A 54,871-nucleotide genomic window follows, 5' to 3' on the forward strand; every position below is an offset into this window, starting at 1 on the left:
ACGTCGGCCTCCGGGAAGTACCGGTCGGTGTAGTCGGTGAACCGCAGTGCCGGGTCGTCGCTGAGCAGCGAGTTCCAGTCGAGCCGCAGGTTGAGCTCGGGGTCGTCCGAGCCGGTGCGGGGCTTGTTGATGGAGATCAGCTGGCGGTGGCGTGGATAGCGGGCGAAGAACGCGCCCGGACGGTCGGCCGCCTCCAGGACCAGGTAGTCGTCGGTGCCGTCGGCGTCGAGGAGCGCGGCCAGCTGCAGCCCGGCGGGTCCGGCCCCGATCACGAGGCAGTCCAGCAACCGGGCGTCGTGGGACAGGTCAGCGGTCAACGCTCTACTCCAGTCGGTCGGGGACGTGGCGGTCGGCCCTCAAGGTCCGCGCCGGAGCCGCGGGGGGGGGGCCCGCCCCCGCCCCCCCCCCCCCCCCCAACCCGGGGGGCCGGGGGGGGCGGCCCCACAGGGCCCCCGCGGGGGGGGGGGGCGGGGGCCGCCCCCCCCCCGCGGCCCTGCAGACATCGGCGTCGAGCGGGTGTTCGCGTGTGACAGTAGCCAGTTCATCTCAGAACTCTCTGAGATCCCATCACTACGTTGGCCGCCGTGACGGATGTCGAGCCGACCACCGAGGTCAGGACCTGCGGTGTCTGACCCGCCCGCAATCCGTCCCGGGGAGGCCACGGACGGGGTCTGGCCGCAGCCGCTGCTCGACCGTCTCGAGGCCGGCGGCGACCGCCCGGTGTTCGAGGATGGCGACGTGGTCACCACTGCCGCCGAGCTGTCGGCGATGGTCCGGCGCACCGCCCGAGGGCTGCGTCTGCGGGGCATCGGTCCGGGCGACGGCGTGGCCCTCGCCGTCGGCGTCGACGCGCCGGGCCTGGCGGCGGTCCTCGCCTCCTTCGCGGTGGGGGCTCGGGTGAGCGGCCTACGGCCCGAGCTGACCACGGCCCAGGTGGAGTTCGTCTGCGAGCGGGACGAGGCCGTCCTGGTCGACGACGCGGTCGTGGCCGAGCTGGCCGCGACCCCGGACGACGGGGTGCCGCTGCGTGCGTCCGGGCGCGTCGCCGACGTCGCGCGGATCGTCAACACCAGCGGCAGCACCGGGAACCCCAAGGGGTGCTGCCAGACCTACGGGGCGATGAGCAGGAGCTGGGGCCCCTACCCGGACCGGTGGCCCCCGGCCGTGCGGGAGCTGGCGTCCCGTCTCCGGCGCTACCTGGTGTTCGGCTCGCTGAGCAGCCAGGTGATGCTGGAGTACGCCGTCCTGACGTTGACCGCCGGGGGGACCCTCGTGGCGGCTCACCCACCAGGGTTTCCCGGGGCCGTCGTCCGGCATCGTGCCACGGCGAGCGTCATCACGGTCGGCAAGCTCCACCAGCTCGTCCTCGCGCAGCGTGCCGACCCGGCCGACCTGTCCGGCCTGGAGGCGCTGCTCGTCTCCGGCTCACCGCTGGAGCCGGGGCGGCTGGCCCAGGCGCTCGACGTCCTCGGCCCGGTGGTGTTCCACGGGTACGGGCAGACCGAGACCGGGATGATCGCCATGGCGACGCCCGAGGAGATGCTGGCGTCGCCCGGGACGATGGCCACGGTGGGCCGTCCGCCCGCAGAGGTCGACGTGTCGGTGCGTGACGGCGAGCTGTACGTCCGGACCCCGTCGCAGGCGTGCTGCTACCGCGGCGACGAGGACGAGACGGCAGCGGTGTTCGTGGACGGCTGGGTCCGCACCCGTGACCTGGCCGAGGTGGACGACGACGGCTACCTGCGGCTGCTGGGGCGGGTTCGCGACGTCGTCATCGTCGACGCCAACCTCGTGTACGCCGGCCCGGTCGAGCGGGTGCTGGCCGCCGCCCCGGGCGTGGCCGAGGCCTACGTCGTCGGCCGCCCCGACGACCGCACGGGTGAGGCCGTGCACGCGTTCGTTGTGCCGCTCCCCGGGTGCCGGCCCGACCTCGAGGGCCTCCGCCGGGCGGTGACCGACCGGCTCGGGCGTGGGGCGACACCGGCGACGGTCACCGTGATCGACCGGGTCCCGGTGTCCGCCAGTGGCAAGCCCGACAAGTCCGCGCTGCGGAGCCCGCAGGTGGTGGACTCGCTCCGGCTCGTCCCGCCCGGGCCCCGTGAGCGTCAGATTCCGGGGACCATCCGATGAAGCAGCGGCTCGTCCCGCGCAACGACGTCCGCAACCAGACGATGCAGCCCGAGCCGCGGCAGGTCGAGTGGGCCGTCGACCAGGCCGTCCGAGGCGTCCTCACTACCTCGCGCCCGGCGAACTGGAACCCCGAGGACGTCCACGGCATCGTCGCGGGCTGGAACCGGACCCCGGGGGAGTCGGGCAACGTCGCGTTGCCCTCGCAGCAGTCCTTCCACCCGAAAGTGTCCGGGCACGGCGACTACGCCACGTCGATGAACGCGACGCTGCGGCAGATGGGTCTCTGAGCCCGGGTGCCGATCACCGCGTCCCGGCGCACGCCGGCCACCGGTCCGCGACCGGTGGCCGGCGTCGTCGCCGTCGTCATCACCATCCTGCTCGCCGGCGGGTGCGCGAGCCCGCGGGAGCAGGCACGGGAGGACGCGACGTCGGCGGTCCGGGACTCGGCGGAGGCGCTGCGCTCCCGGATCGCGGCGGCCGCGGCGGGGACGGCCGGAGCCGACCAGCTGGAGGCGGTCCGGGCCGTCCTGCCCGACCAGCCTCTCGAGGCGGCGTCCGAGGGTCCCGGCGTCGTCGTCACGGGTTCCCTCACCGCGCGATCCGAGGCCGGCGGGGGGCTGTCCTACGAGCAGTTCGTCGCCCGGCTCTGCCTGCGGTACACCGTGCGTGAAGGGTCCGGCGAGACGTCGGTGGCGGATGCGCCCTGCCCGGCAGGCGGTGACGTCCCGCCCGCCGACGGCGTCGTCACCCTCGACGGCGACCCGTGAGGGCCGGCCCGCGGGCGGTCAGGCTTACTCCATCGGCCTCGGCCGAGCCTCACCGGAACCTCCGCCGCCGTCCTCGTCCACGGCCTGGACATCACCATCCTGGACACCGCCACCGGCGAGGTCCTGCGCACCCTCACCCTCGACAGGACCCGCAGGGACCAACCCCAGACACCACGAAACCCCCGAACCTGACGGTTCGGGGGTTTCCGATGTCCCGAGACATCACACGGTCGGGGTGACAGGATTTGAACCTGCGACCTCTTCGTCCCGAACGAAGCGCGCTACCAAGCTGCGCCACACCCCGTGGCATGTCACCGAGGCCCTCCGGCCGCAGCGACACCCGAGGATAGCCGACCGGCCGGGGCCATCCGAAATCGGTCCGTGCCGGTCTCAGAACTCCCGGGCGACGAGGGTGAGCAGTGTCGCCTCCGGCCGGCAGGCGAACCGCACCGGCGCGTACGGCGAGGTCCCCAGACCGGCGGAGACGTGCAGCCACGCCGCGTCCTCGGGGGCCTCGGACGACGGCCTGACCCGGCCTCGGCGCCCCTCGGTCCCCGCGCCCGGCCACCACCGCGACACGCCCTTGGCGCGGCCCGTGTCGAGGTCGCAGTTCGTGACGAGCGCGCCGTAGACCGGCAGGGCCAGCTGGCCGCCGTGGGTGTGGCCCGCGAGCACGAGCCCGGCTCCGTCGGCGGTCATCGCGTCGAGTACCCGCTGGTACGGGGCGTGCACGAGCCCCATCGTCAGCGAGACGTCGTCCCGGGCGGGCCCGGCGACGTCCTCGTAGCGGTCGTACTCGACGTGGGGGTCGTTGACGCCGACGAGCTCGACCCGGTGCTCGCCCATCTCGACGACCGTGCGGGCGTTGTCGAGATCGGACCACCCGCCGGCGCGCAGGCCGTCGACGAGGGCCTCGACCGGGAGGTTCCGACGGGCCGTCGGCGCCTTGGCGTGCTGTGTGGTCAGGTAGAGCGCAGGATTCTTCGGCACCGGGGCGAAGTAGTCGTTCGACCCGAGGACGAATGCCCCCGGGAAGGCCATGAGCGGCTCCATCGCCCGCAGCAGGGGCTCGACGGCCCGCACGTGCGCGAGGTTGTCGCCGGAGTTCACGACGAAGTCCGGCCTGAGCTCGGCGAGCGAGCGGACCCACTCGATCTTCTTCGCCTGGCCCGGGGTCAGGTGCAGGTCGGAGACCTGGAGCACCCGCACGGGGGCCGAGCCGGGTGGCAGGACCGGTAGCGCGAACCGGCGCAGGGCGAACCAGGTGCGTTCGACCAGTGCGGCGTAGGCGACGCCCGCGACCCCGGCCCCGACGACGGTCCCCGCGGCGCGGATGAGTCGTCGCGTCGTCGGGGTCATGGCGCCATCCTCGCAAACACCCGGCGCGGCGCGGCAACCGAGCACCCCATCGCCCTCGAACCCAGGTGCCGTGGCACGGGCCCGGGTGCGAGACTGCCGCCATGAGCGGAACGAGCCTCAAGGCGCAGCTGCAGCACGACCTCCACGACGCGATGCGAGCCCGGGACAAGGTCCGCTCGGCGACGCTGCGGATGGCCCTGACGTCGGTCACGACCGCCGAGGTCGCCGGGGACGAGGCCCGCGAGCTCGACGACGACGAGGTCCTGGTCGTCCTGACGAAGGAGGCGAAGAAGCGCCGGGAGGCGTCCACGGCCTACCGCGGCGCCGGCCGGCAGGAACTCGCCGACGCCGAGGACGCCGAGCTCGCGGTGCTCGAGGGCTACCTGCCCGCGCAGCTCGGGGACGCCGAGCTCGCGGCGATCGTCGACCGCGCGGTGGAGTCGACCGGTGCGAGCGGCATGGGTGACATGGGCCGGGTCATGAAGGCCGCCCAGACCGAGGTGGCAGGCCGGGCCGAGGGAGGCCGCGTGGCGGGTGTCGTCCGCGCCCGGCTCTCCGCCCGCTGAGCGCGAGGGTCAGTCCCGCTTCGGCGGCGGGGTGCCTCTCGGCCTGCGCGGCTTGGGCTCGGGATTCGTGGTCACCGGCTTGCTGGCCTTCCTCGCCGGACCGAGCGAGACGTAGAGGCCGACCGTGGCTCCCTCGACGGCCCGGTCCTTCGGGGCGGTGCCGGCGACCGTGCCGTACGGCGCGCTGCTGTTGATCTGAGAGAGCACCTGGCTGGAGAACCCGGCCTCCTTGAGGATGCCCTGGGCCGACTCGATGCTGCGCGCGTAGACGTTCGGGATCTCCTTGAGGTTGCCGTTCTTCACCTTGTCGCTCGGGGCCGGGAAGTCCTTGGTCGGCATGCCCTTCGTGACCCGCTTCATGACGGCCGCCCACACCGGCGCCGAGACGGTGCCACCGAAGACGTTGCTGAAGCAGCCGTACGTGCCGAAGCACTTGCCGTTGAGCGAGTAGAACTTGCCGTTCTTGTCGGCGACCTTCTCGTTGCCGATCCACACCGCGGCGCTGACCTGCGGGGTGAAGCCCGCGAACCACGCCTGGTTGTGCTTGTCGGTCGTCCCGGTCTTGCCGGCCGCCGGCCGCTCGCCGACGTTCCACAGGCCGTCGGCGGTCCCGCCGTTGCGCAGCGTGCCCTTGAGCAGGTCCGCGGCGCCGTCGGCGGTGTCCTTGGAGATGGCCTGCTCGCACTTCGGGGCGGGGACCTCGATCTCCTCCTTGTCCGGCGTCGTGATCGACACGATGGGGCTCGGGTCGCAGCGCTTGCCGCTGGCGGCCAGGACGGCGTAGGAGTTGGCCAGGCTCAACGGGGTCGTCGTCCCGGTGCCCAGGGTGGCGTTCGACAGCCCACCCTCGATCGGCTTGCCGTCGCCGGAACGCAGGCCCATCTTCTCCATCGTCTTCAGGACGTTGCAGGGGCCGACGGTGATCGAGAGCTGCGCCGCCCAGGTGTTGACCGACTTCGAGATGCCCTCGGAGAGCGTCATCTGCCGGCCGCCGATGGGGTAGTCGTTGCCGACCTTCCACGGCTCGTTGGCGCCGCACGGGGCGCCAACGACCTTGGGGCCGTCGAAGGTGGCGTCCACCGTGTTCGTGGCGAACGGGACCTGGATCTTTCCGTCGAGCGGCATGCCCTGTTCGAGTGCGGTGACGAGGCCGTACACCTTCGCCGTCGAGCCGAACTGGTATCCGTAGTCACCGCCGCCGTACACCTTGTCGACGTTGACGTTGGTCTGGTTCTTGTCGAAGTCGGACGCCTGGGCCATCGCGAGGATGCGGCCCGTGCCCGGCTCGACGAGGGTCACGGCACCGCCGAGGTTGCTCTTGTTGCCGACCGGGACGGCCTTCTCGATCTCCTCCTGGGCGATCTTCTGCATGTCCGGGTCGAGCGAGGTGCGGATCGTCAGACCGCCCTGGTTGACGCGCTTCAGCCGCTCCTCCGGCGTCTTGCCGAGCATGGCCATCTCCGGGGAGTGCTGGAGGTACGCCATGACGTAGGCGCAGAAGTACGGCTGCTTCGACCGGTGGCAGACCCCCTTGACCGGCTTCTTCTTGATCATGTCCTCGAGCTTCGTCTTCTTCGCCTTCGCGACGTCCTCGGACGAGGCCATCCCCAGCTGCCCCATCCGGGTCAGCACGACGTCGCGGCGTGCCTTGGACTGCTTGGGGTTGATGATGGGGTCGTACCGGCCCGGCTGCTGCACGATGCCGGCGAGCAGCGCGGACTGCGCGAGGTCGAGCTCGCTCGCGTGGACGCCGAAGTAGTTGAGCGCGGCGGCCTCGACCCCGTAGGCCTGGTCGCCGTAGTACACGAGGTTGAGGTACCCCTCGAGGATCTGGTCCTTGGTGAAGTTCTCCTCGACGTTCACCGCGTACTTGAGCTCCTGGACCTTGCGGGCGTAGGACTTGGTGACCGCGGCGGCCGCGGCCTCCTTGTCCCCGGCGCGCAGGGCCTGCTCCTGCAGCGTGACCTTGACGAACTGCTGGGTGAGAGTGGAGGCGCCCTGCACGTCGCCGCCTTGCGCGTTGGACACGACCGCACGGGTGAAGCCGCGCAGGTCGAGGCCGCCGTGCTCGTAGAACCGGGCGTCCTCGATGGCGATCTGGGCGTTGCGCATCGTCGGCGAGATCTTCTTCAGCGGGACGATGATGCGGTTCTCGTCGTACGGGTTCGCGATGAGCTTGTTCTTGGAGTCCAGGATCCGCGACTGCTGCGCGAGCGGCGAGACGGTGAACTCGCTCGGCAGGTCGTTGAAGAACTCGACCCCGCTCTTGGCCGCCTGGCCACTCGCTCCGATGGCGGGCACGGCGATGCCGGCCATCAGCAGACCGGTGACCGTGCTCAGCACGACGAGACCGAGCAGCATTCTGAGCACGGCTGGGATGTTCTGGGCGCGTCCGTCCATGGTCGACAGGGTAACGCGGACATCTGGTATAGGCCGTATCCCGGTCCGGCCCCGTCCATGGACCGAGCGGCCCACCGCGCATCGGCCGTTCGTCCCTTCCTTCACCCGTTCGGACACGGTGGAGACCGTTTCGGACGATGGCCCGCCCGATCTGCCCCCACCTACGGTTTTGCCATCGCCACTGACCGGTGGCGGCGAGCAGCAGGGACTGGGAGCGAGGTGCACACATGACGATCAGCCCCGTGGTGAAGCCCACCGACACCGGGTGGGTCGAGGAGTGGGCCCCCCTGGGTCGCTGCGCCGGCACCGACCCGGACGCACTCTTCGTGCAGGGCAAGGCCCAGCGCGCCGCGAAGGTCGTCTGCAAGGGTTGCCCGGTCGTCGCGGAGTGTCTCGCGGACGCGCTCGACAACCGCACCGAGTTCGGCGTCTGGGGAGGGATGACCGAGCGCGAGCGCCGGGCCCTTCTGCGCCGCCGCCCCGACGTCAGGTCCTGGACCGCTCTGCTGTCCGCCGCCAAGGCGAACAGCGCGGAGGGCGCCATCGCCTGACCCACAGACTCCCCGGCGGGGCCGACCAACCCTGCAGCCGCGCGTGGCACCCCTGCAGCTGCGCCTGGCACCCGGTCGGCCCCCCGGGGTTTTCCTTGTGGTGCGAGCAACGCATACGGACCTGCGACTTCAACGTCGTCGATCTGTTCACTCCTTGAGTGCTCGCCGCACCCGAATGACGATGGCCACGCTGCATACGCCGACGCGTTCACTGCTGGCATCGCGGAGTCGCCCTGATGGTGCACCTCCCGACTTCGCAGAGTCAGGTCCTCACCGCGGCGTTGGCCGGGATGTTGACGGTCCTGGTGTGGGTCATTGCAGTCGTCCTCCGCGTGCCTCAACGCTGGTTCTTCGCAGCTGGGTGGGCGGCCGTGCTCCTGAGCCCACTGCTGCTGCTTGTGGGCGGTTTCGGCACTTCGACGGCGGCGTGGTCGGCGATGGCCGCCCTCGTCGGCACTGTGGCGGGTCTGTTGCTCACAGCGCTGCTAGGGGTCTTCGTCGAACTGTGGCGGGTCAGTAGGTCACGTGCCGGAGAGAGCTGACCCGACCGCTCGTAGCCCGTCGAGGTCGTGGATGTCCGTCGCCGCTGCGGGTACGGCCGAGAGCGGCACTCCCGGATGCGCGGCGACGAACCGCCGGACGTGGGCCTCGTGGCGTGCGGCGGTCCGGGCGAGCGCCGCGTGCAGCCGGAGCACAGCGGCCGTGGCCGACGGCAGGTCGTCCTCGGCGCGGTCCTCGACGGCCTCGGCCGCCGCGAGTGCACGCGCTCCGCTGAGGCCCGGGGCCTCGAGCACCTGCATCCGGTTGACCACGACACCGGCGAGCGGCATCCCCTCGGCACCGAGCCGGCCGACGAAGTAGGTGGCCTCCCGCAGGGCGTCGCGCTCCGGTGCCGCCACGACGACGAACGCCGTGGTCGGCTCCTTGAGGAGGGCGTACGTGACGTCGGCACGCTCGCGGAACCCGCCGAACATCGTGTCGAGAGCGGCGACGAAGGTCTGCACGTCGGCGAGGAACTGGCCTCCGAGGACACGCGACAGGGTGTGCGCCGCGAGGTTGGCGCCGAACGAGAAGAGCTTCATCGACGCGCGGCCGCCGGCCTTGGCGGGCGCCGCGAGCAGCCGGATGAAGCGACCGTCGAGGAAAGACCCGAGCCGCTTCGGGGCGTCGAGGAAGTCGAGGGCGGACCGCGACGGCGGGGTGTCGACGACGACGAGGTCCCAGGTGCCGTCGCGCTCGGCCTGCGCCCGCAGCTGGCCGAGCCGCTCCATCGCCATGTACTCCTGGGTGCCGGCGAAGGAGCTGGAGACCGCCTGGTAGAAGGGGTTCTCGAGGATCTGCGCGGCCTTGTCCGGCGTGGAGTGGGCGAGCACGACGTCGTCGAACGTGCGCTTCATGTCGAGCATCATCGCGTCGAGCGAGCCGCCCGCGGCCGCACCGACGCCCTCGACCGGACGCGGGGTGTTGTCGAGCTCGATGAGGCCGAGCGACTGGGCCAGCCTGCGGGCGGGGTCGATCGTCAGGACGACGACCCGGCGTCCTGCTTCCGCCGCCCGAACGCCGAGCGCCGCGGCCGTCGTCGTCTTCCCGACCCCTCCCGAGCCGCAGCAGACGACGACGCCGACGCCGCGGTCCTCGATGAGGGCGTCGACGTCGAGGGGCTTCGCCGCCCGGGCCGAGGCCGTCATCCGACCCCCTGCGCCGCGAGCTCGTCGGCGAGCATCGCGACACCGCCGTCCTCGGTGCCCTCGGCGAGCGCGGGCAGGTCGAGGGTGGGCCGCCCGAGGGCGCCGATGTCGTCACGCAGCCCGTCCTCGAGGTGGAGCCGCGCCGCGTGGGCCTCCGTCTCGGCGAGCAGCCCCCCGACCGTGCGGTCGCCGGAGCGGACGCCGACGGTCGCGAGGTCGGAGCGCACGGTGTCCGCGAGCGCCTCCCGGTCGGAGCCGAGGCGGGCCAGCACCGGGTCGGGCACCAGTGCGGTGCGGACCTGGTTCACGACGACGGTGCCGACCCCGAAGCCCGCGGCCGAGAGCTCGGCGGCGGCGTCGGTGGTCTCCTGCACGGGCATCTCCTCGAGGAGGGTCACGAGGTGGACGGTGCTCCTGCTCGAGCGGAGCATCCGGGTGATGGACTGTGCCTGGGAGTGGATGGGCCCGACCTTCGCGAGGTCGGCCACCTGCTCGTTGACGGCGAGGAAGCGGGCGACCCGTCCCGTGGGCGGCGCGTCGAGGACCACGGCGTCCCACACGAGCTCCCCGTGGCCGCGCCGGGAGCCGCTCGTGCGGCCCACCGCCTCGAACACCTTGCCGGTGAGGAGGACGTCGCGGACGCCGGGCGCGATCGTCGTCGCGAAGTCGACGACCCCCATCCGCTCGAGCGCCCCACCGGCCCGGCCGAGCTTGTAGAAGGACTGGAGGTACTCGAGCAGCGCCGCCTTGGCGTCGACCGACAGCCCCCACAGCTCGCCTCCGGAGGAGTCCTGGACGAGCCGGACCTCGGTGTCGCCGAGTGGTGGCACCCCGAAGGTCTGGCTGATGCCCTGGCGCCCCTCGACCTCGACGAGCAGCACCCGCCCTCCACCGCGGGCCAGGGTGAGCCCGAGGGCAGCGGCGACCGTCGTCTTGCCGACCCCGCCCTTGCCCGTGACGACGTGCAGCCGGATGCCCTCGAGCGCGTGCGCGAGAGATGTGGCCGGCATGCGGTCAGCCTAGAGCGGCTCCTCGCAGCGCCGACCTGCCCCCACCCCGAGCCGTCCCACCCCGAGCCGTCCTCACCCCGAGCCGTCGTCAGAACTTTCTCGCCTGATGCCGGAACCTGCGGTCGGGCACCCCGACGTTGGCGGTGCCCGACCGGACCTTTGCGCATCAGGCGAGAAAGCTCAGGGATGGAGGGTGAGCTCCTCCACCTCCGCGAGCAACAGGAGGTACGCGGGGGACTCCGGGTCGACGACGTCGAAGTGGTCCGCCCCGCGGGCGACGGCGGTGTGCAGCGGCTCGTCCCGGCCCCGCGAGCGCACGTACGCGTCGACGACCGAGGCGGGCACGACGTCGTCGACCTCGCCCGTGACGACGACCGCAGAGGTGGTCAGCCGCTGGCGCGCCGGGTCGGCGTCGGCCCAGGCGTCCGGTGCCTCGTCGGGACCACCGCCGAGCAGGGCCCGTGCGGCGTCGTTGCTCAGGTGCAACCGGTCGACCTCCCCGAGGTCGGCGGCCGGGGCGAGGGCCACGACACCGAGCAGCCAGGGCGCCCGTCCGCCGCTCGCGAGCCACAGGGCCAGGTGGCCGCCGGCGGAGTGACCGACGACGACCACGAGGTCCGGCAGGTCGGTGTCGTCGTGGGCGGCCCCGAGTCGGGCCAGGAGCGCCCGCCCGGTGCCTGGCCACCCGCCCCCCGGCATCCCGATCCGCGGGTACTCGAGGCTGGCGACGTGGAAGCCGTCGCGCGCCAGCGCCTCCGCGAGCGGCGCGAGGTGGGCGCGGTCGTACTGCTCACGCCAGAACCCGCCGTGGACGAGGGCCACGGTGACGCCGCGGGCCCGGTGCGGCTCGGGCTCCCACACGTCGTAGACGTCGGTCTGCTCCGGCCCCGTGAACTCGGTGCGGTCGGGTCCGCGGGCGGTGCGGCGCAGCAGGTCCGGGTCCTCGCTCATCGCGGCCCACCGTAGCCCGTCCGCGCCGGCGCTAGGGTGGCGCTCATGCAGAAGTGGGAGTACGCGACCGTGCCGCTCATCGTCCACGCGACGAAGCAGATCCTCGACCAGTGGGGGGAGGACGGCTGGGAGCTCGTCCAGGTCCTCTCGATGCCGGAGGGCAACCTCGTCGCCTATCTCAAGCGTCCCAAGGGCTGACGTGGGCGCCGTCGAGGACCGCATCGCCGAGCTCGGTCTCACCCTGCCCGAGGTCGTCCCGCCCGTGGCCGCCTACGTGCCTGCGGTGCTCGACGGGTCACGCGTCTACGTGTCCGGGCAGGTGCCGTTCGTCGACGGCGTGCTGCCCGAGACCGGGACCGTCGGCGAGCTCGTCGGCCTGGTCCACCCGGAGAAGGCCAAGGAGTACGCCGCGATCTGCGCGCTCAACGCCATCGCCGCGGTGAGGTCCGTCGTCGGCGACCTCGACCGCGTCGAGCGGGTCGTCAAGGTCACCGGTTTCGTCGCCTCCGACCCGCACTTCACCGGCCAGCCGGGTGTCGTCGACGGCGCGAGCGAGCTGTTCGGCTCCGTCTTCGGCGACGCGGGGGTCCACGCCCGCTCCGCGGTGGGTGTCGCGGCCCTGCCGCTCGGGGCGCCCGTCGAGGTCGAGGTGATCGTCCACGTCCGCGACTGACCGCGACGCCGGGCGGGTGCTGCGGCGCCCCGTCCGCGACGAGGTCCTGCTCGCGCGCGCCGACGCCTGGCTCGCCTCAGGGGCGTCGGCGTCCGAGCCCCGGCTCGCGGCGACCGTCATGCTCGTCCGGGACGCACCCACCGGGCCCGAGGTCTACGTGCAGCGCCGTGTCGCGACGATGGCCTTCGCGCCGTCCATGGTCGTCTTCCCGGGCGGACGCGTCGACCCCGCCGATGCCGTCCTCGACCCCGCGACACCCGGTATCGCCGACCTCGCCGCGCACTTCGGGGTCGACCCGGCGGCGGCCGCGCCGTTCGCGGCGGCCGCGGTCCGCGAGGTGGAGGAGGAGTGTGGCGTCCGGCTGTCGGTCGAGGCTCTGCGCGGCCGTGGCCACTGGGTGACGCCGGCGTTCGAGCCGCGGCGTTACGACACTTGGATCCTCGCCGCGGGGATGCCCGACGGACAGCACGCCCGTGAGACCAGCGGAGAGTCCGACGGCGGCGGATGGGCTCGCGCGGCCGACCTGCTGGACGGCGCCTCGGAGCGTCGCCTCCGGATGATGCCGCCCCAGGTCTGGGCGCTGGAGGCACTCGCCGCCTTCGCCGACACCGTCTCGTTCCTCGCCGACCGGCCCCGCATCGCGCGGGTCGTCCCGGTGCTCGAGCGCGAGCCCGACGGCACGCTCGTCCTCCGCACCGAGCTCCCCTGAGCGGACGTCCGCTCCGCCGGGCGGAGTACCCGACAGGCAACGGGCCGTCGGCGCTGTGTCGATACGGCGCGCCGGCGCCGTGCTCAGGCGGCTTCTGCCTGTTCGTGCCTCCGGTGCGGCGGTGCGGATGGCGCTCGCCCCTCGTGGACGTCCAGCCATGACTGCAGCGTCCACCGCACCCAGGTCTGGTCGTCCATGACGTCCCAGTACGTGTACCGGAGTGACGCCCAGGCGTACACCGCCAGCTCGGTGTGTCGTCGGCAGTCCTTCCGCAGCCCCGCACGGGTCCCATGGGTCGCGTACCCGTCGGCCTCCAGAGCCAGCCGCAGCTTCTCGCTCCCCAGGTCGACGATCGCGAACAGCCCCGGCTCGGTCACCACGAGCTGCGGTGTGAGGTCGAGCCCGACCTCGATGGCCAGCGCCCGGAGCACCGACTCGAACGGGTTGGCGGCTCGGCCGTCGGCGTGCCGGGCGACCCGCCGTAGGTCCCTGGCGCCCGGGCCGCGAGTGTGGGCTGCGGAGTCCACGAGGTCTGCTCGACCGACGGTCCCGGAGCGCAGCGCGGAGTCGGCGACCGCCAGTGCGGAGTCGAAGGGCAGGACACGGGCGCAGTCGAGCACCGTGCGCAGCGGTGCGGTGACGCCGTCCTCGACCTCACGCGCGGTGAGGTCCTGCCAGTGCGGCACGATCCCGACGAGGTCCCGCGATCGGAGGTGGCGCTTTCGGCGTACGGTGACCCAGGCGTCGTCGGGCACGGTCTTGACCTTCCAGCCGTGGGTGACCGCGGCGCTGAGGTGGGACAAGGTGGCGGTACGCGCGGCCGCCAGCGACCGGTGCTCCTCGACCTCGGGCACGACGTAGCGGCCACGTGCCACGCGCAGGACCTCACCGGCCGACCGGGCACGGCGCAGAGCCCGCTCGGAGTGTGACCCGCGGAGCTCGGCCCAGGTGGCGCATCCCCCGAGGCGCCGCAGGGTGTCGGCGACGAGGTCGGGCATGGCGGGAGCCTGGCAGGTCGGCGCGGGTCGGCCGCGGGACTTTCCACAGGTGGGGTCGGCACTGACAGGCAGAGCCCCACCCACCCGGACATCCGGTCACCACCGTCGCGGTGCCGGAGGTGGGGCCGGTGGTTTCTGCCTGTCGGTACGGACGCTCGACCGCGCCTCGAGTAGTGGGATGACCGGCCGCCCAGCCCGCCTAGAGTGACGGGATGACCGCGCAGCCGCCCGCCTCGACCCGTGACGCGTGGTCCGGCGGCGCCGTCACCGAGCGGGCGCACTGCGTCCTCGCGCCCAACCCGGGGCCGATGACGCTCGACGGCACGAACACCTGGGTGCTCCTCGAGCCCGGGGCGGACGAGGCGGTGGTCGTCGACCCCGGCCCGGACGACGAGGCGCACCTGCTGGCCGTCGTCGAGCACGTGGCGGCGCGCGGCGCACGGGTCGGGCTCACGCTGCTGACCCACGGCCACCACGACCACGCCGAGGGCGCACCGCGCTTCGCCGAGCTGTCCGGAGCCCCGACCCGTGCCGTCGGGAGGGGCCACGACGACATCAGGGACGGCGACGTCCTGCGCACCGGTGGGCTCGAGCTGCGGGTGGTCGCCACGCCGGGGCACACGGCCGACTCCGTCTCCTTCGCCCTGGCCGCCGACCACGCGCTCGTCACCGGCGACACGGTGCTCGGCCGGGGGACGACGGTCGTCGCGCACCCGGACGGGGAGCTCGACGCCTACCTCGACAGCCTCGAACGCATCGCGGCGCTCACCGGCGACGGTGACGTCACCCGCATCCTCCCCGGGCACGGCCCGCGGGTGCCGGACGCCGCTGCGATGGTCGACTTCTACCGGGTCCACCGTGCGGAGCGGCTCGACCAGGTCCGGCAGGCACTCGCCGACGGCGCGGCCGCCGAGGCCGACCCCGTCGAGGGCGTGCTCACGAGGGTGTACGCGGAGGTCTCACCGGACGTCCGGCCGGCGGCACGGATGTCGATCCGCGCCCAGCTGGACCATCTCGGCGTGGCCTGGCGCTGACGACCAAGTGGCCTGGCGCTGACGACCGACGATGACCGGGTCGGCTCAGCGGGCGCGGCGGCGCAGGCGGTCGACATCGAGGAGCAGCACGGCCCGCGCCTCGAGCCGCAGCCACCCACGGGACGCGAAGTCGGCGAGCGCCTTGTTCACGGTCTCGCGCGAGGCCCCGACGAGCTGGGCGAGCTCCTCCTGGGTGAGGTCGTGCGCCACCATGAGGCCCTCCTCGACGGGGCGCCCGAACCGGCCCGCGAGGTCGAGCAGCGCCTTGGCGACCCGGCCCGGGACGTCGGTGAAGACGAGGTCGGCGAGGACGTCGTTGGTGCGGCGCAGCCGCCGCGCCAGTGCACTGAGCAGGGTGAGCGCGACCCCCGGACGCTCGGCGAGGAACTCCTTGAGCTGCTCGTGGTTCATCGAGACGAGCTGGGTCTCGGCGACCGCCGTGGCGGTGGCGGTGCGCGGGCCGGGGTCGAAGAGCGAGAGCTCGCCGAACATCTCGCCGGGGCCGAGGATCGCGAGGAGGTTCTCGCGGCCGTCGCTGCTCGAGCGGCCGAGCTTGATCTTGCCCTCGGCGATCACGTAGAGCCGGTCGCCCTGGTCCCCCTCGTGGAACAGCACGTCGCCCCGCTCGAGGCGGGCGGCGCTCATCGAGTCGATGAGGGTGTACGCGGTCTGGTCGTCCAGTGGCGACAGGAGCGGGGCTTTGCGCACGACGTCGTGGTCCACGGCCACAGTGTGCCAGAGCGTCCGTCGCCCCTCCGGCGGAGGGCGTGAGGGCGTCGGACCCGCCACGTAGGCTGTCGCCGTGCCTGCCCGCCCCTCCACCGCCGTCCGTCGTGCCGGGGCCGGTGAGGAGTCCGCCGTCGCCCGCACCCGCCGGGCCCGCCGCATCTACCGCGCCCTCGCCGAGCGGTACCCGTACGCGCACTGCGAGCTCGACTTCGAGACCCCGCTGCAGCTGCTCGTCGCCACCGTGCTCTCCGCGCAGACCACCGACGTCATGGTCAACTCCGTCACGCCCACGCTCTTCTCGCGCTGGCCCACCGCCGAGGCCCTCGCCGGCGCGGACCGCGCCGAGATGGAGGCCGTGCTTCGTCCGACGGGGTTCTTCCGGGCCAAGACGAACTCCGTCATCACGCTCTCGCAGGCGCTGGTCGAGCGCTTCGGCGGCGAGGTTCCCGGCCGGATGGAGGACCTCGTCACGCTGCCCGGGGTGGGTCGCAAGACCGCCAACGTCGTGCTCGGCAACGCGTTCGACGTCCCGGGTCTCACCGTCGACACGCACTTCGGCCGTCTCGTCCGCCGCTGGGGCTGGACCCAGGAGACCGACCCGGTCAAGGTCGAGGCCGATGTCGCGGCCCTCGTGCCGAGACGCGAGTGGACGATGCTCAGCCACGTCGTGATCTTCCACGGCCGGCGTACGTGCTTCGCCCGTCGGCCGGCCTGCGGCGCCTGCCCGGTCACCCGCTGGTGCCCGGCGTACGGCGAGGGCGAGACCGACCCCGAGAAGGCCCGCGCCCTCCTGAAGTTCGAGCTCGCCCCGGGGGCGGCCCTCCCGGAGCCGCCGCCCGGCCCCCTGCCCGACGACCCCGCCCCATGAGCACCCCTCCCGCGTGGCTCGCCGGGCTGGCCCGGCGGCCGGACGTCGCGGACCACCCGTGGTTCGCCGAGCACCCGCCTCCGGACGACGGTGCGCGGCGCTCGGCGGTGCTCGTCCTGTTCGGCCCGGACACCACGGGCGAGGTCGACGTCCTCCTCACCGAACGCGCCCACACGCTGCGCTCGCACCCGGGGCAGGTGTCGTTCCCCGGCGGTGCCGAGGACCCCGGCGACGACGGGCCCGTCGGGGCGGCGCTGCGGGAGGCCGAGGAGGAGGTCGGGCTCGACCCCGCGGGCGTCGACGTCCTCGCCGTCCTCCCGGCGCTCTACCTCGCCCCGAGCCGCAACGCCGTGACACCGGTGGTCGGCTGGTGGCCGAGCCCGGTCCCGGTCGGGGTCGTCGACGAGGCCGAGGTGGCCCGGGTCGTGCGCGTGCCGGTCAGCGACCTGCTCGACGCCCGCCGCCGGTTCACCGCCGTGTTCGGTCCCTACCGTGGGCCCGGTTTCGACGTCGGCGGCCTCTTCGTCTGGGGCTTCACGGCGATGCTGCTCGACGCGGTCCTCGAGCTCTCCGGGGTGGCCCGGCCGTGGGACGACACCGTCGAGCGCGAGCTGCCCGACCACGTCCTCTCCCCGTGGATGCGCGGCATCGAGGAGCGCGGCCGGTGAGCGGCTCGACGATCCTCGACCTCGCTCTGGTCGTCCTCCTGCTGTCGTACGCGGCGAACGGCTGGCGGCAGGGCTTCGTCAGCGCGGTCCTCGGCCTCGTCGGCCTGGTGGGCGGGGCCCTGGTCGCGATGCGCTTCGCGCCGGGCCTCCTGGAGGAGCACGCCGGCGTCGACCTCACCACCCCGTTCGGCGTCTTCGTCACGATCGCGGTCGTCCTCTTCGTCGCGACGACGGCGCAGTGGCTCCTCCTCGTCCTGGGATCGAGCATCCGCAGCTCGATGCGCCTCCCCGGCTACCGCGCGGCCGACAGCGCTCTCGGGGCGCTCGCGGTCCTCGTGGCCACCCTCTTCGTCATCTGGGCCGTCGCGGGCGCGGTCCGCGCGGCCGGGCCGCCCGGCCTGCGGGCCGCGGTCGCCGACTCCCGGGTGGTGCGCGCCGCGGACTCCGTCGTCCCGTCGCGGGCGTCCGTCCTCGTCGACGACCTCACCCGCGCGCTCGACGCGGACGTCTTCCCCCGGGTGTTCGAAGGGCTCGGTCCGGAGCCGATCGCCGCGGTCCCGGCACCCGACGGGGCGCTCGCCGGCGACCCCGACATCGAGCGTGCGCTCCGTTCGGTCATCCACGTGCGCGCCGAGTCCGGGCGCTGCGAGTCGACGCAGGTGGGCAGCGGCTGGGTGTCCCGCCGCGGCCGTGTGGTGACGAACGCCCACGTCGTCGCGGGAGCCGAGCGGGTGCAGGTGTCCGTCGGGGGACGGGGGGCGGAGCTCGCTGCGCGGGTCGTGGCGTTCGACCCCGAGCGCGACATCGCCGTCCTGTCGGTGCCCGGCCTCGCGGCGCCGGCGCTCCCGACGGGTCCCGAGCTCGCCCGCACCGACGACGCGGTGCTCGCCGGCTTCCCGGGCGACCAGGGCCTGTGGGTCGGCGCCGCGCGGGTCCGTGACGTCCTGGACGCCCGGGGCGCGGACATCTACGGAAGCCCCGGGCCGACGCGCGAGATCTACTCCCTGCGCGCCGAGGTCCGCCAGGGTGCCTCGGGCGGACCGATGCTCGACCCGGACGGCGAGGTCGTCGGGATGATCTTCGCGACCTCGCTCGACGACCCGCAGACCGGCTACGCCCTGACCCTCGCCGAGGTGCAGCCCGTGCTCACGGCGGCCCGCGGTACCGACTCGCCGGTCTCGACCGGCCGGTGCGCCCGCCGTTGACCGACTGCTGGACCACCTGCGTCCGGTGCGCCGCGGCGTCCGGTCACGGTCCGCTCAGGACGCCTCGCGTGCGCCCTTGAGGGTGGCGACGGTGGCCTTGCCCTGCTCGATGGCCTTCTCGGGCGCGGGCTTGGCCTTCTGCAGCGCGTTGCGGCCGAGTAGGCCGAGAACGGCCGCGACGACGAACAGGAGCAGGGTCGTGATGAGGTACCCGGCCCACTCCGGCAGCCAGATGTCGATGACGGCCACGACCGTGTGGAAGAGGAAGATCAGGCCGAGCAGCCCGACGAACGCGGCCCCCACGAAGAGGCCGATCCCGGCGCCCATGACCTTGGCCCCTTGCGAGACCTCGGCCTTGGCCAGGGCGATCTCACCTCGGACGATGCCTTGGAGGTCGTGCGTCGCGTCGGCGACGAGCTGCCCGATGGTGCGGTCGGTGCTCTCCGGGGGCATGGGTCCTCGCTCGGTGTCGTCGTCCCACGTCAGGGCGGTCTGCTGCCGACCCTACCGACTGTCGCCCGACCCGGTCTCCGGCAGGTTCTCGTAGATGTCCGGGACACCGCTGCGGTTGTCGTCCCGGGTCTCCTCCTCGTGGATCCGCGCGTAGACGGCGTTGCGCCGCCGGAGGATGACCGAGGACACGATGGCGGCGACGAGCGAGCCGATGAGGATGCCGAGCTTGACGTGCTCGTCGCGCTCGGAGCCCGCCCCGAACGCGAGCTCGCCGACGAGCAGCGAGACGGTGAACCCGATGCCGGTGAGGACCGCGAGGCCCGCGACGTCCGACCACGTCAGGTTGGGGTCGAGCTGGGCCCGGGTGAACCGGGCCATGACGTACGTGGAGCCGAGCACGCCGATGAGCTTGCCGACGACGAGACCGAGGATGACGCCGACGGCGACCGGGTCGACGAGGGTCGCCCCGAGCCCACCGCCGACGATCGCGACGCCGGAGCTGAAGAACGCGAAGATCGGGACGGCCACGCCGGCCGAGAGCGGCCGCAGCCGGTGCTCGAAGCGGTGGGCGACGTCCTCGTCCGCCTCCATCGTGCTGAGCGCCGGCACGCCCTGGGGCCGCGGTTTGACCGGCACGACCATGCCGAGGAGGACGCCGGCGACCGTGGCGTGCACCCCGGAGGCGTGCACGAAGCCCCAGGTGAGCGCCGCGAGCGGGATGAGCAGCCACCACTGCCCGAGCCGGCGCTGGGTGAGGAACGCGAACGCGGCGAGGGGGACGAGGGCGACGAGCAGCGGCACGACCTCGAGGTCGGAGGTGTAGAAGATCGCGATGATCGTGATGGCGATGAGGTCGTCGACGACCGCGAGGGTGAGGAGGAAGGAGCGCAGGGCCGAGGGCAGGTGCGACCCGATGACGGCGAGCACGGCGAGCGCGAAGGCGATGTCGGTGGCGGTGGGTATGGCCCAGCCGCGGTAGGCGTCGCCCTCACCCCCCATGACGGTGACGACGGCGACGAAGACGACCGCCGGCATGATGACGCCGCACGCCGCGGCGATGACCGGCACCGCGGCCTTCGCGGGGGTGCGCAGCTCGCCGACGATGAACTCGCGCTTGAGCTCGAGACCGGCGACGAAGAAGAAGATGGCGAGCAGGCCGTCGGCCGCCCAGTGGCCGACGGACAGCTTGAGGTGGCCCCAGTCGGTGCCGATCTCGGTGTCCCGCAGCCCGGTGTAGAGGTCGGCCCAGGGACTGTTGGCCAGCGCGATGGCGACGACCGCCGCGACGAGGAGGACGGCGCCACCGATCGTCTCCGTGCGCAGCGCGTCGGTGACGTACTGGACCTCGGTCCAGGACGGGCGGTTGAAGACGCGGCGGGTCTCGGGCGGCCGGGGCGGCTCACCGGAGGCGTCGGGGGTGCTGCTCATCGCGGCTCCTGACGGTGGGGCTGTGTCACGTGCCGCACCGGCACGCAACGGGACTCGTGTGCCGACCAGACTTCCCGGCGCTCCGCCGGCAACCCTACCGGGGTCGCCCCGACCGGTCGCGCCGCAGGGTCACCGCGGACGGGGGACGGGGTGCCGCGCGCCGCGCGCACGGCACCCCGTCGGCCGGGTGGGGCGTGCTCAGTCGGCCGAGCCGCCGGCCATGCCCTCCTTGATGAGGTTCATCACCGACGAGTCGGCGAGCGTCGTGACGTCCCCGACCTCGCGGTTCTCGGCGACGTCGCGCAGCAGCCGGCGCATGATCTTCCCCGACCGGGTCTTCGGCAGCTCGGGGACGACCATGATCTGGCGGGGCTTGGCGATCGGGCCGATCTCCTTCGCCACGTGGTCCCGCAGCTCCTGCACGGTGTCCTCGCCCTCGTCCTGGGCGTCGCCGCGGAGGATGACGAACGCGCACACGGCCTGCCCGGTGGTCTCGTCCGTGGCGCCGACGACCGCGGCCTCGGCGACCGACGGGTGGGACACCAGCGCGGACTCGATCTCGGCCGTGGAGAGCCGGTGGCCGGAGACGTTCATGACGTCGTCGACGCGCCCGAGCAGCCAGATGTTGCCCTTCTCGTCGTACTTCGCGCCGTCGCCGGCGAAGTAGTACTCCGGGCCGAACCGGCTCCAGTAGGTCTCCTTGTACCGGTCCGGGTCGCCCCAGATGCCGCGGAGCATCGACGGCCACGGCTTGGTGAGCACGAGGTAGCCGACCTTCTCGGCCTCGGTGAACGGGTTGCCGTCGTCGTCGAGGATCTCGGCCGAGATGCCGGGGATGGGCTTCTGGGCCGAGCCCGGCTCGAGGGTCGTCACGCCCGGGAGGGGGCTGATCATGATCGCGCCGGTCTCGGTCTGCCACCACGTGTCGACGATCGGGGCGGTGTCGCCGCCGATGTGCTTGCGGTACCAGAGCCAGGCCTCGGGGTTGATCGGCTCGCCGACGCTGCCGAGGACGCGGACCGAGGAGAGGTCGAACTTCGCGGGGATGTCCGAGCCCCACTTCATGAACGTCCGGATGGCCGTGGGTGCCGTGTAGAAGACCGACACCCCGTACTTCTCGATGATCTCCCACCAGCGGCCCTGGTGGGGGGTGTCGGGGGTGCCCTCGTAGAGCACCTGGGTCGCGCCGTTCGCGAGGGGCCCGTAGACGATGTAGGTGTGCCCGGTGACCCAGCCGACGTCGGCCGAGCACCAGTAGACGTCGGTGTCGGGGTGCACGTCGTGGACGACGCTGTTCGTGTACGCGGCCTGGGTGAGGTAGCCGCCGGAGGTGTGGAAGATGCCCTTGGGCTTCCCCGTCGTGCCGGAGGTGTAGAGGATGAACAGCGGGTGCTCGCTGTCCATCGGCTCGGGGTCGTGGGTGTCGGGCTGGTCGTCGACGACGTCGTGCCACCAGAGGTCGCGGCCGTCGGTCCACTCGACGTCCTGCTCGGTGCGCCGGACGACGAGGACGTTGCGGACCGGCCCCTCGTCCGTGCCGACCTCGAGCGCGGCGTCGACCGCGGCCTTGAGCGGAGCCGGCTTCCCGCGGCGGAACTGGCCGTCGGTCGTGACGACGAGCTTGGCCTGGGCGTCGTCGATGCGCGTCCTGAGGGCCTCGGCCGAGAAGCCGCCGAAGATCACCGAGTGCGGCGCGCCGAGCCGCGCGCAGGCGAGCATCGTGAAGACGGTCTCCGGGATCATCGGCATGTAGACGGCGACCCGGTCGCCCTTCTCGACACCGAGGGAGGCGAGGGCGTTGGCGGCCTTGCTGACCTCCTTCTGGAGGTCGGCGTAGGTGATCGTGCGGGTGTCGCCGCCCTCGCCCTCGAAGTGGATGGCCACCCGGTCGCCGTTGCCGGCCTCGACGTGCCGGTCGACGCAGTTGTACGCGACGTTGAGCGTCCCGCCGACGAACCACTTCGCGAACGGCGCCTCGCTCCAGTCGAGCGTCTGCTCGAAGTCCGCCGCCCACGTGACGCGCTCGCGCGCCTGGGCTGCCCAGAAGCCCTCGTGGTCCTCGGCCGCGTCGTCGTACATCTGCGCCGTGCCGTTCGCCTGCCCGGTGAAGGCGGGGTCGGGGCTCAGGTCCATCTCGTGCAGGTGGCTCGACAGGCTGTCGTCGCTCACGGCGGGCTCCTCCTCGTCGTCGAAGATCTCTGGCCCAGCCAACCCGACCGGGGCCCCCGGAGGCAACCGTGTGTCCCGGGCGCTCCCGTCGAGCGGCGCGGCGGTGCGACGAGCGGGTCCGCACGGACCCGGGCACGGGGCTCAGCGGGAGAAGGTGCCGCGGCCCGAGAAGAAGCGGCCGCGGTCGGGGACGGCCCAGCCGCCGGTGACCTCCGTCCTGCCGAGGGGGTAGGTGCCGTCGGCCCGGCGGTCGCGGACGGCGAGCCGCATGGGCGAGACGTCGCCGTCGGGGTCCACGACGGCGAGCGCGACGGCGTGGGGGCCGGAGGCGAGCGCGGGCAGCCGGCCGGTCGCCCGGTACGTCGTCGTGCCCGGCAGGGCGGTCCGCAGGTCCATCCCGAGCCGGACCCGGACGGTGCGGCCGGCGGGTGAGGTGAGGACGAGCTGGACCTCCCAGTCGTCGTAGGTCGGGGCGCTGCCGTCGTTGCGCACCTGCACGGTCGCGGTGAAGGACCGCCCCCCGACGAGCGGCGGGAGCTCGACGCGCGGGACGGCGTAGCGGTACCCCGCACGCTTGACGGCCTCCTCGTAGGCGGCCTGCTGCTCGGGGGTCATGTCCGGGTAGGTCGTGCGCAGGTTGCCGCTCGAGATGGTCGAGACGTGGTACTGACGCACCTGCTCCAGGGCGAGCACCGGGTCGCCGCTGCTGCACCACTCGGTGACGAAGGGGCGGGTCTTCCACATCGAGCGCATGTCGCCCGCCGCGGTGTTCTCGGGCTTCTGCATCAGGGAGCTGCCGAGGCAGTCGCTGCGCATCCCGAGGTTCGGGTAGGTGTCGAGCGCCCCCTTGAGGATGTAGGGGGCTCGGCCGTTCTCGATGCCGGCGACCGGGTACGAGAGCACGGTGCTCAGCAGGACGTGCTTGGTCGGGAGGGCCTTCGCGACGGCCCCGATGATCCGCTCGGCGCTCGCCTCGGTGAGGGTGTCACCGGCCGGCATCCACTCGCCGTACGTGCCGAACCCGCCGACGTCGACGTAGGACAGCCGCGGGTCCTTGCCGTAGCGGCGCCCGATCTCGGCCCACAGGTCCTCCCACGCGGAGAGGAAGGTGGCGCTGTTCCAGTCGGGCACGGACGTGCCGGGCTGGCGGGGGAGGAACGCGGGGGTGACGGCCGGCCAGTCCGGGCGGGACTCCATCCAGCAGCCGGGGCAGTAGGCCATGACCCGGAACCCGTACTGTCCACCGGCTGCCGCGGCGTCGGCGAGCCCGGCGTCGAGCGGGGCGAACGCGTAGGCGCCGCGGGTGGGCTCGAGCCGGCCCCAGTACACGGTGTCGCGGTCGTAGCGGTCCGGGGAGGGCCAGCCGGAGGGCTGTGCCGGGGCGCCCAGCCAGCGGTACTGGCCCCGCAGCGGGTTGGGGATCTCGGGGTCGGAGAGCGGGACGGTCGCGGGCGTGAAGACGGCGCCCGGGATGACCGGCCGGGCCGTGGCCGGGGCGCTCGTCGTGAGGAGGCCCGACCCCAGCAGGGCAGCGAGCAGTGCCGGCAGGAGGGCGCGGCGCCACCGCGGTCGGGCGGGCATGGGGACGACTCCTCGGCTGGCTGGTGGTGTGCGGCGATGCTAGGCAGTCGGGGCCGGTGCGGGGACGCGGTCCGGGCGTGGGTCGGACGTTCGGCCGACCCGGCCTCCGGGGAGGGGCGCACTGCGCAATGTGTCCCGTCCTGCGCGGACCCGGGTGGTGCGACTGTGCGCGGCTTGCCCATCCGACATGCCATCGGTTCCATCTGCCTGGGCCTCGTGCTTCCGTAGGGGTCCGGCCGACGAGGCCATGTCCACTCACGAGGAGGTGAGCGCGGTGTTCGAGGAGGGACAGCTCTACTCGGCCGTGACGACCGACGCCGACGGGACCGTCGAGGTCCACCTGAGCGACAACCACCCCGGTCTGCACGACCCGGCCTACCGGGCGCGGCGGGCCGAGATCGCCGGCGTGTCGCTGACGCTGCGTACCGGCGACCCCGTGCCGACGGTCGAGTACACCGAGGACGAGCACGCCATCTGGCGCCTCGCCTGCGCCGAGCTCGCCCCGAAGCACGAGCGCTACGCCCACTCCGAGTACCTCGCCGGCAAGGCGGCCCTCGGGCTCCCGGCCGACCACGTGCCACAGCTCGAGGAGGTGAGCGCGCTGCTCGGCCCGCTCACCGGGTGGTCGTACACCGCCGCCCCCGGGCTGGTGCCGCTGCGCGACTTCTACGCGGACCTCGGCCGCCGGGTGTTCAGCTCCACGCAGTACCTCCGGCACGGCAGCCAGCCCCTGTACACGCCGGAGCCGGACATCATCCACGAGGTCGTCGGACACGGGAACCAGCTCGCGAGCCCGCGCTTCGCCGCGATCACCGAGGCGGCCGGGCAGGCGAGCCTGCGCCTGGAGTCGGACGAGGCGATGAAGTTCGTCGCCGACGTGTTCTGGTTCTCGATGGAGTTCGGCGTCATGGCCGAGGGGCACGAGCTCAAGGCCTACGGCGCCGGCATCCTCAGCAGCTACGGCGAGATGGACGAGTTCCGGTCGATGGAGATCCGGCCGCTCGACCTCGTCGCGATGGGGACGCTCGACTACGACATCACGGCCTACCAGCCCGTCCTGTTCCGGGCCGAGAGCCTCGACCAGCTGGAGGACGTGGTCGGGGACTTCTTCGCGACGGTCGACGACGACCTCGCGGCCCGGCTCCGCGCCCAGGCGCCGCTCCCCGTCTGAGCGGCACCTCGCTGCCGGCCCGCTCGGACGTCCCGGCATGATGTGCCCGTGCGTGCGCTGCGGAAGGTCACGGCCGGTCCGGGTCTGGAGCTCGTCGACGTGCCCGAGCCCGAGTACGGCCCCAAGGACGTCCTCGTGCGGGTCCTGCGGGCGGGCATCTGCGGCACCGACCTCCACCTGCGCGCCTGGGACGAGTGGGCCGCGTCGACGGTGCAGGCGCCGCTGACGATCGGGCACGAGTTCTTCGGCGAGGTCGTCGCGGTGGGCGCGGACGTCGACCACGTCGCGGTCGGCGACCACGTCTCGGGCGAGGGGCACGTCGTCTGCGGCACGTGCCGCAACTGCCGCGCCGGGCGCCGGCACCTATGCATCAACACCTCGGGGGTCGGCGTGAACCGGGACGGCGCGTTCGCTGACCTCGTCGTCGTGCCGGCCTCCAACGCGTGGGTCCAGCCGGCCGGTCTCGACCCGGACCTCGGCGCACTGTTCGACCCGCTCGGCAACGCGGTGCACACGGCGCTGCAGTGGCCGGTCGTGGGCGAGGACGTCGTCGTCACCGGCGCGGGGCCGATCGGGGTGATGGCCACGGCGGTGGTCCGGCACGCGGGTGCGCGGCGCATCGCGGTCACCGACATGTCCGCCGACCGGCTGGCGCTCGCCGTGGCCGCCGGCGCCGACCTCGCGGTCGACGTCTCCCGCGGGCAGTCGCTCGCGGACGCGCAGGAGGCGCTCGGGATGGTCGAGGGCTTCGACATCGCGCTCGAGATGTCGGGTGCCCCCGCCGCCGTCGAGGACCTGCTCGCGAACATGAACCACGGCGGCCGGGTGGCGATGCTCGGGCTGCCGACGGACCGCTACGCCATCGACTGGGGCCGGGTCATCACGCACATGATCACGCTGCGTGGCATCTACGGGCGCGAGCTGTTCGAGACCTGGTACCTCATGGGGTCGATGCTCGCGTCGTCGCCGGCGCTGCGGGAGGCGGTCTCGTCCGTCGTGACCGGGCGCTACCCGGCACAGGAGTGGGAGGACGCCTTCGCGGAGACCGCGTCCGGGCACGGCGGGAAGGTGCTCCTCGACTGGAGCTGACCCGGCGTCGGGCGCTGGGGCGGCCTCGCGGGCGGTCCCCGGACGGCCTCTACGCTGACGGGGTCGGCGCCCAACCCAGGTCGCCGCCCCCACGACGAGGAGCCGCACGTGTACGGAACCGTCAAGGACGAGCTCGCCGCGACGCTGCGCGAGATCGAGGACGCCGGTCTCACCAAGCGCGAGCGTGAGGTCACGACGCCGCAGTCGGCGCACGTCGGGACCACCGCGGGGGAGTCGCTGAACTTCTGCGCGAACAACTACCTCGGGCTCGCCGACCACCCCGACGTCCTCGCCGCGTCGCGGGCAGCGCTCGACAACTGGGGCTTCGGGATGGCGTCGGTGCGCTTCATCTGCGGCACCCAGACCCAGCACACCGAGCTCGAGCGCCGCCTCTCGGAGTTCCTCGGCACCGAGGCGACCATCCTGTTCTCCTCGTGCTTCGACGCCAACGGCGGCGTCTTCGAGGTGCTCTTCGGCGCCGAGGACGCGATCGTGTCCGACGAGCTCAACCACGCCTCGATCATCGACGGCATCCGGCTGTCGAAGGCGGCGCGCTACCGGTACGCCAACGCCGACACGGCGGACCTGCGCGCGCAGCTGACCGCGGCGCGCGAGGCCGGGGCGCGCCGGGTGTGCGTCGTCACCGACGGCGTGTTCTCGATGGACGGCTCCTACGCGCCGCTCGACGAGATCTGCGACCTCGCCGACGAGTTCGAGGCCATGGTCCTCGTCGACGACAGCCACGCCGTGGGGTTCGTCGGCGAGGGCGGGCGGGGCACCCCGGAGCTGTTCGGCGTCATGGACCGCGTCGACATCCTCACGGGGACCCTCGGCAAGGCCCTCGGCGGAGCCTCCGGCGGCTACGTCTCCAGCCACCGCGAGGTCGTCGACCTGCTGCGGCAGCGCGCGCGGCCCTACCTCTTCTCGAACTCCGTCGCGCCGGCCGTCGTCGCCGGGTCCGCCGCCGCGCTCGACCTCGTCGACTCCTCGGCCGAGGGCCGCGAGACGCTACGCCGCAACGCCGCCCTGTTCCGCGAGCTCATGGCCGGCGCCGGGTTCGAGCTGCTGCCCGGCAGCCACCCGATCGTCCCGGTCATGTTCCCGGGCGAGGACGGAGCGCGGCAGGCCACCCGGGTCGCGGACCACATGCTCGAGCACGGCGTCTACGTCATCGCGTTCAGCTACCCGGTGGTGCCGAAGGGAAAGGCGCGCATCCGGGTCCAGCTGTCGGCGGCGCACACCGAGACCGACGTCCGGCGGTGCGTGGACGCGTTCGTCGCCGGCCGCGACGCCGTCGGCTGACCGGCGTCGGCTCCGGACCTCAGTCCCGGACCCGGCTGCGGGCCAGGGCGATCCGCTCGGGAGTGTGCAGCCGGACCATCGTCCGGGTCGTCGTCGCCGGCACCCGCCCGGGGGTCAGGAGCGACACGGCCACCGCGGTGCCGGCCGCGAGCGGCACGGCCCACAGCGCCGGGTTGGCGAGCAGTGCGCCGACCCATCCGCCGAGGTCCCCGCGGAGCATCGTCGTTCCGAGCGCGGCGACCGTGGCCGTCCCCCCGGTGAGCACCCCGGCCAGCGCGCCCGTCGTCGAGAGCCGACGCCACCAGACCCCGAGGATGATGAGCGGCGCGAACGTGGCGGCGGCGACGGCGAAGGCGAGACCGACGGTCGTCGCCAGACCGAGCGGCTCGATGGCGCGGCTCAGCAGGTAGGGCAGGACCACCGCGGCGACGGCGGCGAACCGGAAGCCGCGCACCGCCGGTGCGTCGCCGCCGGTGAGGCGGGCCAGCCGCGGGCGGAGCACCTCCTGGTCGATGACGCCCGTCACCGACATCGCGAGCCCCGACGCCGTCGAGAGGAACGCCGCGAACGCGCCCCCGGCGAGCATCGCGGTGAGCAGGTCGGCACCGAGGCCCCCGGCGAGCTCGCCCGGGATGCGCAGCACGATGGAGTCCTGGCGCACGCCGTCCGGCAGCGTCGGGTAGACGACGCGGCCGAGGGCGGCGTAGACCGGGGGCAGCAGGTAGAAGGTGCCGAGCAGGGCGATGACCGTCACGGTCGTACGGCGCGCGCCGACGCCGTCCGGGTTCGTGTAGTACCTCACGAGGACGTGCGGCAGCCCCATCGTGCCGAGGCTCAGCGCGAGCACGGTGGAGGCCGTCCGGTAGAGCGTGTGGTCGTCCGGGGCGCCGGTGCGCAGCGGCGAGTGCCACTCCGGTGGCACGACCGGCGCGGGATGCCCGGCCCGGAACCACAGGAAGAGCAGGACGAAGGCGGGCACCGCGAGCGCGGTGAGCTTGACCCAGTACTGCACCGCCTGGACGAACGTGATCGAGCGCATCCCGCCCGCGCCGACCGCGGCCGCGATGACGACCATGACGACGAGGCCCCCGACCCACTGCGGGGCTCCCGTGACGAGGGTCAGGGTGAGACCCGCGCCCTGGAACTGCGGGACGAGGTACAGCCAGCCGATGGCCACGACGAGCACGGACGAGACGAGCCGGATCGCGCGCGACCCGAGCCGTGCCTCGGCGAAGTCCGGCAGCGTGTAGGCACCCGAGCGTCGCATCGGGGCCGCCACCATAACGAGGAGGACGAGGTAGCCGAGGGTGTAGCCGATCGGGAGCCACAGCATGTCGACCCCGCTGCCGTAGACGAGCCCCGCGACGCCGAGGAAGCTCGCGGCCGAGAGGTACTCACCCCCGATCGCGGAGGCGTTGAGCCGCGGTGAGACGGTGCGGCCTGCCACGTAGAAGTCGCTCGTGCGCCGCGACAGGCGCAGCCCGAGACCGCCCACAGCGAGCGTCGTCAGGCACACGAGGACGACAGCGACGAGCGAGAGCGGCTGGCTCACGGCTCCTCGACGACGTCGGCGAAGTCGGCCTCGAGCCGCTCGCTCTGCCGGGCGTACCACCGGGCCAGCACCCACGCGGCCGGGTAGACGGCCACCCCGAGCACGAGCCACGGGGAGGGGATGCCGAACAGCGCCGTGCCCTGGGTCGTCGGGACGAGCACGAGGACGAGGGGCAGCGCGGCGAGCCCGAGGACGGTGAGCGACAGCACGAGGAGGGAGAGCCGCAGCTGGGCCCGCAGCAGGCCGTCGAGGTAGACGTCCCCGAGGGCGGTCTGCTCGTCGAGCTCACGGGAGACCGGACGCGACCCGGGCGGCACGGCACCGCGCCGCGAGCTCGTCACCCGGACGCGGTCCGGTGTCGGTGTCGTCTCCACGGTCAGCCCCCGGCGCGGCGGTCGCCGGTGGGACGGCGCAGGAGGGTGTGCCGCAGCTCCTTGGTGTGCCGGCGGCTCACCTGGAGCTCGACTTGGCCGACGAGGACCGAGCAGCGGCCGTGGTCCATCCGGACCTCGCGGACGTGCGCCAGCGCGACGAGGGTCGACCGGTGAATGCGGACGAACCCGTACTCGGCCCACCGCTCCTCGAGGACGCTCAGCGGCACCCGCACCAGGTGCGAGCCGTCCTCGGTGTGCAGCCGCGCGTAGTCGCCGTGCGCCTGGGCGTAGCGGATCTGGCTGCGGGTGATGAACCGGGTCACGCCGCCGAGCTCCACGGGGATCGTCTCGTCCTCGGCCGGGGGCGGCGAGCCGTCCGGGGCCGCCCGCGTGGTGTCCCGGTCGCGCTGCTCGACGACCCTGCGCACGGCCTCGAGGATCCGGTCGTCGCGCACCGGCTTCATGACGTAGTCGGTGACGTCGAGAGCGAAGGCGTCGACCGCGTGCCGCTCGTGCGCCGTGACGAACACGACCTGGGGGCGGACGGCGAACCGGGAGATGACGCGGGCGAGGGCCATCCCGTCCAGTCCCGGCATGGAGATGTCGCTGAAGACGACGTCGACGTCCCGGGTGTCGAGGAGCTGGAGGGCGTCGGTGCCGTTGCCGGCGGTGATGACCTCGCCGATCCGCTCGTCCCGCTCCAGGAGGTACCCGAGCTCGGACAGGGCCGGCAGCTCGTCGTCGACGACGAGGGCGACCAGTCCGGGCTCGCGGGTGGACATGGGGCGAAGCCTACGGCGCGGTCTCAGCCCTGGGCATGGACTCCGGGTGCGAACTTCGGCACCCGGAAGGTCACCTTGGTCCCCGCCCCGGGGGCGGTCTCGACGGCCAGCCCGAACTCGTCGCCGTAGACCTGCCGTAGCCGGGCGTCGACGTTTCCCAGACCCACCGAGTCGGCGGAGTGTGCACCGTCGAGGATCGTCCGGACCCGTTCGGGGTCGGTGCCGACGCCGTCGTCCTCGATCGCGATCTCGGCCTCGGCGCCCAGGTCGGTCGCGGTGATGGTCACGTGGCCGACGCCCTCCTTCGTCGCGAGGCCGTGCCGGACGGCGTTCTCGACGAGTGGCTGCACCGCGAGGTACGGCAGGGACACCGGCAGCACCTCGGGGGCGACGAGCAGCGACACCTGCAGGCGGTCGCCGAACCTCGCCTGCTCCAGGACGAGGTAGCGCTCGACGTTGCGCAGCTCCTCGGCGAGTGTCGTGAAGGGGCCGCCGCTGCGCAGGGCGTACCGGGTGAAGTCGGCGAAGTCGAGGAGGAGGTCCCGGGCGCGGTCGGGGTCGGTGCGGACGAACGAGGCGATCGCGGCGAGGCTGTTGTAGATGAAGTGCGGGCTGATCTGTGCCCGCAGGGCCCGCAGCTCGGCCTCCATGACCCGGTTGCGGGTACGCGCGAGCTCGGCGAGGGCGAGCTGGCTGCTCACCCAGGCCGCGACCTCCTCGGTCGCACGCAGCAGGCCGGGGGACGACAGGTTGGTCCAGGCCGTGATCGTGCCGACGACGAGGTCGTCGGTGACGAGCGGGGCGGTGACGGCGGCCCGGACGGGGCAGTTGGGGTCCGTGCACGCGACGGCGTCGGACCCGTGGGCGGACGTGCGGCCGGTCTCCAGGGTCCTCTCGCCGAGCGGCACGGCGAGGTCGCGGTGGTGCTCGCCGCTGCCGGTCCAGGACAGCACGCTGCCGGGTCCGGCGATGGAGACCGCGTGCGCGCCGAGGATGCTCAGCAGGTACCGGCCGGCGCGCTCGGCGGCGTCGGGGGTCAGGCCGTCCCCGAGGTGGCGCGAGGCGAGCGAGGCCGTGTGCAGCGTCGCGTACGTGGCGCGGTCGGTCTCGGAGATGAAGCCGCGGCGACGGCTGCGGCGCAGGAGGGCGAGCACGGTCCACAGCACGAGCATCGTCCCGGCGACGAGCACCGCCGTCGGCCAGTGGATGCTGCCCGTCATGGGGGACACCCTAGGCTGCCGGGGTGCCCGTGGAACCCGCCTCGCAGAGCCCCGCGGTGGCCGCCGTGGCACGGCTCGCGGAGCTGCCCGGCGTGGCCGGCCAGGTCGAGGCCGCCCGCGAGGCGTGCACCCGGCTGAGATGGCACCGGGCCCTGCGCAGGCGTGTCCCGGAGGCCGCCGCCGAGTCGCGGGTGCGCGGTGCGGTGGCCAGTGCCGAGCTCGACGGCGCGTCCCTGCCCGTCGACGTCGTGCGGGACGTGCTGCGCGGGGCCGCGTCGTGGTCGGCCGAGCCGGACCCGGTCGAGCGCGTCGTCCGGCGGGCGGCCCTGACCACGGCCGAGACCGAGCACGTCGGCCCGCTCGTCCCCCGGGCACCGCTGCAGGCGCTCGCCCGGCTGCACGCCGTGGCCGCGGTCGGGACCGTCCGGGACGACGCGCTCGGTCGGCCGCGGGTCGAGGGGGAGGAGGGCGACGAGCTCGTCGCCGACCTCGGTCCGGCGCCGTCCGCGGCGGAGGCCGCCGAGCGGCTGCGGGGGGTCGTCGAGGTCGTCCTCGCGGCGCCACGGCTCCCGGTCCTCGTGGCAGCGGCCGTCGTGCACGCCGAGGTGATGACGGTCCGCCCTTTCCTCCGGGGGAACGGGCTCGTCGCGCGGGCCCTCGACCGGTGCCTCGTCCAGACGGCGGGCCTGGACCCCACCGGCGTCGCGGTCCTCGAGGCAGGGCACGGTGCGCAGGGGCCGGCGGCCTACCTCGGGGCGCTCGCCGCGTACGGCCGCGGCGACGTCCCCGGTGTCGGTCTGTGGCTCGGGCACTGCTCCGCGGCGGTCCGGGCGGCGGCCGCGGAGGGCGAGCGGGTGGCCGACGCCGTGCTGGCCGGCCGCCTTCTCTGAGGGTGCCCGCCCCGGCGCGCGCGGTGGCGCCACCGGTGGACGGCCACCGGTCCGGGGAGTACAACTGGAGGGACAGAGGACACCGTCCTCGGCACGACCTACCGCGGAACCGGGAAACCCACGCGCGGGCAGTCCACTGATGGACCGGTCGCCCTGGGCTCGTCCCACGGCGACGGCACGGAGAGCACGCCTGGTCGCCCGGGACCCCGCGGCAGGACGAGGCCCCCGTCCGAGTGGCGGGGGCCTCGTCTCGTCCGCGGCGACCGGTGGACTTCCGGACCGCGTTCGGAGGGTGTGGGACTTAACGTCTGAGCGACGACTGAGGACGTTCCCGCAGGTCCGACCGTCGGGCTTGCGCAGAGTGGCATCCATGGGACACGATTGACCTACTCGCTCCCCTTCGGGGTTGAGCGACCGGCGATCCGGCTTCTCCCCCCCGGAGCTCGGCTCGCCGACGGCCCCGGTTGTCCCCCCGACCGGGGCCGTCCTATGTCCGCTCCCGGTCGTCACCGTGTGCGCGCCTCGGGTCGGTCTCCGCGCCCCGGGTCGCGAGACCGGACGCAGGATGGTTTCCTGGAGAGCGACTGGGGGTCCGGCGACGATCGCCAGGGGAGCGGCACGGATCCTCCGGGAGGGAGTTCGGCCATGAGACGTCTGTCCAAGGCCTTGTCCGTCATCGCGCTCGTCACCGCGGGAGCGGTGACGGGACCCCTCGGGGCGGCGACCGCCGCACCCGGGGACATCCTGTTCGCCGACTCGTTCGACACGTACAACTCGGGCTCGTGGACCCAAGGGGCCGGCTGGTACAACACGGACACGTCACACGTGTACTACCTGCCGGACAACGCCCGGGTCAGCGGTGGTGCACTACAGATCACCACCCGCAGCCACTGCACCGCAGAGGGCGAGAAGCCCTCGATGGCCAACGCCACGGGCACTCCGTGCACGGGCAGCCAGAAGCGCAAGTACTCCACGGGACGCCTGCAGACCCGGTACCCCGTGACACCGAGGGGCGTGAACTACCGGATCAAGTTCTCGGCCCTGATGCCCACCAACGGCAAACCGGGCACCAGGATGGCGCTCTGGGCGCGCAACACGCAGCAGTACTGCACGGATGCCGGACAGGTCACCTACATCGGTGAGTTCGACGGGCTCGAGTGGTACCCCGACAAGGGCCTGAACAGGGGGAGCTCGACGTCGCACATGTCGTGCTACACCTCCGACCTGTCGACCAAGCGACACACCTTCCCGTCGTCCTTCTCCGCCGGCAGCTGGTACGAGTGGTGGATCGACCGTCGCGGCAACTCCGTCTACTACTACGTGCGCGCCGGTGGCGCGGAGCCCTCGTTCATCGGTGCACACACCTGCACCTCGGGGCCCTTCAACCTCTCGCAGGCCCAGTGCGACGCGGTGCTCGAGGACCCGGTGAGCGTCATCATCAACGGCAACGCCTTCAAGGGCAGCGCGGGCCCGGACGACTCCTCCTGGTTCCCGAACCAGACGATGCTCGTCGACTGGGTGACCGTCGAGCAGCTGTAGTCGCGAAAGGCCGGGCCGCGGGACCACCACCGGTCCCGCGGCCCGCCTGTCCACAGGGACGCCTCGGGCGCTCGTCGTCCACAGGCCCGGGCCGCTGGTCTCGTGTCCGTGCGCCGGGACGGCGAGGCTCGACCCATGAGCACCGCACCCACCGTCGTCGCGGTCGTCGGGGCCTCCGGCGGCCTCGGCGCCAGCACCCTCGCGCTCGCCGTCGGGCGCCGGCTGGCCGCCTCGGGCCCGCCGGCCGTCGTCGCCGACCTCGACGTGCTGCGCGGTGGGCTCGACGTCACCGCAGGCGTCGACCACGTCCCCGGCCGGCGCTGGGCGGCGCTGGCAGCCGTCCGGGGCGAGGTCCCCTCCGGGCTGCTCGTCCCCTCGCTCCCGGCGGAGGACGGCTGTGCGCTGCTCAGTGCCGGCGGTCCCGGCCCGTCGTCCGTCCCCGACCCTGCCGTCCGCGACGTCCTCGCCTCGCTCCGCGCGAGCGGCCACCGGCTCGTCGTCGACGTCCCGGGCGCCTCGCCCGTCCTCGGGGAGGTACTCGCGCTGGCCACGCACGCGCTCGTCCTCACGGGGCTGCGCACCCGGGCCCTGGCGGACGCCGATGCCCTCGTCGAGCGGCTCGCGGCGCTCGGAGCCGCCGCGGACCTCCGGCTCGTCACCCGCGGCCCGCGTCCGTCGGCCGCGGTGCTCGACGACGTCGAGGCCCATCTGGGGCTCGCCCACCTGCACCACCTCGGGGACGACGTCCAGGTGGTGCGCGACGCCGAGCGCGGCCTGTGGCCCGGCACGGGCCGGGACGCCGTGCGGCGGTGTGCCGACCGGGTCGTCGAGCTCGTCGACGCCCCGCTGGGGGCGCAGGCGTCGTGACCACCGACGACCCTCGGCTCGCCGACGGTGTCGTCGCCTCGATCCGCTCCGGGGAGGGACCCACCGAGGCCGTCATCGCCCGCCTCGCCGCCCGCGCGACGCCCGTTCTCGGGCAGCGCGGACGTGACGACGCGGCGCGGGCGATGGCGGCCCGGCTCGTGGGGCTGGGCCCGCTCGCACCGTGCGTGGCCGACGAGCGGGTCACCGACGTGCTCGTCAACGGCGACGGGCGGGTCTGGCTCGACCGCGGCGAGGGGATGGTCCTCGCCGCGGCGCGTGTCCCGCCCGAGGAGCTGCGCCCGCTGGCCGTGCGCCTGGCCGGGGTGGCGGGGCGCCGGCTCGACGACGCCCAGCCGTGGGTCGACGGCGTCCTTCCCGGAGGGGTCCGGCTGCACGCCGTGCTGCCGCCGCTCGCGGAGGGCGGGCCCCACCTGAGCCTGCGCGTCGCGCGGCGTCGCCCCGGCGGGGTGGCGGGCCTCGTCGAGGCGGGGACCGCGAGCGAGGGCATGGGAGAGCTGCTCCGGGGGCTCGTCGGCCGCCGTGCCGGCCTCCTCGTCACCGGGGGCACCGGGGCCGGGAAGACCACCGTCCTCGGGGCCCTGCTCGCCGAGTGCGCGCCGAACGAGCGGATCGTCGTCGTCGAGGATGTCCGCGAGCTCGACCCCGACCACCCGCACGTCGTCCGGCTGCAGGGGCGTGCGGCGAACGTCGAGGGGGTCGGTGAGGTCACGCTGTCGGTGCTCGTGCGCCAGGCGCTGCGGATGCGACCCGACCGGCTCGTCGTGGGGGAGGTCCGCGGCGCGGAGGTGCGAGACCTCCTCGCCGCCCTCAACACGGGCCACGACGGCGGTGCCGGGACCGTCCACGCCAACGGGCCCGAGGAGGTGCCGGCGCGGGTCGAGGCGCTGGGCGCGCTCGCCGGGATGCCGCGCGCTGCGGTCCACGCCCAGCTCGCCGGCGCGGTGGACGCGGTCGTCCACGTCGTGCGGGACGGACCCGCCCGTCGGGTCGACCGGGTCGGCGTCCCGCTCGTGCGCTCCGACGGCCTCGTCGAGGTCCGCACGGCGTGCACCGACTCCCCCTCCGGGCCGCTGCCCGGGCCCGCCTGGCCGGCGCTGCGGGCCCTCCTCGGCGAGACCGTCGGGGTCGCGTCGTGACGGCTGCCCTGCTCTGCGCCGTGGCGGTGCTCCTGTGGCCGCGGCGGGTGCAGGGCGGCCTGTCGGCCGACGGGGTCCGCACCGCGGCGGTCGCCCGGTGGTGGCGTGCCTCGGCGTCCCGGGTCCGGCGCCGCCCGCCGGACGAGGAGTGGGCGGCCGACCTCGCGGAGGTCACCGCCGTCGGTGTGCGCGCCGGTCTCGACCTCGCCGGCGCCGTACGGGTCGCGGCCCGCAGCCCCATCGTCGTGGCGGCGGCACCCTGGGTCGTGGACCATCTCGCGCCCTCCGCACCGGACGGCGGGCCGGTGGCGGGCAGGGTGTCCTCCGCCGCGGACCGCGCCGGGGACCGCACGGCCGCAGACCTCCGCGTGCTCGCCCGCGCCTGGCGGCTCTCCGAGGACACCGGTGCGGCGGCATCGCACACGACCGCCGCAGCGGCTGCCGCCATCCGGGCCCGCGAGGCCGACCACGCCCGTACCCGGGCCGCCCTCGCGGGCCCCCGGACCTCGATGCGGCTGCTCTCCGGTCTGCCTCTCGTCGGCCCCGTGCTCGCCGCTCTCGTCGGTCTGGACCCGATGACCCTGTACGCCTCGACCCCCGCGCGGCTCTCGGTGGCGGCCGGTCTCGTCGCCACCTGCGCCGGGTGGTTGTGGGGGCGGGCGGTCGTGCGGCGGGCGGCCCGGCCGCGACACACCGACGGCGGGGTCCGATGACCCTCGCCGCCGTCTGTGCCGCCCTCGCGGTCCTCCTGTGGCCCGTTCGCCGCGTCGGGTGGCGGCCGGTGTCCCGGACGGCCTCGGCCGCGCCGTCGGCCGCGTCACTCGACGAGGCGGCGGTGGCGCTCACGATGCTGGCCGCCGTCCTGCGCGGTGGAGCGGGTGCGGTCGAGAGTCTCGAGGCCGTGGCGGAGGTCGACGACTCCGCTGCGGGGCGCGAGCTCGCCGTGGTCGCGGCCGCCCACCGGTGGGGCGAGCCGCCGGACCGGGCCTGGGCCCACGCCGGCCCCGGCTGGGCGCCGGCCGCCTCCGCCTGGCACGCGGCCCTCACCGCCGGTGCCGCACCCGCCGACCTCGTCGAGTCGGCCGCCGGTCGACTGCGGGCGGCCGAGGCACGCCGGGTCGAGGCGGCGGCGCACCGGGCCGGGGTCCTGCTGGTGCTGCCGCTCGGGGTGTGCTTCCTCCCGGGCTTCGTCGCGACGACGGTCGTCCCCGTCGTCCTGCTGCTCCTCGGCGAGCTCTGAGACCGCCGTCCACAGCCGACGTGCGGTCGGCGGTCGTCCACAGGGCGGCCACCGGCCCTCGCACCGCCCCTGGCGGGCGCCGCAGAGTGGACGGGAGGCGCGACGGTCGCGCCGACGAGGGAGGGAAAGAGATGACGACACGGGTCGTACGACGGCTCCGCCGGGCGGGACACCGCCTCCGCACGCTGGGGGAGGAGGGGATGACCACGGCCGAGTACGCGGTCGGCACGGTGGCTGCGGTGGCCTTCGCGGCGCTGCTTCTCGCAGTCGTGAAGTCGGGTCCGGTCAAGAGCGCCCTGACGAAGATCATCGTCTCCGCGCTCGGGACGTGACCCGACGGGGCGAGGAGGGGACGGCCACCGCCGAGCTGGCGGTGGCCGTCCCCGTCCTCCTGCTCGTTCTCGCGGTGGCGCTCTCGGCGGTGCGGATGGGGGTCGACCAGGTCCGGTGCGTCGACGCCGCCCATACTGCGGCGCGGCTCCTCGCGCGTGGCGAGCCACGGGGCGTCGCGACCGCCGCGGCCACCCGGCACGCCCCGGAGGGCGCCCGGGTCAGGGTCTCCCCGGGAGCCGGGTCGGTCACCGTCAGGGTGGGGTGTCCCGCGCCCGCGGCGTTGCGTCGGATCGGGGTGCCCGACCCGCCTCCGGCCGGCGCCACCGCGCGCCTCGAGAGCGCGGACGGACCGGCGTCGTGACCCGGCCGCACCGTCGTCCCGCGCCCGGTGAACGGGGGAGCGGTTCGGTGCTGGTCGTCGGCGGGGTCGGCGTCCTCACCGCCGTCCTCGTCGCGGCGCTCGTGGTGGCCTCGGTCGTCCGCGACGCACACCGCGCGGGCGGCATCGCCGACCGCGCCGCCCTGGCCGCCGCGGTGCCCCTCACCCTTGGCGCGGGTCCGGACTGCGCGGCCGCAGCACGGCTGGCCACGACGGACGGTGCGCGCGTCACCCGATGCTCGGCGTGGTCCGACGGGTCGGTGGTCGTCGAGGTGTCGGTCGCGCTGGGCGCAGCAGCCGTCCGCTGGCCCGGCGTGCCGGTGCAGGTCACCGCCCGGGCGCGGGCCGGGACGGAATGAGCGGGCGGGCGGCTTTCCCGGGGGCCGGTACCCGACGGCCTCGGCTCAGGCCTTCGCCGGCGGGGTCGCGGCGTCGTCGCCGGAGGACGTCGGCGCGTCCTTGGCGCCCTTCGCGTCCTTGGCGACCTTCGCGTCGCTCGTCTCCTTCGTGGCCTCGGCCTCGGCGACCTCGGCCCGTCGGCGTGCCGTCTCGGTGGCGGTGTGCTGCTCCTTGACGCGCTCCTCGGCCTCCTGGCGCAGCTCGGCCTCGCGCTCCTCGTGGCGGCGGCGCTCCTCCTCGAGCTGGCGCTCACGCACGGCGACCTCGTCCTTCATCCGCTGCTCGTCCGCGAGGCGCTGCTCGGCGGCGAGGCGCTCGGCCTCCTTGGCCTCCTGCCGACGGCGGTGGCCACGCTTGACACCGACGCGGAGCAGGAACCACCCGAACCAGAACACCGAGATGACGACCATCCCGGTGATGAGCAGCACGATGGGCGGGAACTCCACGGTGCCGCCGAGGACGTCGACCTGGATGGGCGTCGACAACGAGCCGGTCCCGATGAAGAGGAGGACGCCGGCGATGACCGCAGCGATGACGAGGAGGACGCCGAGAAGAGCCATGCGGGGGACCCTACTCCGTTGACCAGCAAGGATGCCCGCACAGCAACGGCCGGTTCAGCCGGCCGTCACGAGCGCGAGCTCGAGGGCGGCGACCGCGCCCGCCTTGTCGAGCGGCTCGTTGCCGTTGCCGCACTTGGGGGACTGCACGCAGGCGGGACAGCCCGTCCGGCACCCGCAGCCCAGCACCGCGTCCCGGGTGGCGCGGACCCACCTTTCGAAGGCGGTGAACGCCCGCTCGGCGAACCCGGCGCCGCCCGGGTAGCCGTCGTAGACCATGACGGTCGGCAGACCGGTGTCCGGGTGGAGGGCCGTGGAGACCCCGCCGACGTCCCACCGGTCCGACGTGGCGACCAGGGGGAGCATCCCGATCGCCGCGTGCTCCGCGGCGTGCAGCGCCCCCGGCACGGAGCCCTCGGCGATGCCCGCGGCGGCCAGCGCCTCGGCCGGCACCGTCCACCAGACCGCCTTCGTCGTGAGCGAGCGCTCCGGCAGGTCGAGCGGATGGGTCCCGATGACCTCGCCCGACGGCAGGCGGCGCACGAACGACGTCACCTGCGAGGTCACCCGCACGGTCCCGAACGAGACCTCGACGCGAGCCCGCTCGGTGCGCCGGACGGTGTCGAGGATGTCGAAGCGGCTCACCGAGCGGGCATGGGTCGACCAGCCCGGGTCGCCGCGGACGGCGTGCGCGGCCCGCTCCCCGAGGTCGAGGTCGGTGACGACCCACGGCTCGCCCTGGTGCAGGTGGACGGCCCCGGTGTGCACCTGGCTGTGTGCCGACGCCTCGTCGACCGTGCCCACGACGCGGCCGGTGCGGGTCTCGACCACGGCCACGACGTCGCTCGCGCCGCGCAGCGAGATGTGCTCGGCAGGGCGGTCCTCCCGGGCCCAGTACCAGCCGGTCGGCCGGCGCCGGAGGATGCCGCGTCCGACGAGCGCGTCGAGCAGGTGGCGCGTCCGCGGCCCGAACAGGCCGAGGTCGGCCTCGGCGAGCGGGAGCTCGGCGGCGGCCGACGCGAGGTGCGGGGCGAGGACGTGCGGGTTCCCGGGGTCGACCACCGTGCTCTCGACCGGCGCCCCGAAGATCGCCTCCGGGGTCCGGACGAGGTAGGCGTCGAGCGGGTCGTCGGCCGCCACGAGGACGGCCAGCGACTCGCCCCCCGAGCGTCCCGCCCGGCCCGCCTGCTGCCACAGGCTCGCCCGCCGGCCCGGCCATCCCGCCATGAGGACGGCGTCCAGGCCGCTGACGTCGATGCCGAGCTCGAGGGCGTTGGTCGCGGCCAGCCCCCGGACGGTCCCGGTGCGCAGACCGCGCTCGAGCTCTCGCCGGTCCTGCGGCAGGTAGCCGCCGCGGTACGCGGCCACCGTGCCCGCCGCGTCCGGGTCGGTCTCCTCCAGGCGCCTACGGGCCACGGTGGCGAGCGCCTCGGCCCCGGCCCGGCTGCGGGCGAACGCCACGGTCTGGACGTCACGGGCCACGAGCCCGGCGAGGAGCTCTCCGGCCTCGGTCGTCGCCGAGCGCCGCTCGCCGTCCCGTCCGGTGGCCGGCTCCCACAGCGCGAAGGTCATCGCGCCGCGGGGGGACCCGTCGGTGGTCACGGCCCGCACCGGGAGGCCGGTGAGACGGGAGGCGTGCTCCGCGGGCTCGCCGACCGTCGCCGACGCGAGGACGACGGTCGGTTCCGCGCCGTACCGGGCGGCGACCCGGCGCAGCCGCCGCAGCACCGCCGCGACGTGGGCGCCGAAGACGCCGCGGTACACGTGGCACTCGTCGACGACGACGTACCGCAGCCCGCGGAGGAACCGGGACCAGCGCTCGTGCCCCGGCAGGAGGGAGTGGTGGAGCAGGTCGGGGTTGGTGAGGACGACGTTCGCGTGCTCGCGGACCCACCGCCGCTCGTCCGGAGGGGTGTCGCCGTCGTAGGTCGCCGCCCGCACGCCCGGGACCGCCCAGTCGTGGAGGCGGGCCAGCTGGTCGGCGGCCAGGGCCTTCGTGGGGGACAGGTAGAGCGCGGTGGGCCCCCGCACGCCACCCGTCGCACCCGCGACGACGGCATCGAGCACGGGGACGAGGTAGCCGAGGCTCTTCCCCGAGGCGGTGCCGGTGGCGAGGACGACGTGCTGCCCGGCCCGGGCGAGGTCGACGGCCTCGCGCTGGTGGCTCCACGGCCGGTCGAGCCCGGCCCCGAGCAGGGCCGCGAGCACGGGGCCGCAGAGGTCCACCGGCCACTCGGCGAGCCGCGCCGGGCGGGCCGGCACGTGCTCGACGTGGAGCAGGCGCTCGGCGCCGGACCCGCTGGCCAGATGGGCCAAGTGCTGGGCAGGGCTGGACACGGCGGCTACCGTAATCCTTGGTCCCGACGCCTTCGCGGCGCTGGGACCAGCACGCCCGACCACCCCGGCACCCGAGGAGCCTACGCGTGGAGCTCTCCGTGACCACCTCCCGCACCGACGACGTGAGCGTCGTGACGGTCGACGGCGAGGTGGACGTCCACACCGCCGCCCAGCTGCGGCAGGCGCTCGACCAGGAGATCGCCGAGGGGTTCGTCCGGCTCGTCGTGGACCTCGACGGCGTCGCCTTCCTCGACTCCACCGGCCTCGGCGTCCTCGTCGGCCGTCTCAAGCTCGTCCGCAACGCGTCCGGCTGGATGCGGATCGTGTGCTCCAGCGAGCGCATCCTGCGGGTCTTCCGCATCACCGGGCTGGACAAGGTCTTCGGGATCCACGAGAGCCTCGACGCCGCGCTCGCCGCCTGACCTGCGCCGACCCCGCTCGTCGCACGGCGCGTACCGGTCGCCGGGTGTGAACCGCGTCACCTCCCCCCGGACAGGCGGCATCCGCCTCCCTGCCGGTAGTGTCCCCCCCGACCGTCCCCTGACCTCTGTCGGTGCGTCCGCGCCCGGGGGACGTCCTCAGCCGTCAAGGAGGATGGAATGGCACCCCTCGCACTCGCGACCGCCGAGTCGGGAGCCCTGGACCTGTCCGGGACCAACCTGACCCTGGTCGTCACGGTCGCGGTGATCGCGCTCGTATCCCTCGTCATGGGCTTCGTGTTCCGGAGGCAGGTCCTCGCGGCCGACACCGGCACGGAGAGCATGCGTGAGATCGGCGCGGCCGTCGAGGAAGGTGCGCAGGCCTACCTCGCGCGCCAGTTCAAGACGCTCGGCATCTTCGTCGTCCTCGTGTTCGGCCTGCTCCTGCTCCTGCCCGCCGAGGGCGCCGCCGTCCGGTGGGGCCGCTCCGGGTTCTTCGTCGTGGGCGCCTTGTTCTCCGCGGCCATCGGCTACCTGGGGATGAGCCTCGCCGTCAAGGCCAACGTCCGGGTCGCCTCCGCGGCCCGCCAGGAGGGCGGCCGCGACCTCGGCATGAAGATCGCGTTCCGTACCGGCGGCGTCGTCGGCATGGCGACCGTGGGCCTCGGCCTGCTCGGTGCTTCCGTCGTCGTCCTCCTCTACAAGGGCGAGGCCCCGAAGGTGCTCGAGGGCTTCGGCTTCGGTGCCGCGCTGCTCGCGATGTTCATGCGCGTCGGTGGCGGCATCTTCACCAAGGCCGCCGACGTCGGCGCCGACCTCGTCGGCAAGGTCGAGGCGGGGATCCCCGAGGACGACCCGCGCAACGCCGCGACCATCGCGGACAACGTGGGCGACAACGTGGGCGACTGCGCCGGCATGGCCGCCGACCTCTTCGAGTCCTACGCCGTGACGCTCGTCGCCGCGCTGATCCTCGGGTCGGTCGCGTTCGGCACGTACGGTCTGGTCTTCCCCCTGATCATCCCGGCCATCGGCGCGATCACCGCCCTGCTCGGCGTGTACGTCACGAAGGCGCGGGCCGGCGAGAACCCGCTGAACGCCATCAACCGGGGCTTCTACATCGCCGCCGCCGTCTCCGTGGTCCTCTCCGCGGTCGCCGCGTACGTCTACCTGCCGTCCTCGTACGCCGACCTGGACCCGACGAACCCCGAGATCGGCGTGCTGAACGGCGACCCGCGGATGGCCGCCCTGCTCGCGGTCGTCATCGGCATCGCGCTGGCCGGGATCATCCTCTGGCTCACCGGCCACTTCACGGGGACCGACAAGCGGCCCACGATGGACGTCGCGCGAACCTCGCTCACCGGCCCGGCCACCGTCGTGCTCTCGGGCATCGGCGTCGGCCTCGAGTCGGCCGTGTACACCGCGGCGATCATCGGCGGTGCGGTGTACCTGGCCTTCCTCCTCGGCGGCGGCTCGGTCTCGCTCGCGCTGTTCCTCATCGCGCTCGCGGGCTGTGGCCTGCTGACCACCGTCGGTGTCATCGTCGCGATGGACACCTTCGGCCCGGTCTCCGACAACGCCCAGGGCATCGCGGAGATGTCCGGCGACGTCGACGGCGAGGGCGCGCAGATCCTCACCGAGCTCGACGCGGTCGGGAACACGACGAAGGCGATCACCAAGGGGATCGCGATCGCGACGGCCGTCCTCGCGGCCACGGCGCTCTTCGGCTCCTACACCGACGCCTGGACCACCGCGCTCGACGACATCGACCCCAACGCCCTCAGCCCCGAGCAGCTGGAGTCGGCGCAGGCCTTCGTCATCGACGCCCAGGGCCTCGTCACGACGCCCTCGACGCTCGTCGGCCTCATCATCGGCGCGGCGGTCGTCTTCCTGTTCTCGGGACTTGCCATCAACGCGGTGACCCGCGCGGCCGGCGCCATCGTCTTCGAGGTGCGCCGCCAGTTCCGCGACATCCCCGGGATCATGGAGGGCACGGCCAAGCCGGAGTACGGCCGGGTCGTCGACATCTGCACCCGCGACTCGCTCCGTGAGCTGGCGACCCCCGGCCTGCTCGCGGCGCTCATGCCCGTCGCCGTCGGCTTCGGCCTCGGCATCGGCGCGCTCGCGGGGTTCCTCGCCGGCGCCATCGGCACCGGGGCGCTCATGGCGGTCTTCCTCGCCAACTCCGGCGGCGCGTGGGACAACGCGAAGAAGATCGTCGAGGACGGCCACCACGGCGGCAAGGGCACGCCGGCCCACGAGGCGACCATCATCGGCGACACCGTCGGTGACCCGTTCAAGGACACCGCCGGCCCGGCGATCAACCCGCTCATCAAGGTGATGAACCTCGTCTCGGTGCTCATCGCACCGGCCATCATCACCCTGTCGATCGGCGTCGACGCCTCCGCCCCGATCCGCTACGGGATCGCCGCGGTCGCGCTCGTCGTCGTCATGGCCTCGGTCGCCTACGCCAAGAGCAAGGACCTGGCCATCGGCGGGGACGAGATCGACCCGGACCTGCAGACGACCGACGACGACCCGGCGCCCGCCCAGGTCTGACCCGCACCACCACGGGCGGGGCCCCACCCCGTCGACCGAACAGGACACGCCGTCCGGCCACGTGCCGCGACGGCGTGTCCTGTCCACTCGACCGGTGGTGCCCGGCGGGCCGCACCAGGGACCCCGCGGCGGCATGCCCCGGCGAGCAATAGGCTCGTCCCGATGACCACCTCCCCGCCCCGCGTCGACGATGTTCTGCTCGCCCGGCTCCGGGCCGACCTCATGGCGTCCGGCTTCACGGTCGAGGGCGTCACGGGGCTGCTCGGGCCGATGGCCGCCGGGGCCCTCGACCGCGACCAGGCGCTGCCGGCCCAGCGGGTCACCGCCGCGTCGGACGACCCGCGAGCCGCGCTCGTCCGGCTGTTCACCCTCGGCGACCCGGTCGACGCCACCGAGGTCGCGGCCGCGCTGCCGACGCTCGAGGTGGACGGTGCGGTCGGGCTCGGGCTCGTCGCCCCCGAGGGGGACGCCGTCGTCGCGCTGTGCGACCTGCGACCGTACGCCGCGGACGGGGACAACTGGTGGGTCGCGTCGGACCTCGGCGAGCTCGCCACGAACCGGCCGCTGCGCCCCGACCACGTCCTCGGCATCGGTGGCGCGTCGACCACCCTCGCCTCGTGGACACCACGCCCCCGCGTCGCCCGTGCGCTCGACCTCGGCACCGGGTGCGGCGTTCAGGCGCTCCACCTCGGTGGGCACGCCGCGGACGTCGTCGTCACCGACGTCTCCGAGCGGGCGCTCGGCTACGCCCGGTTCAACGCCGCGCTCAACGGCCTGGCCTGGGACGTCCGGTCCGGCTCGATGCTGCAGCCGGTGGCCGGCGAGCGCTTCGACCTCGTCGTCTCCAACCCGCCCTTCGTCATCACGCCGCGCACCGGGGCGGTCCCGCTGTTCGAGTACCGCGACGGCGGCGCGTCCGGGGACGACGTCGTCCGTGACCTCCTCCGCGGGATCGGCGAGCACCTCGAGCCCGGGGGGATCGCCCAGCTCCTCGGCAACTGGGAGGTCCCGCGCGGTGGGTCGTGGAGCGAGCGGGTCGCGGCCTGGCTCGACGGCACCGGCCTGGACGCCTGGGTGGTCCAGCGTGAGACCCAGGACCCCGCCGAGTACGCCGAGACCTGGGCGCGCGACGGCGGCCACCATCCGGGGACGGCCGACTTCAACGCGATGTACACGGCCTGGCTGGACGACTTCGCCGCCCGGGACGTCGAGGCGATCGGCTTCGGGGTCGTCACGCTGCAGCGCCCGGCCACCGACCGCGAGCCGTTCCGCGACCTCACCCACGTGCCGGGGCCGGTGGAGCAGCCCATGGGGGAGGCGGTGCTCGCGGGGCTGCGGGCGCGCACCTGGCTCGCGGAGCACGACGACGAGGCCGTCCTGGACCACGCGTGGCGGCGGGCGGAGGGCCTCAGCGAGGAGCGGCACGGGGTGCCGGGCGAGCCGGACCCGCGGGTCATCCTCCTGCACCAGGGCACCGGGCTGCGGCGGTCGGTGCCGCTGACGACCGTCACCGCCGCCTACGTCTCGGTGTGCGACGGCGACCTCACCGCCCGGGCCGCCGCAGCGGCCATCGCGGGCCTGCTCGACCTCGACGACATCGAGGTCCGGACCGAGATCGCGTCCTTCACCCGCGACATCGCCAAGGACGGCCTCCTCACCCACGCGTGACCGTCCGCTGCACCCGGCCGTCCGGCGCACGCGACGACCCGGCGCACCCGACGTCCGGCGACGACTCGCCCTCCGCCGCCTCCCCTGCCCAGCGCCCGAGCTTTTTCGCCTGATGCCGGAAGCTACGGTCACGCACCCCGAACTTCGGGGGGCCTGACCGGACCTTCCCGCATCAGGCGAGAAAGGTTGGGAAACCCATTTGTGAGTGAGTGCTCACTCATTTATGCTGACGCGGTGACCCCCCGCGCCCCTGCCATGAGCCGTGACGAGCGCCGCGCCGTGCTCGTCGAGGTCGCCCTCCCCCTGCTGCGCGAGCACGGCGCCGCGCTGACGACCAAGCAGGTCGCCGACGCCGCCGGTATCGCCGAAGGCACGCTGTTCCGCGCCTTCGCCACGAAGGACGACCTCGTCCACGCCTGCGCGGCAGCGGTCTTCGACAACACCGAGACCCTCGCGGCGCTCGCGGATGTCGACCGCGACCAGCCGCTCGACGCGCGCCTCGCCGACGGCGTCGCGGTCATGCAGGGGCATCTCCACCAGATCATCGGGCTCATCGGCACACTCGCCCAGAGCGGCGCCTTCGGCCACCACGGCTCCGGCCAGCACGGTTCCGGCCGGCACGGCTCGGGACATCACGACCCTCGCCACCACGACCCCGGCCACCACAGCGGAGAGGACGACCGCCCGGAGGGCCCGCGCCGCGCGCGGCGGATGTCCGACCCCGAGGTCGACGCCGCGTTCGTCGAGCTCATCGGCGAGGACGCCCGCGACCTCCGTCTCCCGGCCGAGGACGTCGTCGGCATCCTCGCCCACCTCACCCTCTCCAGCTCCCACCCGATGTTCCCGGTCCGGTCCATGACGCCCTCCGAGATCGTCTCCGTCGTCCTCGACGGCACCCGGAAGGCCCGCTGATGCTCGTCCGTCTGGTCCGAACCCACCTGCGTCCGTACGCCGGACCGCTCGTGCTGCTCGTCGCCCTCCAGCTCACCGGCACCCTGGCGTCCCTCTACCTCCCGAGCCTCAACGGCCGGATCATCGACGAGGGGGTCGCGCTCGGCGACACCGGGTTCATCGTGCGTGCGGGCGCCTGGATGCTCGGCGTCTCCCTCGTGCAGATCCTCGCGACCATCGCCGCCACCCGGATCGCCGCGCTCACCGCGGCCTCGCTCGGGCGCGACGTGCGGGCCGCGGTCTTCCACCGGGTGGGTGGCTTCTCGGCGCGCGAGGTCTCCGCGTTCGGCGCCCCCACCCTGATCAGCCGATCGACGAACGACGTCACCCAGGTGCAGCAGGTCGTCTACATGGGCCTCGCGATCGTCGTCACGGCTCCGATCATGATGGTGGGCGGCGTCGTCATGGCGCTGCGCGAGGACGCCGGCCTCTCCTGGCTCGTCGCCGTCGCGGTGCCGCTGCTCGGCGTCGCCGTCGGCTCGGTGATCAGCCGGATGGTCCCGCACTTCCGGAAGATGCAGGAGGCCGTCGACACCGTCAACCGCATCCTGCGCGAGCAGATCACCGGCATCCGGGTCGTGCGCGCCTTCGTCCGCGAGGAGGTCGAGCGCGAGCGCTTCGCGCAGGCCAACACCGTGTACACGGGGACCGCGACGGCGGTCGGCCGGCTGATGGCCCTCGCCTTCCCCATCGTCATGGTCATCTTCAACGCCTCGACCGTCGCCGTCCTGTGGTTCGGGGCGATGCGCGTCGACGACGGCCGGATGGAGATCGGCGCACTCACGGCGTTCATGGCCTACCTCATCCAGATCCTCATGTCGGTGATGATGGCGACCTTCATGTCGATGATGGTCCCGCGCGCGGCAGTCTCGGCCACGCGCATCGTCGAGGTCCTCGACACCGTCTCCACGGTCCACCCGCCGGAGCGCCCGGAGGCGCTGCCGCCCGGGCCGCTCACCGTCGAGCTGCGGGCCGCCACCTTCGCCTACCCCGGCGCCGACGCACCCGTGCTCCGCGAGGTCTCGTTCACCGCCCGCCCGGGCACGACGACGGCCGTCGTCGGGTCCACCGGCGCCGGCAAGACCACCCTGGTCGGGCTCGTCCCCCGGCTGCACGACGCCACCGGCGGTGCCGTGCTGGTCGGCGGGGTCGACGTCCGCGACGCCGCACCTGAGAGTCTCTGGTCCCGGATGGGGCTGGTCCCGCAGCGGCCGTACCTGTTCACCGGCACGGTCGCGAGCAACCTGCGCCACGGCAGGTCCGACGCCACCGACGACGAGCTGTGGGAGGCGCTGCGCATCGCCCAGGCCGACGACTTCGTCCGGGCCATGCCCGGTGGTCTCGAGGCGCCCGTCGCGCAGGGCGGGACGAACGTCAGCGGCGGCCAGCGGCAGCGGCTGGCCATCGCGCGAGCCCTCGTCCGGCGGCCGGCCGTGTACCTCTTCGACGACGCGTTCTCGGCGCTCGACGTCGCCACCGACGCCCGGCTGCGCGCCGCGCTCGTCCCGGTCGTCCGCGACGCCACGGTCCTCGTCGTCGCCCAGCGGGTCTCGACGATCCAGGGCGCCGACGTGATCGTCGTCCTCGAGGACGGCGCGGTCGTCGGCACCGGCAGCCACGACGAGCTGCTCGCGACGTGCGAGACCTACCGGGAGATCGTCGACAGCCAGCGCACGACGGAGGAGGCGGCATGAGCGAGGTCAGGTCGGCCGAGGAGAAGGCCGCCGAGGCACGCCGCGGCCCGGCCCAGGTGCGGCGCGCCGGCCCGCCGCACGCCAACCTCGGGATGCCCGCCGAGAAGTCCCGGGACTTCGGGCCGTCGGCCCGGCGGGTGCTGCGGCGCCTGGCGCCGGAGCGGCAGGTCGTCCTCGGGGCGCTCGGCCTGGCCCTGGCCAGCGTCGTGCTCAATGCCGTGGGTCCGAAGATCCTCGGCCGGGCCACCGACCTCGTCTTCGCCGGCGTCTTCGGCGCCCGGATCCCCGCCGGCACGACCCAGGCCGACGCCGTCGACGCCCTCCGGGCCCGCGGCGAGGGCCGCCTCGCGGACATGCTCGCGGCGATGGACCACGTCCTCCCGGGCCAGGGCGTCGACTTCGGCGCGGTCGGCCGGGTGCTCCTCGTCGTCCTCGCCATCTACCTCGTCGCGGCGGCGCTCCAGCTCGTCCAGGGCCGGCTGCTCGTCGGTGCGGTCAACCGCACCGTCTTCCGGCTGCGCCGCGACGTCGAGGACAAGCTGAACCGCCTGCCGCTCCCGTACTTCGACGCCCAGCCGCGGGGCGAGCTCCTGAGCCGGGTGACCAACGACATCGACAACGTGGCGCAGAGCCTCCAGCAGACCCTGAGCCAGCTCGTCACCTCGCTGCTCACCGTCGTGGCGATGGTCGCGATGATGATCTACATCTCGCCGCTGCTCGCCGTCATCGCCCTCGTGACGATCCCGGTCACGATCGTCGTCACGGCGGCCATCGGCAAACGCTCTCAGCGCCACTTCGTGCAGCAGTGGAAGAGCACCGGGCAGGTGGGTGCGGTCGTCGAGGAGACCTTCACCGGCCACGAGCTCGTGAAGGTCTTCGGGCGTCAGGCCGAGGCCGACCGGGAGTTCGCCGAGCGCAACGACGCCCTGCACCACGCGGGCTTCCGGGCCCAGTTCATCAGTGGCGTCATCATGCCGACGCTCATGTTCATCGGGAACCTCAACTACGTCGCCATCGCGGTCGTCGGCGGGTTCCGGGTCGCGAGCGGCACGATGAGCCTCGGCGACGTCCAGGCCTTCATCCAGTACTCCCGCCAGTTCACCCAGCCGCTGACCCAGGTCGCGTCGATGGCCAACCTCGTCCAGAGCGGGGTGGCCTCGGCCGAGCGCGTCTTCGAGGTCCTCGACGCCCCCGAGCAGGAACCCGAGTCGACGAGCCCGGCGCGGGTCGAGGAGCCGCGTGGCCGCGTGGCGTTCGAGGACGTCTCGTTCTCGTACGCCGCCGGCACCCCGCTCATCGAGCACCTCGACCTCGTCGTCGAGCCCGGGCAGACCGTCGCCATCGTCGGGCCGACCGGCGCGGGCAAGACGACGCTGGTCAACCTCGTCCTGCGCTTCTACGAGCTCGACGGCGGCCGGATCACCCTCGACGGCGTCGACATCCGCGACCTCACCCGGCACGACCTGCGCTCACGTACCGGGATGGTGCTCCAGGACACCTGGCTCTTCGCCGGGACGATCCGGGACAACATCGCCTACGGCCGTCCCGGGGCCACCGACGACGAGATCCTCGAGGCGGCCCGCGCCACGTACGTCGACCGGTTCGTGCACTCGCTGCCGGACGGCTACGACACCGTCCTCAACGCCGAGGCCGACAACATCAGCGCCGGTGAGCGCCAGCTCGTGACGATCGCGCGGGCCTTCCTCGCCCGGCCGTCGCTGCTCATCCTCGACGAGGCGACGAGCTCGGTGGACACCCGCACCGAGCAGCTCGTCCAGCACGCGATGGCCGCGCTGCGCAGCGACCGGACGAGCTTCGTCATCGCGCACCGGCTCTCGACGATCCGGGACGCCGACCTCATCCTCGTCATGGAGGGCGGGCGCATCGTCGAGCGGGGAACGCACGCCGAGCTGCTCGCGGCCGACGGCGCGTTCGCGCGGCTCCACGCGGCCCAGTTCGCGGCCGCCGTCACCGACCCGGACGCCGGGCCGGTGACGGCCGATGGCCTGCCCGCACCGGCGGCCGGAGCCACGGCCTGAGGGGCCGCTCGCGCCGAGCGTTGGCGCACAGTGCGCAGGCCCGCGCATCCCCACACCGGAACCTCCGGTCGGGCACCCCGAAGTTCGAGGTGCCCGACCGGAGGTTCCGGCATCAGGCGGGAAAGAGGTGACGGTCAGTCGCCGGAGAGAGCGGGGGACGTCTCCGCCAGCCGGTCCGCGAGCAGCCGGCGCAGCGCCGCCGACCACGTCGCGCTCATGTGGCTGTTGTCGCTGTACACGACCGTCGTGCCGACCACGGCCGGGCACACGTCGTTGGTGCAGAACCAGGGCGTCGGGTCCAGGACGGCGGCGCCCGCGTCGATGGCGGCCCGGGCGGTCGCGGCCCGGCGCTCGGGGTCGCTCAGGGCGACCTCGCTCGGCACCGCACACTCCCGGGCGTCGTCGAGGTGCCCGGCGACGCAGTCCGGGACATCGGTCTGCGGGTAGGGCGTGTCGGCGAGCACCGTCACCGTCGTGCCCCCCTCGCGCAGCGCGGACACCGTCGTTCCCACACCGGTCGCCCAGGCGGCGGTGAAGTCGGGGTCGCGCCGCTCGGAGCCGGTGAACGCGCTGAGGACGACATGGTCGGGCCGCTCGGCGGCGATCCGGGCCATGACGCGCTCGCGCCACGTGTAGCACTCGCGGTAGTCACGCTTGAGGATCGTGTTGACGAGGGCGACGTCGTACGCCGGACAGCCGGACTTCGTCAGGGAGACCAGCCGCCAGTGCCGCTGCACCGCGATGGCCTCCAGGGCGGGGAGCCACTGGTAGGCGTGTGAGTCCCCGGCGAGGACGACGGTGGTCTTGCCGGCCGGGTCGCCGAACACACAGGTGCCGGAGGGGTCGCGGGCCAGCCCGGTGTCGAGCAGGTCGACCATGCAGGAGACGCCGTCGCCCGTCGCCGGGGAGGGGGTGTCGTCGGGGACGTCGACGAGTGCGGGCGAGAGGTTCGCCGGGACGGCACGCATCTGCGCCGCCGTCCCGACCTCCGAGACGACCCGTGCGGGGTCGACGGTCGCCGCGGCCGCGCCGGAGCCCTTCGGTTCGGGGATGAGCGCCGCGGCACCGAGTGACACGACGGCACCGAGGGAGACGGCCGTCGCCCCCACCGCCAGGGTCCGCCCCACCCGCCGGAGAGCGGCGGCGGTGCGCGCCGGGTTCTCCAGGCCGATGTACGTGAGCGACGCGAGCCAGGTGGCGAGGAGCACGGCCAGCGCGGTCTGCACGGGGGTGGGGGTGGTGTCGAGGTAGGTGGGGGTGAGGGTGAGGACGGGCCAGTGCCAGAGGTAGAGGCCGTAGGAGATGCGGCCGAGTCCTTGGGGGACGGGGGTGTCGAGCACGTGGGTCTCGAGGGGGGTGGGGTGGGTGAGTCCGGCGGCGATGACGGTGGCGGTGCCGAGGGTGGGGGCGAGGGCGGCGGTGCCGGGGAAGGTGGTGGTGTCGGCGTAGAGGACGGCGCTGGTGGTGATGGTGGCCAGGCCGGCGATGGTCAGGGCGGTGGTGGTGGGGGTGTGGCGCAGGAGGCGGGTGCGGGCGAGGTGGGGTGCGGTGATGGCCAGGAGGCCGCCGATGCCGAGCTCCCAGGCGCGTGAGGGGGTGGTGAAGTAGGCCAGGGCGCGGGCGGTCTCGGTCTGGTTGATGCCGTGGGCGAGGGAGGCGGCGGTCAGGAGGGTGATGGTGGTGGTCAGGGCCCAGGTGGCGGGGCGGGTGCGGTGGCGTAGCCAGAGGAGGCTGGCGGCGGCGAGGACGAGGGGCCAGGCGAGGTAGAACTGTTCTTCGATGGCCAGGGACCAGTAGTGCTGCAGGGGTGAGGGGTCCTGGTTGGCCTGGTAGTCCACGCCGGTGTTGGCGAGGTGGATGTTCATCGCGAAGAGGGTGGCCCACAGGGCGTCGGTGGCGGTGCGGCGGGCTTGCAGGGGTGAGGCGAGCAGCCAGGTGGCGATGACGGTGGTGAGGGTGACCAGGGTGGCCAGGGGGAGCAGGCGGCGGATGCGGCGGGCGTAGAAGTCGGTGAGGCTGATCCGTCCGGTGTGGATGAGCTCGCGGTGCAGGTGGCGGGTGATGAGGTAGCCGGAGATGACGAAGAAGACGTCGACGCCGACGTAGCCGCCGGGCAGGAAGGGCAGGCCGGCGTGGTAGAGCACGACGAGGACCACGGCCAGGGCACGCAGGGCCTCGATGTCCGGGCGGAACCCCCGCACCACACCGTCCGGGAGCTGCCGACGACGCCGGCCACGGTGGGACCGGGGTGGGCCGCTGGGGGTGGACGGTCCGGTGCGGTCGCGGTCCGGGGCTGTCGGCGGGCGGGTGGCGAGCGTGGTCATCCGGTGGCTCCTTCCCCGAACGGGGCCGGTAGCGCCGCACCGAGCCGGGGGGCCAGGGCATGGGCGTACGTGGCGGTCACGTGGCTGTTGTCGCGGTAGACGAGGGTGTCGCCGACGACGACGGCGCAGCGGGCCTCGGTGCAGAACCACGGGGTGGGATCGACGACGGTCGCGCCCGCGGCCGCGGCTCGCTCCCGGGTGCCGGTGCGCCGGGCGGGGTCGCTCATCGCCTCCTCCGGCGTCATCGTGCAACCGCTGGCGCGGTCCAGGTGCTCGGCGAGGCACTCGGGGACGTCGTGGCCCGGGTAGGGGGTGTCCTCGAGGACCACGACGGCTCGGTCGTCCGCGACGAGCCGTCCGACCGTGGACTCCACGCCGGCCACCCACTGCTCCGCGAACACCGGCCCGCGCGAGGAGAAGACGGCGCCGGTCGTCACGACGAGGTCGGCGTCCTCGGCGGCGACCCGCTCGTGGACGCGGTCGCGCCACGTGTAGCACTCCCGGTAGTCGCGGTGGAGGGTCTGGTTGGCCAGCGTCACGTCGTAGAGCGGGCAGGCGCCCTTGGTCATCGACACGAGCCGCCAGTGCCGCTGGGTGGCGAGCTCGGCCAGGGCGGGGAGCCACTGGTAGGCGTGTGAGTCCCCGGCGAGGACGACGGTGGTCTTGCCGGCCGGGTCGCCGAACACGCAGTCGCTGCCGTCGTCGGACAGCTCCGAGGACAGGAGGTTGGCGTGACAGTGGGCCGACGCCGGCTGGGTGGCCGTCGGGTCGTCCTTCCCGGCCGAGGCGAGGTCCGGGGTGAGGTTCGAGGGCACCTGGGTGACCTCGACGCCGGTCCGGACGGCGTCCAGCCCGCGGAGCCCGCCCGTGAGGGCCTGCGCCTCGGCGCCCGAGCCCTGCGGCGTCGGCGCGAGGAGGACGGCGGCGAGGACGACACCGAAGCTCGTCGCCACGGTCGCCCCACCGGCGAGGACGACCCGGATGCGGCGCACGAGCCCGGCCCCCGGGCGCCGGAAGGCGGCCTCGACGACGGCGTAGGAGATGACCGACAGCCACAGCGACACCCCGACCGCCGCGGCGTTCTGGAGGGGGGTGGGGGTGGTGTCGAGGTAGGTGGGGGTGAGGGTGAGGACGGGCCAGTGCCAGAGGTAGAGGCCGTAGGAGATGCGGCCGAGTCCTTGGGGGACGGGGGTGTCGAGCACGTGGGTCTCGAGGGGGGTGGGGTGGGTGAGTCCGGCGGCGATGACGGTGGCGGTGCCGAGGGTGGGGGCGAGGGCGGCGGTGCCGGGGAAGGTGGTGGTGTCGGCGTAGAGGACGGCGCTGGTGGTGATGGTGGCCAGGCCGGCGATGGTCAGGGCGGTGGTGGTGGGGGTGTGGCGCAGGAGGCGGGTGCGGGCGAGGTGGGGTGCGGTGATGGCCAGGAGGCCGCCGATGCCGAGCTCCCAGGCGCGTGAGGGGGTGGTGAAGTAGGCCAGGGCGCGGGCGGTCTCGGTCTGGTTGATGCCGTGGGCGAGGGAGGCGGCGGTCAGGAGGGTGATGGTGGTGGTCAGGGCCCAGGTGGCGGGGCGGGTGCGGTGGCGTAGCCAGAGGAGGCTGGCGGCGGCGAGGACGAGGGGCCAGGCGAGGTAGAACTGTTCTTCGATGGCCAGGGACCAGTAGTGCTGCAGGGGTGAGGGGTCCTGGTTGGCCTGGTAGTCCACGCCGGTGTTGGCGAGGTGGATGTTCATCGCGAAGAGGGTGGCCCACAGGGCGTCGGTGGCGGTGCGGCGGGCTTGCAGGGGTGAGGCGAGCAGCCAGGTGGCGATGACGGTGGTGAGGGTGACCAGGGTGGCCAGGGGGAGCAGGCGGCGGATGCGGCGGGCGTAGAAGTCGGTGAGGCTGATCCGTCCGGTGTGGATGAGCTCGCGGTGCAGGTGGCGGGTGATGAGGTAGCCGGAGATGACGAAGAAGACGTCGACGCCGACGTAGCCGCCGGGCAGGAAGGGCAGGCCGGCGTGGTAGAGCACGACGAGGACCACGGCCAGGGCACGCAGGGCCTCGATGTCCGGGCGGAACCCCCGCACCACACCGTCCGGGAGCTGCCGACGACGCCGGC

The 54,871-nt window shown here is 73.7% G+C and carries 50 protein-coding genes and 1 tRNA gene (1 of these 51 running past the window's edge); 30 read left to right on the top strand and 21 right to left on the bottom strand.

Annotated features, from left to right (window positions below; genetic code table 11):
* Window positions 1–317, bottom strand: the 5' portion of a protein-coding gene (locus JQN72_RS09885) for an NAD(P)-binding domain-containing protein (RefSeq protein ID WP_239100421.1). 1,339 nt of this gene lie to the left of the window's left edge; only the first 317 of its 1,656 coding nucleotides appear in the window; the start codon lies at window positions 315–317; its stop codon lies beyond the left edge, outside the window.
* A gap of 307 nt (window positions 318–624) precedes the next feature.
* Here JQN72_RS09885 and JQN72_RS09890 point away from each other — a divergent pair, with 307 nt between their 5' ends.
* From JQN72_RS09890 to JQN72_RS09900, 3 genes are read left to right on the top strand one after another with little or no spacing between them, the layout of a single operon-like run.
* Complete coding sequence (locus JQN72_RS09890) at window positions 625–2,130, top strand: AMP-binding protein (RefSeq protein ID WP_307812578.1); 1,506 nt, start codon at window positions 625–627, stop codon at window positions 2,128–2,130.
* Window positions 2,127–2,417 (top strand): hypothetical protein, encoded by a 291-nt coding sequence (locus JQN72_RS09895; protein WP_204135010.1) that lies wholly within the window; start codon window positions 2,127–2,129, stop codon window positions 2,415–2,417. The genes JQN72_RS09890 and JQN72_RS09895 overlap by 4 nt, the downstream gene beginning before the upstream one ends.
* A gap of 6 nt (window positions 2,418–2,423) precedes the next feature.
* Window positions 2,424–2,897: a hypothetical protein gene (locus JQN72_RS09900; RefSeq protein WP_204135011.1), complete on the top strand. Its 474-nt coding sequence runs from the start codon at window positions 2,424–2,426 to the stop codon at window positions 2,895–2,897.
* Window positions 2,898–3,127: 230 nt separating this feature from the next.
* On the opposite strand, the gene JQN72_RS09905 is transcribed toward JQN72_RS09900, so the two are convergent.
* Together JQN72_RS09905 and JQN72_RS09910 are read right to left on the bottom strand one after the other, a co-directional pair.
* Window positions 3,128–3,201: transfer RNA gene (locus JQN72_RS09905), tRNA-Pro, on the bottom strand.
* 86 nt (window positions 3,202–3,287) lie between these two features.
* Window positions 3,288–4,256, bottom strand: a complete 969-nt coding sequence (locus JQN72_RS09910; protein WP_204135012.1) for a metallophosphoesterase — start codon at window positions 4,254–4,256, stop codon at window positions 3,288–3,290.
* 101 nt (window positions 4,257–4,357) lie between these two features.
* On the opposite strand from JQN72_RS09910, the gene JQN72_RS09915 reads away from it, so the two are divergent.
* Window positions 4,358–4,822, top strand: a complete 465-nt coding sequence (locus JQN72_RS09915; RefSeq protein ID WP_204135013.1) for a GatB/YqeY domain-containing protein — start codon at window positions 4,358–4,360, stop codon at window positions 4,820–4,822.
* A gap of 9 nt (window positions 4,823–4,831) precedes the next feature.
* Here the strand turns inward: JQN72_RS09915 and JQN72_RS09920 are convergent, their stop codons facing one another.
* Window positions 4,832–7,222, bottom strand: a complete 2,391-nt coding sequence (locus JQN72_RS09920; RefSeq protein ID WP_204135014.1) for a transglycosylase domain-containing protein — start codon at window positions 7,220–7,222, stop codon at window positions 4,832–4,834.
* Between the two features lie 227 nt (window positions 7,223–7,449).
* On the opposite strand from JQN72_RS09920, the gene JQN72_RS09925 reads away from it, so the two are divergent.
* Window positions 7,450–7,773, top strand: a complete 324-nt coding sequence (locus JQN72_RS09925; RefSeq protein ID WP_204135015.1) for a WhiB family transcriptional regulator — start codon at window positions 7,450–7,452, stop codon at window positions 7,771–7,773.
* A 521-nt stretch (window positions 7,774–8,294) separates the two neighbouring features.
* Here JQN72_RS09925 and JQN72_RS09930 read toward each other — a convergent pair.
* From JQN72_RS09930 to JQN72_RS09940, 3 genes are all read right to left on the bottom strand, one after another.
* The gene (locus JQN72_RS09930) at window positions 8,295–9,461 is read right to left on the bottom strand and encodes an ArsA family ATPase (protein ID WP_204135016.1); all 1,167 of its coding nucleotides are present in this window, start codon (window positions 9,459–9,461) and stop codon (window positions 8,295–8,297) included.
* On the bottom strand, window positions 9,458–10,471 hold the full coding sequence (locus JQN72_RS09935; protein ID WP_204135017.1) for an ArsA-related P-loop ATPase: 1,014 nt from the start codon (window positions 10,469–10,471) through the stop codon (window positions 9,458–9,460). The genes JQN72_RS09930 and JQN72_RS09935 overlap by 4 nt, the downstream gene beginning before the upstream one ends.
* 180 nt (window positions 10,472–10,651) lie before the next feature.
* Window positions 10,652–11,422 carry a S9 family peptidase gene (locus tag JQN72_RS09940; RefSeq protein ID WP_204135018.1) on the bottom strand — a complete coding sequence of 257 codons (771 nt, stop codon included), beginning with the start codon at window positions 11,420–11,422 and terminating at the stop codon, window positions 10,652–10,654.
* Between the two features lie 45 nt (window positions 11,423–11,467).
* Between JQN72_RS09940 and JQN72_RS09945 the strand changes: the two genes are divergently transcribed.
* Genes JQN72_RS09945 through JQN72_RS09955 form a run of 3 tightly spaced genes read left to right on the top strand, consistent with a single transcriptional unit; the run spans window position 11,468 to window position 12,804 of the window.
* The gene (locus JQN72_RS09945) at window positions 11,468–11,620 is read left to right on the top strand and encodes a DUF4177 domain-containing protein (RefSeq protein ID WP_204135019.1); all 153 of its coding nucleotides are present in this window, start codon (window positions 11,468–11,470) and stop codon (window positions 11,618–11,620) included.
* Window position 11,621: 1 nt separating this feature from the next.
* The gene (locus tag JQN72_RS09950) at window positions 11,622–12,095 is read left to right on the top strand and encodes a RidA family protein (protein ID WP_204135020.1); all 474 of its coding nucleotides are present in this window, start codon (window positions 11,622–11,624) and stop codon (window positions 12,093–12,095) included.
* A gap of 16 nt (window positions 12,096–12,111) precedes the next feature.
* The gene (locus JQN72_RS09955) at window positions 12,112–12,804 is read left to right on the top strand and encodes an NUDIX hydrolase (RefSeq protein WP_204135021.1); all 693 of its coding nucleotides are present in this window, start codon (window positions 12,112–12,114) and stop codon (window positions 12,802–12,804) included.
* 83 nt (window positions 12,805–12,887) lie between these two features.
* Here the strand turns inward: JQN72_RS09955 and JQN72_RS09960 are convergent, their stop codons facing one another.
* Entirely contained in the window at window positions 12,888–13,802 is a 915-nt protein-coding gene (locus JQN72_RS09960) for a type IV toxin-antitoxin system AbiEi family antitoxin domain-containing protein (protein ID WP_204135022.1), read from the bottom strand.
* A 212-nt stretch (window positions 13,803–14,014) separates the two neighbouring features.
* Here JQN72_RS09960 and JQN72_RS09965 point away from each other — a divergent pair, with 212 nt between their 5' ends.
* Window positions 14,015–14,836 carry an MBL fold metallo-hydrolase gene (locus JQN72_RS09965; RefSeq protein ID WP_204135023.1) on the top strand — a complete coding sequence of 274 codons (822 nt, stop codon included), beginning with the start codon at window positions 14,015–14,017 and terminating at the stop codon, window positions 14,834–14,836.
* A gap of 45 nt (window positions 14,837–14,881) precedes the next feature.
* Here the strand turns inward: JQN72_RS09965 and JQN72_RS09970 are convergent, their stop codons facing one another.
* Window positions 14,882–15,559: a Crp/Fnr family transcriptional regulator gene (locus tag JQN72_RS09970; RefSeq protein ID WP_307812579.1), complete on the bottom strand. Its 678-nt coding sequence runs from the start codon at window positions 15,557–15,559 to the stop codon at window positions 14,882–14,884.
* 79 nt (window positions 15,560–15,638) lie between these two features.
* Here JQN72_RS09970 and nth point away from each other — a divergent pair, with 79 nt between their 5' ends.
* The 3 genes from nth to JQN72_RS09985 are packed head-to-tail and all read left to right on the top strand — an operon-like array spanning window position 15,639 to window position 18,306.
* Complete coding sequence (gene nth, locus JQN72_RS09975; protein ID WP_204135024.1) at window positions 15,639–16,433, top strand: endonuclease III; 795 nt, start codon at window positions 15,639–15,641, stop codon at window positions 16,431–16,433.
* Window positions 16,430–17,101: a CoA pyrophosphatase gene (locus JQN72_RS09980; RefSeq protein ID WP_204135025.1), complete on the top strand. Its 672-nt coding sequence runs from the start codon at window positions 16,430–16,432 to the stop codon at window positions 17,099–17,101. The genes nth and JQN72_RS09980 overlap by 4 nt, the downstream gene beginning before the upstream one ends.
* A complete protein-coding gene (locus JQN72_RS09985; protein WP_204135026.1) occupies window positions 17,098–18,306 on the top strand; it encodes a MarP family serine protease in 1,209 nt (402 codons plus the stop codon). The genes JQN72_RS09980 and JQN72_RS09985 overlap by 4 nt, the downstream gene beginning before the upstream one ends.
* Before the next feature lie 54 nt (window positions 18,307–18,360).
* Here the strand turns inward: JQN72_RS09985 and JQN72_RS09990 are convergent, their stop codons facing one another.
* The 4 genes from JQN72_RS09990 to JQN72_RS10005 all read right to left on the bottom strand — a co-directional run bounded on the left by JQN72_RS09990 (window position 18,361) and on the right by JQN72_RS10005 (window position 23,937).
* A complete protein-coding gene (locus tag JQN72_RS09990) occupies window positions 18,361–18,759 on the bottom strand; it encodes a phage holin family protein (protein ID WP_204135027.1) in 399 nt (132 codons plus the stop codon).
* A 51-nt stretch (window positions 18,760–18,810) separates the two neighbouring features.
* A complete protein-coding gene (gene nhaA / locus JQN72_RS09995; protein ID WP_204135028.1) occupies window positions 18,811–20,187 on the bottom strand; it encodes a Na+/H+ antiporter NhaA in 1,377 nt (458 codons plus the stop codon).
* Between the two features lie 198 nt (window positions 20,188–20,385).
* Window positions 20,386–22,320, bottom strand: a complete 1,935-nt coding sequence (acs, locus tag JQN72_RS10000; RefSeq protein ID WP_204135064.1) for an acetate--CoA ligase — start codon at window positions 22,318–22,320, stop codon at window positions 20,386–20,388.
* A 177-nt stretch (window positions 22,321–22,497) separates the two neighbouring features.
* Window positions 22,498–23,937, bottom strand: coding sequence for a DUF4832 domain-containing protein (locus tag JQN72_RS10005; protein ID WP_204135029.1), 1,440 nt, complete (start codon window positions 23,935–23,937; stop codon window positions 22,498–22,500).
* A 247-nt stretch (window positions 23,938–24,184) separates the two neighbouring features.
* Here JQN72_RS10005 and JQN72_RS10010 point away from each other — a divergent pair, with 247 nt between their 5' ends.
* The 3 genes from JQN72_RS10010 (at window position 24,185) to JQN72_RS10020 (ending at window position 27,499) form a co-directional block, all read left to right on the top strand.
* Window positions 24,185–25,108 (top strand): phenylalanine 4-monooxygenase, encoded by a 924-nt coding sequence (locus tag JQN72_RS10010; protein WP_239100422.1) that lies wholly within the window; start codon window positions 24,185–24,187, stop codon window positions 25,106–25,108.
* 48 nt (window positions 25,109–25,156) lie between these two features.
* Window positions 25,157–26,197 carry an L-threonine 3-dehydrogenase gene (gene tdh, locus JQN72_RS10015; protein WP_204135030.1) on the top strand — a complete coding sequence of 347 codons (1,041 nt, stop codon included), beginning with the start codon at window positions 25,157–25,159 and terminating at the stop codon, window positions 26,195–26,197.
* A gap of 108 nt (window positions 26,198–26,305) precedes the next feature.
* The gene (locus tag JQN72_RS10020; RefSeq protein WP_204135031.1) at window positions 26,306–27,499 is read left to right on the top strand and encodes a glycine C-acetyltransferase; all 1,194 of its coding nucleotides are present in this window, start codon (window positions 26,306–26,308) and stop codon (window positions 27,497–27,499) included.
* Window positions 27,500–27,518: 19 nt separating this feature from the next.
* On the opposite strand, the gene JQN72_RS10025 is transcribed toward JQN72_RS10020, so the two are convergent.
* Genes JQN72_RS10025 through JQN72_RS10040 form a run of 4 tightly spaced genes read right to left on the bottom strand, consistent with a single transcriptional unit; the run spans window position 27,519 to window position 31,427 of the window.
* Window positions 27,519–29,051 carry a cation acetate symporter gene (locus JQN72_RS10025; protein WP_204135032.1) on the bottom strand — a complete coding sequence of 511 codons (1,533 nt, stop codon included), beginning with the start codon at window positions 29,049–29,051 and terminating at the stop codon, window positions 27,519–27,521.
* Entirely contained in the window at window positions 29,048–29,425 is a 378-nt protein-coding gene (locus tag JQN72_RS10030) for a hypothetical protein (RefSeq protein ID WP_239100423.1), read from the bottom strand. Before JQN72_RS10030 ends, JQN72_RS10025 begins: the two co-directional genes overlap by 4 nt.
* A gap of 2 nt (window positions 29,426–29,427) precedes the next feature.
* Entirely contained in the window at window positions 29,428–30,207 is a 780-nt protein-coding gene (locus JQN72_RS10035; protein WP_204135033.1) for a LytTR family DNA-binding domain-containing protein, read from the bottom strand.
* A 23-nt stretch (window positions 30,208–30,230) separates the two neighbouring features.
* Window positions 30,231–31,427 carry a histidine kinase gene (locus JQN72_RS10040; RefSeq protein ID WP_204135034.1) on the bottom strand — a complete coding sequence of 399 codons (1,197 nt, stop codon included), beginning with the start codon at window positions 31,425–31,427 and terminating at the stop codon, window positions 30,231–30,233.
* 23 nt (window positions 31,428–31,450) lie between these two features.
* Here JQN72_RS10040 and JQN72_RS10045 point away from each other — a divergent pair, with 23 nt between their 5' ends.
* The 9 genes from JQN72_RS10045 (at window position 31,451) to JQN72_RS10085 (ending at window position 38,191) form a co-directional block, all read left to right on the top strand.
* The gene (locus tag JQN72_RS10045) at window positions 31,451–32,317 is read left to right on the top strand and encodes a hypothetical protein (RefSeq protein WP_307812582.1); all 867 of its coding nucleotides are present in this window, start codon (window positions 31,451–31,453) and stop codon (window positions 32,315–32,317) included.
* Window positions 32,318–32,962: 645 nt separating this feature from the next.
* Window positions 32,963–33,856, top strand: a complete 894-nt coding sequence (locus tag JQN72_RS10050) for a hypothetical protein (protein WP_204135035.1) — start codon at window positions 32,963–32,965, stop codon at window positions 33,854–33,856.
* A gap of 135 nt (window positions 33,857–33,991) precedes the next feature.
* Complete coding sequence (locus JQN72_RS10055) at window positions 33,992–34,723, top strand: pilus assembly protein FlpE (RefSeq protein ID WP_204135036.1); 732 nt, start codon at window positions 33,992–33,994, stop codon at window positions 34,721–34,723.
* Window positions 34,720–35,880, top strand: coding sequence for a TadA family conjugal transfer-associated ATPase (locus tag JQN72_RS10060; RefSeq protein ID WP_307812583.1), 1,161 nt, complete (start codon window positions 34,720–34,722; stop codon window positions 35,878–35,880). Before JQN72_RS10055 ends, JQN72_RS10060 begins: the two co-directional genes overlap by 4 nt.
* On the top strand, window positions 35,877–36,593 hold the full coding sequence (locus JQN72_RS10065) for a hypothetical protein (RefSeq protein ID WP_204135037.1): 717 nt from the start codon (window positions 35,877–35,879) through the stop codon (window positions 36,591–36,593). Before JQN72_RS10060 ends, JQN72_RS10065 begins: the two co-directional genes overlap by 4 nt.
* Window positions 36,590–37,120 (top strand): type II secretion system F family protein, encoded by a 531-nt coding sequence (locus JQN72_RS10070; protein ID WP_204135038.1) that lies wholly within the window; start codon window positions 36,590–36,592, stop codon window positions 37,118–37,120. The genes JQN72_RS10065 and JQN72_RS10070 overlap by 4 nt, the downstream gene beginning before the upstream one ends.
* Window positions 37,121–37,251: 131 nt before the next feature.
* A complete protein-coding gene (locus tag JQN72_RS10075; protein ID WP_204135039.1) occupies window positions 37,252–37,452 on the top strand; it encodes a DUF4244 domain-containing protein in 201 nt (66 codons plus the stop codon).
* The gene (locus JQN72_RS10080; protein WP_204135040.1) at window positions 37,449–37,814 is read left to right on the top strand and encodes a TadE family type IV pilus minor pilin; all 366 of its coding nucleotides are present in this window, start codon (window positions 37,449–37,451) and stop codon (window positions 37,812–37,814) included. Before JQN72_RS10075 ends, JQN72_RS10080 begins: the two co-directional genes overlap by 4 nt.
* The gene (locus JQN72_RS10085; protein ID WP_307812584.1) at window positions 37,811–38,191 is read left to right on the top strand and encodes an Rv3654c family TadE-like protein; all 381 of its coding nucleotides are present in this window, start codon (window positions 37,811–37,813) and stop codon (window positions 38,189–38,191) included. Before JQN72_RS10080 ends, JQN72_RS10085 begins: the two co-directional genes overlap by 4 nt.
* 45 nt (window positions 38,192–38,236) lie before the next feature.
* Here the strand turns inward: JQN72_RS10085 and JQN72_RS10090 are convergent, their stop codons facing one another.
* Both JQN72_RS10090 and JQN72_RS10095 read right to left on the bottom strand, forming a co-directional pair.
* The gene (locus JQN72_RS10090; protein WP_204135042.1) at window positions 38,237–38,791 is read right to left on the bottom strand and encodes a hypothetical protein; all 555 of its coding nucleotides are present in this window, start codon (window positions 38,789–38,791) and stop codon (window positions 38,237–38,239) included.
* A gap of 54 nt (window positions 38,792–38,845) precedes the next feature.
* Window positions 38,846–41,125 (bottom strand): DEAD/DEAH box helicase, encoded by a 2,280-nt coding sequence (locus JQN72_RS10095; protein WP_204135043.1) that lies wholly within the window; start codon window positions 41,123–41,125, stop codon window positions 38,846–38,848.
* A gap of 86 nt (window positions 41,126–41,211) precedes the next feature.
* Between JQN72_RS10095 and JQN72_RS10100 the strand changes: the two genes are divergently transcribed.
* The 6 genes from JQN72_RS10100 (at window position 41,212) to JQN72_RS10125 (ending at window position 50,452) form a co-directional block, all read left to right on the top strand.
* On the top strand, window positions 41,212–41,547 hold the full coding sequence (locus JQN72_RS10100; RefSeq protein WP_204135044.1) for an STAS domain-containing protein: 336 nt from the start codon (window positions 41,212–41,214) through the stop codon (window positions 41,545–41,547).
* Window positions 41,548–41,724: 177 nt separating this feature from the next.
* Window positions 41,725–44,100: a sodium-translocating pyrophosphatase gene (locus JQN72_RS10105; protein ID WP_204135045.1), complete on the top strand. Its 2,376-nt coding sequence runs from the start codon at window positions 41,725–41,727 to the stop codon at window positions 44,098–44,100.
* A gap of 162 nt (window positions 44,101–44,262) precedes the next feature.
* Complete coding sequence (locus tag JQN72_RS10110) at window positions 44,263–45,768, top strand: methyltransferase (protein WP_204135046.1); 1,506 nt, start codon at window positions 44,263–44,265, stop codon at window positions 45,766–45,768.
* A gap of 234 nt (window positions 45,769–46,002) precedes the next feature.
* Window positions 46,003–46,680, top strand: coding sequence for a TetR/AcrR family transcriptional regulator (locus JQN72_RS10115; RefSeq protein ID WP_204135047.1), 678 nt, complete (start codon window positions 46,003–46,005; stop codon window positions 46,678–46,680).
* On the top strand, window positions 46,680–48,413 hold the full coding sequence (locus tag JQN72_RS10120) for an ABC transporter ATP-binding protein (RefSeq protein WP_204135048.1): 1,734 nt from the start codon (window positions 46,680–46,682) through the stop codon (window positions 48,411–48,413). Before JQN72_RS10115 ends, JQN72_RS10120 begins: the two co-directional genes overlap by 1 nt.
* Window positions 48,410–50,452: an ABC transporter ATP-binding protein gene (locus JQN72_RS10125; protein ID WP_204135049.1), complete on the top strand. Its 2,043-nt coding sequence runs from the start codon at window positions 48,410–48,412 to the stop codon at window positions 50,450–50,452. The genes JQN72_RS10120 and JQN72_RS10125 overlap by 4 nt, the downstream gene beginning before the upstream one ends.
* Before the next feature lie 134 nt (window positions 50,453–50,586).
* On the opposite strand, the gene JQN72_RS10130 is transcribed toward JQN72_RS10125, so the two are convergent.
* Together JQN72_RS10130 and JQN72_RS10135 are read right to left on the bottom strand one after the other, a co-directional pair.
* Window positions 50,587–52,776, bottom strand: coding sequence for an acyltransferase family protein (locus JQN72_RS10130; protein ID WP_204135050.1), 2,190 nt, complete (start codon window positions 52,774–52,776; stop codon window positions 50,587–50,589).
* Window positions 52,773–54,871 (bottom strand): acyltransferase family protein (locus JQN72_RS10135; RefSeq protein WP_204135051.1); only part of this gene is annotated, 2,099 nt, incomplete at its 5' end. The genes JQN72_RS10130 and JQN72_RS10135, both read right to left, overlap by 4 nt.

The organism is Phycicoccus sp. CSK15P-2, assembly GCF_016888005.1.
Classification (GTDB): domain Bacteria; phylum Actinomycetota; class Actinomycetes; order Actinomycetales; family Dermatophilaceae; genus Phycicoccus.

Bases quoted from the DNA above. Each gene is read 5' to 3' on its own strand.
- JQN72_RS10110 (WP_204135046.1), top strand. From the start codon at position 44,263: ATGACCACCTCCCCGCCCCGCGTCGACGATGTTCTGCTCGCCCGGCTC.
- JQN72_RS10090 (WP_204135042.1), bottom strand. From the start codon at position 38,791: ATGGCTCTTCTCGGCGTCCTCCTCGTCATCGCTGCGGTCATCGCCGGC.
- JQN72_RS09990 (WP_204135027.1), bottom strand. From the start codon at position 18,759: ATGCCCCCGGAGAGCACCGACCGCACCATCGGGCAGCTCGTCGCCGAC.
- JQN72_RS09965 (WP_204135023.1), top strand. From the start codon at position 14,015: ATGACCGCGCAGCCGCCCGCCTCGACCCGTGACGCGTGGTCCGGCGGC.
- JQN72_RS10130 (WP_204135050.1), bottom strand. From the start codon at position 52,776: ATGACCACGCTCGCCACCCGCCCGCCGACAGCCCCGGACCGCGACCGC.
- nhaA (WP_204135028.1), bottom strand. From the start codon at position 20,187: ATGAGCAGCACCCCCGACGCCTCCGGTGAGCCGCCCCGGCCGCCCGAG.
- JQN72_RS10120 (WP_204135048.1), top strand. From the start codon at position 46,680: ATGCTCGTCCGTCTGGTCCGAACCCACCTGCGTCCGTACGCCGGACCG.
- JQN72_RS10035 (WP_204135033.1), bottom strand. From the start codon at position 30,207: ATGTCCACCCGCGAGCCCGGACTGGTCGCCCTCGTCGTCGACGACGAG.
- JQN72_RS10050 (WP_204135035.1), top strand. From the start codon at position 32,963: ATGAGACGTCTGTCCAAGGCCTTGTCCGTCATCGCGCTCGTCACCGCG.
- JQN72_RS09910 (WP_204135012.1), bottom strand. From the start codon at position 4,256: ATGACCCCGACGACGCGACGACTCATCCGCGCCGCGGGGACCGTCGTC.
- JQN72_RS10075 (WP_204135039.1), top strand. From the start codon at position 37,252: ATGACGACACGGGTCGTACGACGGCTCCGCCGGGCGGGACACCGCCTC.
- JQN72_RS09930 (WP_204135016.1), bottom strand. From the start codon at position 9,461: ATGACGGCCTCGGCCCGGGCGGCGAAGCCCCTCGACGTCGACGCCCTC.
- JQN72_RS10105 (WP_204135045.1), top strand. From the start codon at position 41,725: ATGGCACCCCTCGCACTCGCGACCGCCGAGTCGGGAGCCCTGGACCTG.
- JQN72_RS09980 (WP_204135025.1), top strand. From the start codon at position 16,430: ATGAGCACCCCTCCCGCGTGGCTCGCCGGGCTGGCCCGGCGGCCGGAC.
- JQN72_RS09945 (WP_204135019.1), top strand. From the start codon at position 11,468: ATGCAGAAGTGGGAGTACGCGACCGTGCCGCTCATCGTCCACGCGACG.
- JQN72_RS09920 (WP_204135014.1), bottom strand. From the start codon at position 7,222: ATGGACGGACGCGCCCAGAACATCCCAGCCGTGCTCAGAATGCTGCTC.
- JQN72_RS09915 (WP_204135013.1), top strand. From the start codon at position 4,358: ATGAGCGGAACGAGCCTCAAGGCGCAGCTGCAGCACGACCTCCACGAC.
- JQN72_RS09925 (WP_204135015.1), top strand. From the start codon at position 7,450: ATGACGATCAGCCCCGTGGTGAAGCCCACCGACACCGGGTGGGTCGAG.
- JQN72_RS10010 (WP_239100422.1), top strand. From the start codon at position 24,185: ATGTCCACTCACGAGGAGGTGAGCGCGGTGTTCGAGGAGGGACAGCTC.
- JQN72_RS10125 (WP_204135049.1), top strand. From the start codon at position 48,410: ATGAGCGAGGTCAGGTCGGCCGAGGAGAAGGCCGCCGAGGCACGCCGC.
- JQN72_RS09895 (WP_204135010.1), top strand. From the start codon at position 2,127: ATGAAGCAGCGGCTCGTCCCGCGCAACGACGTCCGCAACCAGACGATG.
- JQN72_RS10005 (WP_204135029.1), bottom strand. From the start codon at position 23,937: ATGCCCGCCCGACCGCGGTGGCGCCGCGCCCTCCTGCCGGCACTGCTC.
- JQN72_RS09935 (WP_204135017.1), bottom strand. From the start codon at position 10,471: ATGCCGGCCACATCTCTCGCGCACGCGCTCGAGGGCATCCGGCTGCAC.
- JQN72_RS10040 (WP_204135034.1), bottom strand. From the start codon at position 31,427: ATGACGGGCAGCATCCACTGGCCGACGGCGGTGCTCGTCGCCGGGACG.
- JQN72_RS09940 (WP_204135018.1), bottom strand. From the start codon at position 11,422: ATGAGCGAGGACCCGGACCTGCTGCGCCGCACCGCCCGCGGACCCGAC.
- JQN72_RS10055 (WP_204135036.1), top strand. From the start codon at position 33,992: ATGAGCACCGCACCCACCGTCGTCGCGGTCGTCGGGGCCTCCGGCGGC.
- JQN72_RS09960 (WP_204135022.1), bottom strand. From the start codon at position 13,802: ATGCCCGACCTCGTCGCCGACACCCTGCGGCGCCTCGGGGGATGCGCC.
- JQN72_RS10070 (WP_204135038.1), top strand. From the start codon at position 36,590: ATGACCCTCGCCGCCGTCTGTGCCGCCCTCGCGGTCCTCCTGTGGCCC.
- acs (WP_204135064.1), bottom strand. From the start codon at position 22,320: ATGGACCTGAGCCCCGACCCCGCCTTCACCGGGCAGGCGAACGGCACG.